This window comes from candidate division WOR-3 bacterium, assembly GCA_039802205.1.
In the GTDB taxonomy this organism is placed as follows: Bacteria; Hydrothermota; Tepidihabitantia; order SM23-42; family JAOAFX01; genus JAOAFX01.
Genome location: JBDRWD010000004.1, coordinates 1 through 57,671 on the forward strand (window position 1 = coordinate 1; position 57,671 = coordinate 57,671).

Annotated in this window: 32 protein-coding genes and 2 tRNA genes (1 of these 34 running past the window's edge); 29 read left to right on the forward strand and 5 right to left on the reverse strand. The window is 42.6% G+C overall.

Annotated features, from left to right (window positions below):
• The first annotated feature begins 394 nt into the window (after window positions 1-394).
• Both ABIL39_01415 and ABIL39_01420 read left to right on the forward strand, forming a co-directional pair.
• The gene (locus ABIL39_01415; GenBank protein ID MEO0164780.1) at window positions 395-2,287 is read left to right on the forward strand and encodes a T9SS type A sorting domain-containing protein; all 1,893 of its coding nucleotides are present in this window, start codon (window positions 395-397) and stop codon (window positions 2,285-2,287) included.
• 694 nt (window positions 2,288-2,981) lie between these two features.
• Entirely contained in the window at window positions 2,982-3,458 is a 477-nt protein-coding gene (locus ABIL39_01420; protein MEO0164781.1) for a methylglyoxal synthase, read from the forward strand.
• Window positions 3,459-3,498: 40 nt separating this feature from the next.
• On the opposite strand, the gene ABIL39_01425 is transcribed toward ABIL39_01420, so the two are convergent.
• Window positions 3,499-4,308, reverse strand: a complete 810-nt coding sequence (locus ABIL39_01425; GenBank protein ID MEO0164782.1) for a patatin-like phospholipase family protein — start codon at window positions 4,306-4,308, stop codon at window positions 3,499-3,501.
• 71 nt (window positions 4,309-4,379) lie between these two features.
• Here ABIL39_01425 and ABIL39_01430 point away from each other — a divergent pair, with 71 nt between their 5' ends.
• The 22 genes from ABIL39_01430 (at window position 4,380) to ABIL39_01535 (ending at window position 38,884) form a co-directional block, all read left to right on the forward strand.
• A complete protein-coding gene (locus ABIL39_01430) occupies window positions 4,380-5,057 on the forward strand; it encodes a YggS family pyridoxal phosphate-dependent enzyme (GenBank protein ID MEO0164783.1) in 678 nt (225 codons plus the stop codon).
• Window positions 5,058-5,059: 2 nt separating this feature from the next.
• Window positions 5,060-6,544 carry a nucleoside kinase gene (locus ABIL39_01435; GenBank protein MEO0164784.1) on the forward strand — a complete coding sequence of 495 codons (1,485 nt, stop codon included), beginning with the start codon at window positions 5,060-5,062 and terminating at the stop codon, window positions 6,542-6,544.
• Between the two features lie 62 nt (window positions 6,545-6,606).
• Window positions 6,607-6,681 (forward strand) — tRNA-Asp (locus tag ABIL39_01440).
• A gap of 499 nt (window positions 6,682-7,180) precedes the next feature.
• Window positions 7,181-8,161 carry a DUF6588 family protein gene (locus ABIL39_01445; protein MEO0164785.1) on the forward strand — a complete coding sequence of 327 codons (981 nt, stop codon included), beginning with the start codon at window positions 7,181-7,183 and terminating at the stop codon, window positions 8,159-8,161.
• A gap of 128 nt (window positions 8,162-8,289) precedes the next feature.
• Window positions 8,290-8,372 (forward strand) — tRNA-Leu (locus tag ABIL39_01450).
• 20 nt (window positions 8,373-8,392) lie between these two features.
• Window positions 8,393-9,604, forward strand: a complete 1,212-nt coding sequence (gene tig / locus ABIL39_01455; protein ID MEO0164786.1) for a trigger factor — start codon at window positions 8,393-8,395, stop codon at window positions 9,602-9,604.
• Complete coding sequence (gene clpP / locus ABIL39_01460; protein ID MEO0164787.1) at window positions 9,579-10,166, forward strand: ATP-dependent Clp endopeptidase proteolytic subunit ClpP; 588 nt, start codon at window positions 9,579-9,581, stop codon at window positions 10,164-10,166. The genes tig and clpP overlap by 26 nt, the downstream gene beginning before the upstream one ends.
• Window positions 10,163-11,380, forward strand: a complete 1,218-nt coding sequence (clpX, locus tag ABIL39_01465) for an ATP-dependent Clp protease ATP-binding subunit ClpX (protein MEO0164788.1) — start codon at window positions 10,163-10,165, stop codon at window positions 11,378-11,380. Before clpP ends, clpX begins: the two co-directional genes overlap by 4 nt.
• A gap of 18 nt (window positions 11,381-11,398) precedes the next feature.
• Complete coding sequence (locus ABIL39_01470; protein ID MEO0164789.1) at window positions 11,399-12,160, forward strand: hypothetical protein; 762 nt, start codon at window positions 11,399-11,401, stop codon at window positions 12,158-12,160.
• Window positions 12,157-13,995: a sensor domain-containing diguanylate cyclase gene (locus ABIL39_01475; GenBank protein ID MEO0164790.1), complete on the forward strand. Its 1,839-nt coding sequence runs from the start codon at window positions 12,157-12,159 to the stop codon at window positions 13,993-13,995. The genes ABIL39_01470 and ABIL39_01475 overlap by 4 nt, the downstream gene beginning before the upstream one ends.
• Window positions 13,976-15,154: a HAMP domain-containing sensor histidine kinase gene (locus tag ABIL39_01480; protein MEO0164791.1), complete on the forward strand. Its 1,179-nt coding sequence runs from the start codon at window positions 13,976-13,978 to the stop codon at window positions 15,152-15,154. The genes ABIL39_01475 and ABIL39_01480 overlap by 20 nt, the downstream gene beginning before the upstream one ends.
• Window positions 15,151-16,659 carry a bifunctional response regulator/alkaline phosphatase family protein gene (locus tag ABIL39_01485; GenBank protein MEO0164792.1) on the forward strand — a complete coding sequence of 503 codons (1,509 nt, stop codon included), beginning with the start codon at window positions 15,151-15,153 and terminating at the stop codon, window positions 16,657-16,659. The genes ABIL39_01480 and ABIL39_01485 overlap by 4 nt, the downstream gene beginning before the upstream one ends.
• 41 nt (window positions 16,660-16,700) lie before the next feature.
• Window positions 16,701-17,144, forward strand: a complete 444-nt coding sequence (locus tag ABIL39_01490; GenBank protein MEO0164793.1) for an Hsp20/alpha crystallin family protein — start codon at window positions 16,701-16,703, stop codon at window positions 17,142-17,144.
• 2 nt (window positions 17,145-17,146) lie between these two features.
• A complete protein-coding gene (gene lon, locus ABIL39_01495; protein ID MEO0164794.1) occupies window positions 17,147-19,486 on the forward strand; it encodes an endopeptidase La in 2,340 nt (779 codons plus the stop codon).
• A 1-nt stretch (window position 19,487) separates the two neighbouring features.
• Window positions 19,488-20,531, forward strand: coding sequence for a GWxTD domain-containing protein (locus ABIL39_01500; GenBank protein MEO0164795.1), 1,044 nt, complete (start codon window positions 19,488-19,490; stop codon window positions 20,529-20,531).
• Window positions 20,528-21,811, forward strand: coding sequence for a GWxTD domain-containing protein (locus tag ABIL39_01505; protein MEO0164796.1), 1,284 nt, complete (start codon window positions 20,528-20,530; stop codon window positions 21,809-21,811). Before ABIL39_01500 ends, ABIL39_01505 begins: the two co-directional genes overlap by 4 nt.
• 3 nt (window positions 21,812-21,814) lie before the next feature.
• The gene (locus ABIL39_01510; GenBank protein MEO0164797.1) at window positions 21,815-22,465 is read left to right on the forward strand and encodes an NYN domain-containing protein; all 651 of its coding nucleotides are present in this window, start codon (window positions 21,815-21,817) and stop codon (window positions 22,463-22,465) included.
• A gap of 27 nt (window positions 22,466-22,492) precedes the next feature.
• Window positions 22,493-23,332 carry a histidinol-phosphatase gene (locus tag ABIL39_01515; GenBank protein ID MEO0164798.1) on the forward strand — a complete coding sequence of 280 codons (840 nt, stop codon included), beginning with the start codon at window positions 22,493-22,495 and terminating at the stop codon, window positions 23,330-23,332.
• A gap of 149 nt (window positions 23,333-23,481) precedes the next feature.
• Entirely contained in the window at window positions 23,482-26,955 is a 3,474-nt protein-coding gene (locus ABIL39_01520) for a S8 family serine peptidase (protein ID MEO0164799.1), read from the forward strand.
• A gap of 54 nt (window positions 26,956-27,009) precedes the next feature.
• Window positions 27,010-31,548 (forward strand): C25 family cysteine peptidase, encoded by a 4,539-nt coding sequence (locus ABIL39_01525; GenBank protein ID MEO0164800.1) that lies wholly within the window; start codon window positions 27,010-27,012, stop codon window positions 31,546-31,548.
• 94 nt (window positions 31,549-31,642) lie between these two features.
• Window positions 31,643-36,220, forward strand: coding sequence for a S8 family serine peptidase (locus ABIL39_01530; GenBank protein MEO0164801.1), 4,578 nt, complete (start codon window positions 31,643-31,645; stop codon window positions 36,218-36,220).
• Window positions 36,221-36,280: 60 nt separating this feature from the next.
• Window positions 36,281-38,884 carry a M20/M25/M40 family metallo-hydrolase gene (locus ABIL39_01535; protein ID MEO0164802.1) on the forward strand — a complete coding sequence of 868 codons (2,604 nt, stop codon included), beginning with the start codon at window positions 36,281-36,283 and terminating at the stop codon, window positions 38,882-38,884.
• Between the two features lie 2 nt (window positions 38,885-38,886).
• Here ABIL39_01535 and ABIL39_01540 read toward each other — a convergent pair whose 3' ends face one another.
• The 4 genes from ABIL39_01540 to ABIL39_01555 all read right to left on the reverse strand — a co-directional run bounded on the left by ABIL39_01540 (window position 38,887) and on the right by ABIL39_01555 (window position 46,418).
• Window positions 38,887-40,806, reverse strand: coding sequence for a CocE/NonD family hydrolase (locus ABIL39_01540; GenBank protein MEO0164803.1), 1,920 nt, complete (start codon window positions 40,804-40,806; stop codon window positions 38,887-38,889).
• Between the two features lie 39 nt (window positions 40,807-40,845).
• A complete protein-coding gene (locus ABIL39_01545) occupies window positions 40,846-43,272 on the reverse strand; it encodes a FlgD immunoglobulin-like domain containing protein (protein ID MEO0164804.1) in 2,427 nt (808 codons plus the stop codon).
• Window positions 43,273-43,302: 30 nt separating this feature from the next.
• On the reverse strand, window positions 43,303-44,973 hold the full coding sequence (locus ABIL39_01550) for a S8 family serine peptidase (protein ID MEO0164805.1): 1,671 nt from the start codon (window positions 44,971-44,973) through the stop codon (window positions 43,303-43,305).
• Between the two features lie 98 nt (window positions 44,974-45,071).
• Complete coding sequence (locus ABIL39_01555) at window positions 45,072-46,418, reverse strand: YCF48-related protein (protein MEO0164806.1); 1,347 nt, start codon at window positions 46,416-46,418, stop codon at window positions 45,072-45,074.
• Between the two features lie 212 nt (window positions 46,419-46,630).
• Here ABIL39_01555 and ABIL39_01560 point away from each other — a divergent pair, with 212 nt between their 5' ends.
• The 5 genes from ABIL39_01560 to ABIL39_01580 form a co-directional block, all read left to right on the forward strand.
• On the forward strand, window positions 46,631-48,871 hold the full coding sequence (locus tag ABIL39_01560; protein ID MEO0164807.1) for a hypothetical protein: 2,241 nt from the start codon (window positions 46,631-46,633) through the stop codon (window positions 48,869-48,871).
• A gap of 348 nt (window positions 48,872-49,219) precedes the next feature.
• Entirely contained in the window at window positions 49,220-50,083 is an 864-nt protein-coding gene (locus ABIL39_01565; protein MEO0164808.1) for a polyprenyl synthetase family protein, read from the forward strand.
• Window positions 50,084-50,144: 61 nt separating this feature from the next.
• A complete protein-coding gene (gene dxs / locus ABIL39_01570; protein MEO0164809.1) occupies window positions 50,145-52,004 on the forward strand; it encodes a 1-deoxy-D-xylulose-5-phosphate synthase in 1,860 nt (619 codons plus the stop codon).
• Window positions 52,001-57,442, forward strand: coding sequence for a hypothetical protein (locus tag ABIL39_01575; GenBank protein MEO0164810.1), 5,442 nt, complete (start codon window positions 52,001-52,003; stop codon window positions 57,440-57,442). Before dxs ends, ABIL39_01575 begins: the two co-directional genes overlap by 4 nt.
• Window positions 57,421-57,671, forward strand: the 5' portion of a protein-coding gene (locus ABIL39_01580; protein MEO0164811.1) for a M28 family peptidase. The gene runs 541 nt beyond the window's last position; the window shows 251 of its 792 coding nt (coding positions 1-251); the start codon lies at window positions 57,421-57,423; the stop codon falls past the right edge of the window. The genes ABIL39_01575 and ABIL39_01580 overlap by 22 nt, the downstream gene beginning before the upstream one ends.

Sequence of the window (57,671 nt, forward strand, 5' to 3'; positions counted from 1 at the left end):
ATATATCCAGGGGTGCCTATGTTTTAAAAGTTTTGGGTAAGATATTTTATTTTGATTAAATAACCCCACTTCGGTAAGATTATTTTTGATTCAAATCGTATCCTTGACAACCGCCAATAGATGGATATAATCTTTTATGTGATTATTTAAAAATTTTGATTAGATGTTTGTTTTTGGTTCGGCAAGGAGGTGAAAATGAGATTTCTAAGTGTGTCCAAGAATCTGATTTAGACAAAAATTGGCATTTTCCACAATGGGTATTGTTGAATCATCCGCTGAGAATCAGCGGAGCACAGGTTTGAATTTCTATAGCTCTGTCCTTCTTGAAACAAATTTAGTGTTAAGCCTTCTATACAAATGGTTGAGAGTAGTAAATACCAACATGGGAGGAAAAATGATAGATAGAGTAAATTTAAGTGTAATTATACTATCAGGGCTGTTTAGCATTGCCACTGCCCAGTGGCTTGAGACGACCATCTACATTCCTGATTCACTCTGTGGCGTCATAGAACCTTGTGCCTTTACATATAATTCTACAAACAACAAAATTTATGTTGGGGGTGGAGGCAGCCGTGTAATCGTAATTGATGGTGCAACAAACCAGAAGATTGCAGCAATCCCTGTGGGTGTTAAAATTTCTGACCTTTGTTATAATCCCACCAATAACAAGGTTTATTGTGCTAATTACTTTAGCAATGATGTTACGGTTATTGATGGTGCGACCGATAGTGTGATTACCACTATCAGTGTGGGAATCCAACCCTGTGCCCTTTGTTATAATTCCACCAATAACAAGGTTTATTGTGCTAATGAATATAGCGATAATGTTACGGTTATTGATGGTGCGACCAATAGTGTGATTACCACCATCAGTGTGGGAGATGGACCTTGGGCTCTTTGTTATAATCCGGCCAATAACAAGGTCTATTGCGCCAATGCGGCTAGCGATAATGTTACGGTTATTGATGGTGAGACCAATAGTGTGATTACCACCATCAGTGTGGGAGATGGACCTTGGGCTCTTTGTTATAATCCCACCAATAACAAGGTTTATTGTGCTAATGAATATAGCGATAATGTTACGGTTATTGACGGTGCGACCAATAGTGTGATTACCACCATCAGTGTGGGAGATAGACCTTGGGCTCTTTGTTATAATCCCGCCAATAACAAGATCTATTGTGCTAATAATTGGAGCAATGATGTTACGGTTATTGATGGTGCGACCGATAGTGTGATTACCACTATCAGTGTGGGAATCCAACCCTGTGCCCTTTGTTATAATCCCACCAATAACAAGGTTTATTGTGCTAATGGATATAGCGATAATGTTACGGTTATTGATGGTGCGACCAATGGAGTGATTACCACCATCAGTGTGGGAGATAGACCTTGGGCTCTTTGTTATAATCCCACCAATAACAAGGTCTATTGTGCTAATGAATATAGCGATAATGTTACGGTGATTGATGGTGCGACCAATGGAGTGATTACCACCATCAGTGTGGGAGATAGACCTTGGGCTCTTTGTTATAATCCCGCCAATAACAAGGTTTATTGTGCTAATTACTTTAGCAATGATGTTACGGTTATTGATGGTGCGACCGATAGTGTGATTACCACTATCAGTGTGGGAATCCAACCCTGTGCCCTTTGTTATAATTCCACCAATAACAAGGTTTATTGTGCTAATGAATATAGCGATAATGTTACGGTTATTGATGGTGCGACCAATGGAGTGATTACCACCATCAGTGTGGGAGATGGACCTTGTGCCCTTTGCTACAATTCGACCAATAACAGGGTCTATTGCGCCAATGCGGCTAGCGATAATGTTACGGTTATTGACGGTGTGACCAATAGTGTGATTACCACCATCAGTGTAGGAGATGTGCCTTCGACTCTGACCTGTAATCCGCCACAGAACCGTATTTATGTAGCAAATTATTTGGGCTCGAGTATCTCAATCCTCCGGGACATTGTGGGAATAGAGGAAGGTCTGTGGGGCAATAGCGAATGCTTGCACCTTAAAATCTTTCCTAATCCCTTACATTCCTTTACCAGCATTACCTATAGTCTTTCCAGACCTGCAAATGTCTGGTTCAGAATCTATGATGTGGCAGGTCGGTGTGTGAGGACACTTGTCAGTGAAAAACAGGAGCCTGGTTGGCACAATGTCAATTGGGATGGCAGGGATGATAGGATGGTAAGATTGGCGCCCGGAATTTATTTCTTGCGCATTGAGGTGGATGGTTATCGCCTGACCTCCAAGATGGTGGTTTTGTAATTACTCTTGCCATATCCAGCACAGAACTTCCATTTTCTTACGAGATGGTAGCAAAAACTCTTGAAATTTCGTTCATCAGCAGAGGTTACTTTTTACCACCGCCTTTGGGTGAATTCATCTGGGTGAGGTGCCCCTATGGCGGTAATGGAAGTCATCTGTGAGACCATTGTAATCTTTCGTGTGATTGCTGATATTCAGGTTAAGTTTGCCAAAATTAATCTGCAGAAGTATTTCCCAGTGGCAATATAATCTTGCACCCGGAAACAACTACAACAATTTTGACCGTTAGCACCCGAGCTTAGCAGGCAAATCCGAGAAACGAAAATAATGCACTCCCTACTTCCGAAATTGGGGGTAATAGTGAAGAGGCTGGGTCATAATTCAAACTTTGCGGGTAGCCATACCCTTCAGAATGCAAAATAACTTGAGACCTAGAATATCCGCAGGCTGAAGCTTGCACCAACCATTTTACGGATTATGCTACAGCTTAAGAGCCAAAAATACTTTGAACAAAATTGACACGATTGATATTGACCTTCGAATTAAATTAGCTATAATCAAATAACCCATGAATTATCCAGCACCGGGATTCTTCGGGAATAAAAAGCACTGGTGCGTGAGGTAATCAAAGTGAGATAGGTGGTGTGTTCCATAGCAAAATTTTAATCAGCAGGTGAATTTAAGAGAGGAGGTTATGATGAATTATAAAAGGATAAAGATGAAGGCGAAAAAGAATATTGCACTTATTGCTCATGATAATAAGAAACAGGATTTGCTGGAATGGGTGAAGTATAATAAGGATTCGCTTCGGGAACATAATCTCTATGCGACCGGAACAACCGGTTTGCTCATACAAAAAGAGACTGGACTTGAGGTTATCAGGTTTAAGAGCGGTCCTTTGGGTGGTGACCAGCAGGTAGGTGCCAAAATTGCTGATGGTGAAATTGATTTTTTGATTTTTTTATGGGATCCGATGGAACCCCTCCCGCATGATGTTGATGTTAAGGCGTTATTACGTTTATCGGTCGTATACAACATCCCGGTCGCCTGTAACCGGGCAACTGCCGATTTTTTGATTTCTTCGCCGTTGATGAAGACCGAATACGAACGTTTGCTTGTGGATTATGAGTTGCACCGGTTAGAGGCGTGGAGCGAGCGCCTTAAAGATTGATGAACTTACCACCGGACTATCTTAGACCAAAAGTGGAGTATCACTTGTTAGTGGAAAGGCGGAGCAAGGGTTCTCTGTATCTTTCTGCTTGGTTATAGCCCAAAATTATTGCCTCTTTGGCCTTTTCAAATTCACTTAAACCAATCCCCTTGGTATTGATATCTATCCAGACACCTTCTTTGAGTTGATTAAAATCATAAGCAATTAACCGGGAACTGATCAAATCAAAGGTTCGGAGGAAGATATCTTTTAGATTATAATCTTTTTCTGGTTTATTTTGGGGGGTTATGCTGATTTGCGGATATTCATAACGATTGAGAACATTTACTGCAATGATCTTTTCTGCCCCGAGTTTCAGTGCTACATCCACCGGCACCGGGTTGATAAATCCTCCGTCAATCAGAGTCCGACCCAGGTATTTATGAGGGGTGAAGACGATCGGAATGGCGATTGATGCCCTTATTGCTTCCAGTAAATCACCACGGTCAAGGATGATTTCTGTGTTTTCTTCAATATCTGTTGCCACGGCGGCATATCTTACCGGCAATTCTTCAATCCGAGTTGCACTGAGGTAGGGCGCCAGAAATTTGACGACATTTTTCCCATTGATCAGACCTTTTTTTGAGGGCTGGAATTTGAACAATGTTTTTTTTCTCTTTTTATCGATCTTTAGGGCAATTTCTTCCATCGCCTTGGCAGTGAAACCTTTGGCATAAAAACCGCCGATTAGTGAACCCATGCTCGCACCCACGATGATATCGGGCTTAATGTTCAATTCTTCAAGAAATTTTATCACCCCGATATGGGCGTAACCTTTGGCAGCACCACCACCGAGAACGAGTGCCAGCATGTTTTATTATATTCAAATTTTTTTGATTTTCAATTATATTGACATTCATCGAGGTTTCTGTATAATCAATTATGAACATAAAGGAGAACATTGAGCGTCTGCAGGAAAGGATTGTACATGCAGCGCTGCGGGCCCACCGTAATCCAGAGGAGATTACTATTGTGGCAGTGACCAAGACCGTGCCCCCGGAGCGGATTATGGAGGCGCTGGAGTGTGGTATAAAAATCATCGGTGAGAACCGCGTCCAGGAGGCAAAGGAGAAATTTCCACATATTGGAGCGCGCGCTGAATGGCATATGGTGGGGCATCTCCAGACCAACAAAGTTAAGGATGCCCTGAAGATATTCAGCCTCATCCATAGCCTTGATTCGGTGAAACTCGCGGCTGAGATTGAAAAAAGGGCGACAGAACCCGTTGATTGTCTCATTGAGGTTAATACTTCCGGCGAAACCACAAAATTTGGGGTCAAACCCGAGGAACTTTTCTCATTTTACGAGGCAATAAAGGATTATAAAAAAATAAGAGTTAAGGGTTTGATGACCATTGGTCCGGGTTGGGCAGTAACCGATCCAGAGGCCTCCCGGGCATCCTTCCGTTTACTCCGGGATCTGCGTGATGAACTCGCCCAGGCCTACGACCAGCAGTTTCCTATCCTCTCCATGGGGATGACTTCAGATTTTGAAGTAGCAATTGAGGAGGGAGCCAATATGATTCGCATCGGCACTGCAATATTCGGACCCCGTGTGTGAATATGGATAACCAAAAAAAATGTGTTGAAGAAATAAATTGTTTAAATCGCTGGCGGCGTTATCAGTCCACACTTTCATTTATTCTTTTTGTGGCTACTAAAAAATTATTCCCGGATTCTCACCTGCGGATAGAACATTCTATCAGTCAGGGATTTTACTGTCTTTTGAATCGTAAACTCATTGATAAAGATTTGATGGCGATTGATTTAAGGATGCGCGAGATCATTCGTGCCAATCTGTCGATTGAAAGATTTACCCTCAGCCGTTCCCGGGCCATAAAATTGTTTGAGCGGAATAATCAGCGCGATAAAGTAAAACTGCTCCGGAGCATCAATATTGAAAAAATCAATGTTTACCGGCTGGATAAATATTTTGATATGTATCCCAATCCCCCATTTGAGAAAACAGGGATGGTGGATAAATTTTATCTCACCAATTTCCCACCAGGTTTTATAATCGTTTTTCCCAACTGGCAGAACCTTGATTCACTACCTCCTTATATCCCCCAACCTAAATTAGCCCGGATATTCAACGAATACCTCAACTGGGTGCAGATTCTGGGTATCACTGATGTTGCGGATTTGAACCGGGCGATAAAAAATGGCCAGGGTGCAGATATCATCCGGGTCGCCGAGGCACTTCATGAAAAGAAGATTGTCTACATCGCAGACCGGATAACTTCGGATAAAAGAAAGGTAGTCTTGATTGCGGGTCCAAGCAGTGCGGGTAAGACGACATTCACCAAAAGATTAGCCGTCCAGTTAATGGTCAATGGATTCAGGCCCATCCTCATTTCTACCGACGATTATTTCTTACCCCACAGTCGGACGCCAAAAGATAAATTCGGTCGGCTGGATTTTGAATCCATCAGGGCCGTGGATATTGAACTTTTGAATAAACATCTATTATCAATTATCCGGGGAGAAGAGGTCACTCTACCCAGGTTCAATTTTATTAAAGGCAAGCGGGAAAAGGGAAGAACAGTTCGCCTACCCAAAAATGGGATTGTCATGGTAGAAGGTATCCATTGTCTGAATGAAGATCTCACACCACACATTCCCAAAAATCTCAAATTCAAAATTTATATCAGCGCCCTTACCCAGTTGAATATTGATGACCATAATCGCATCTCCACAACCGATACCCGGATGATGCGCCGGATTGTCCGAGATACCCATTATCGGGGTTATACGGTGCAAGGGGTTTTGACCCAGTGGGGGAGGGTGCGGGCTGGTGAGGAGCAAAATATCTATCCTTTTCAGGAAGAGGCGGATGAGATGTTTAACTCAGCCTTGATCTATGAATCCGCCGTTTTGAAGAAATATTGTGTGCCTTTACTGAAAAAGGTGGAAAAAAGCGATCCATTTTATCCGGAGGTAAAAAGATTGCTTGACTATTTTGCATTATTTTCCGATTTAAATGACCGGGATGTCCCTTCCAATTCCATCCTGCGTGAATTCATAGGTGGTAGTTCATTTGTCTATTAAGCGGATATCTCTTGACAATTAAAACCTTTTAGGTATAATATAGCGTCAAGATTTTTAAAAACGGGGTCGTAGTTCAGCCTGGTTAGAACGCCTGCCTGTCACGCAGGAGGTCGCGAGTTCAAATCTCGTCGGCCCCGTTTTTATTTATACACACTGCAGAGTTTATCCAAAAGATTGGTTTATTTTTCAATAAGACCTAATTTCCAGTAAGGCTCTAAACTTGTAAAGATGATAACTCAACCCGGAGGTTTTCCTTGGTTTAATGGTGAAATTTAATACTATGCTGGTTTGTGCTTACTCTCTGGATCCTTCTCCACTCTTTGTCAAATCATTTTTATGCGCGCTGGATTATTAGATGTAGCCGCACCCTTCAGGGTGCGAAATACCCTAGGATCTAAAAAATTTATGCGCAGGCTAAAGCCTGCGCTTACCATTTTCCCGGTTACCACCCAAGAATTTCAAATTTATGCAAGGCTAAAGCCTTGCCCTAAAAAAATCCCACCGCTAAATCATTGATTACCCTTACAAATTTTGTCCATGAGTTTAATCGTTCCTTCATAAGGGATAAAAACAAGGAGAAGCTCAGGCACCCTTTCACTTGACAAGGAGGAATCCGTAACTATAATTAAAGAAAGTATGAAGGTAACCAAGTTACATTTAATTTTTTTATTATTTTTAAACCCTCTCTTTTGCCAACAGGATTATGAGGTACTCGCCGAAAAGATAAAAAAGATAAGTGAAGACCTCCTTGAAGGTTATACCCAACCCTTGATCACCTCTTTCGGAACAGGTATTGCAACAGGTTTGTTTCATAGTGCGCGTAGCCATAAATTCTTAGGATTTGATATCGGTCTTAGGGCGATGGTGATTCAAATTCCTGAGTTTGCCCGATATTTTGATACCCAGGTGCTCACCTGTTCGTTGGTAAACAATCATCTCGTTTATGATTCTTTAGTGCTGGATAGTGTCAGCACAATTTTTGGTCCCCGGAATACTACCTATGTCCCGGTCACAGGCAATGCGGTTGGTATCCCTCCGTATATTCCCGGTGGCTTTAATCTTTCGTTGGTTCCACTGGCAGTACCCCAGGTAGATATCGGGCTGATTTCTGGTTCAGAGTTGCTTATCAGATATGTTCCATTCACCTTTAAAGGTTCGCGTGTTGAGTTTCTTGGTCTGGGCTTCAAACAGCATATAAATCGTCTTCCTTTTATGAAAGGTATCTCTCTTCCTTTAGATATCGCGCTCGGAGGTGTGCTCCAGGATTTTGGAATAAAGGATGCCGCCGGTTATAAGATTGTCGCGAGTAAAAATTGGGCACTTCAGATGATTCTCTCCAAAGATCTGATTGCATTTGAACCGATGCTAGGCTTGGGGTTGGAGAGGACAAAGGTTTATTTTGCCTATGAGTTTGAATTTGAAATTCCAGATACGACCTACTCTGGACAGCGCATAAAAGTGAAAAAAGATGTGGATGTTGAAATCGTCGCCCAAAATAGTTATCGGGCAATAGTTGGATTTACTTTTAAGTTGGGCATTTTTTATCTACATTACGACTACAATTTTCTCGCCTGTTATCACACACACAATTTCGGTTTAGGATTGACCTTCCGATAATTTTTTAACATTCCACGGTACCCTACCAAATGCCGGAGAGGTTTCATAAAAGAAGTATTATCCCGGAAATTGGGTAATATTGACACGGGCATCTTTTTGGGATATAATTGATTGACTGATGGATGTGAGCGAGGATGGCGGAACTGGCATACGCGCTGGATTTAGGATCCAGTCCCGCATAGGGTTGGGGGTTCAACTCCCCCTCCTCGCATGATTAACAAAGGAGGTTTGTTGGAATACCAGATTGTGAATGAGACCGATACTGAGAAAGAGGTTGAGTTCAAGATCGGTGCCCAGGAACTTGAACCTTATATTGACCAGTCGATTGAAAAGTTGCGCTCGCGTATCGCAATCAAAGGATATCGGAAGGGCCGAGCGCCTAAGACCCTGATTCGGGCTAGATACTACGATGCCCTAAAGGCGGAAGCAATAAATGATTTAATCTTGGATATGTACCAGAAGGTTCTCACCGAAAAGAAATGGCAACCGGTCTCCAACCCCGAATTGGTGAATTTCAATGATACCGGGGAGATAAGATTTAATCTTAAGTTCGAAATCCAGCCGGATTTTGAAGTTGAAAATTATAAGGGGCTGGAGCTATTCAAAGAAGACCCGTTGCCAATGGATTATCTATATGAACAGGCATTGAATCGCCTGCGGGAGGATTATGCCGATATCACCGAGACGCATAAGCCGGCGGCGGTTGATGATTTCATAACCCTGGATTTAGAGATTATTGAAGGCGAAAAAATTGTTGAACACCAGTCCGATATTGTGATAAAGCTCGGTGACCGGAGTTTCCCAGATGAATTAAATCGGGCATTGGTCGGGGTAAAGAAAGGTGAACGTAAAGAGGTTCCCATCAATAATCAGATTTATCGAATTCAAATCAAAAAGATTGAAGAAAAGATTTTACCAGATATAAATGATGATTTTGCCCGGATGCTTAATTACGCAAATCTTGCTGAAATGGAGAAAGGATTGAAGGAGATGTTGGAGAGAGAAGAAGAGATGCGCTTGCGCGAGGAGCTGGAAGAGAATTTAGCCCGGATTTTACTCGAGCGTTATCGTTTTCCGGTGCCCAAATCTTTGGTCGAAAGAGAGTTCCAGATGATAATCAAAAGTGGTAATCACCCGGATAATGAAAGCACCCGGGAACGATTTTTGCCCGTTGCGGAGAAAAGGGCAAGACTGAATTTAATTCTGGAAAAGATTGCCCAGAAAGAGAATATTCAGGTATCAGATGCACGCGTAAAAGAGTTTGCCCAAAAAAACGGGATGACCGAAAGCGAGATAAGAGGTGAGATGTTAGAGTATTTAAGAAAGATCGTGCTTCGGAATGAAACCCTCCAATTTCTTTTGAATAATTCAAAAATTGTGCAAAAAAGCAGGATTTTAACACCCGAGGAGGCAAAAAATGTTGACCGTTCCATTCGTCATTGAGCAAACCGGTCGGGGAGAACGGGCATATGATATCTATTCCCGACTCCTGAAAGAACGGATCGTGTTCATTGGCACACCCATTGATGATACAGTTGCCAATCTGGTCATTGCTCAGTTGTTATTTTTAGAGGCCGAAGATGCTTCAAAGGAGATTTACCTTTACATAAATTCCCCTGGAGGAATTGTATCATCGGGTCTGGCGATTTATGATACCATGCAGTATATCAAACCACCGGTCTCCACAATTTGCATTGGTATGGCGGCAAGTATGGCAGCATTATTACTTGCAGGTGGGACAAAGGGAAAGCGGTTTGCCTTACCCCATTCCCGGATCATGATTCATCAGCCCGAAGGTGCATTTCAAGGACAGGCCGCAGATATTGAGATTCATGCCCGGGAAGTTTTGAAGATTCGTGAACTTTTGAACAAACTGCTGGCAAAGCATACTGGAAAATCGGAAGAAAAAATTGCCAAAGATACCGACCGGAATTATTTCATGTCTGCTGAAGAGGCCAAGGAGTATGGGATTATTGATGAGGTGATTGAGACGAGGAAGGCATGAACACTAAGATCTACTGCTCCTTCTGCCAACGGCCGAAATCTGCAGTGAAAAGGCTTTTCCGGGGCACCCATGCCTATATCTGTGATGAATGTGTAAAACTCTGTAACGAATTGTTGGAGGATGAGAAGAAGTCGTTGTATCAACCCAATTTCGTTTTACCCAAACCCCAGGATATTAAGTCTTTTTTGGACCAGTATATAATCGGTCAGGAACGCGCCAAAAAGGTAATTTCGGTGGCGGTTTATAATCACTACAAACGCACCATGATTACCGATGACGATATCGAATTACAAAAGAGCAACATTCTGCTCATCGGTCCAACCGGAACTGGAAAGACCCTTCTCGCTGAAACCTTATCCCGGTTGCTCCATGTGCCTTTTTCCATTTCCGATGCTACACCCTTGACTGAGGCAGGATATGTGGGTGAGGATGTCGAAAATATTTTGCTGCGGCTCATCCAGGCAGCAAATTATGATATCAAAGCGGCCGAGATCGGAATTGTTTATCTCGATGAGGTGGATAAGATCGCCCGGAAAGGAGATTCCCCCTCCATCACAAGAGATGTCTCAGGCGAGGGGGTCCAGCAGGCATTATTAAAAATCCTTGAGGGAACGATTGCCCATTGCCCACCCCATGGGGGTAGGAAACATCCGGAACAAGAGTATATTCCGATCAATACTAAAAAGATTTTGTTTATCCTCGGCGGAACTTTTGCCGGGATCGAGGATATAATAATGCGCCGTTTGAAAAAGACCAAAATCGGCTTTTTGAGCGATTCAGAAATTAGTAATTTAAGTTATGATGAAATCCTCGCCCGAGTGGAACCTGAAGATTTGATCAAATACGGCATGATACCGGAATTTGTGGGTAGAGTGCCGGTCATCGCACCATTTCATAAATTGTCGAAGGCGGCACTGATTGAGATTCTCACCAAGCCTAAGAACGCGCTTTTAAAACAATATGCGAAATATTTTGAAATGGAAGGTGTGAAACTGGAATTTACGGATGAGGCGATTGAAGAGATTGTCAATCAAGCAATGAAATACGATACGGGTGCCCGGGCACTTCGTTCCATTGTGGAGAATTATATGCTTGATATAATGTTCAACCTTCCAAATTTATCTGGAATTGAAAAGTGTATCATTACCCGGGAGGTGATTGTCAACAATGCACCCCCAGAATATGTGAAGACAACCAAACGGCGTGCGCAGTAAGGCGCTTGATTTATTAACATGGATTTAATACGGCAGCTATATCTAAAATTTCAAAAGAAAAAATTTAATAAGCCGTTTCATCCGGTGGGTGTTGCCCGGAAGGAAAGTTTTCTGATTGTGCCTTCGGAGAGAATAAAGGAATTTCTGGGGTCGCTTTCATTTATTGCCGGGATGAGAAAGTTGGGTGAGGTGCTTTTGCTTTTGCCCGAAACTTTTGGTATTTACCTCGAGTCTTTCCGGGTTAACTTCTTCCAGATTATTTATTACCGGCGAGCCCCCCAGATATTGACCAGGGAATTTAAAGAGCTAAAAAATCAACTTAGCAAAATATCCTGTCGGTGGCTCATTGACCTTAACCCCGAGCCCAATCCTTCATTGCCGGTTTTGGTACCGGTAGAAAAAAGAGTAGCATTTTACAACCAAAAATCATTTCCCCTATACAATATCCTCATCAAAGGTGGTTTGAAGGGAATGGTAGATTTTTTCCAAATACCTAATATTGATCCTGTTTCCCTTTTCCGGTTTCCTAAAACTGAATTACGGGCAGTCGCCCGGGAATTGCCTGAAAAGAAACCTTTGTTATTTGCTAATCAAATCGAAAGCCTCAGTGAAGTATTAGACCATTTGTCTTGGCCCGGGAGCGTAGTAGTAAGCAAAAAAAATAAAGATGAGATTACTCGCGACCTAAAGAAACTTTATCTATGTGATGCCTATTTCGGTCCTGATGACGAAATATGCGAATTTGCCCGGATTTTTAAAAAAGAGATTTTTACCAAATGACTGATATTGCCCGGCGGTTAGACAATCTCATATACAAATTGAGCACCATTCCGATGTATCAACTGGATGTCATACAGCTTGCGGAGTTTTTGGCAACACATTTAGCAAGTAAAGGTTGTCTGCTGCTTGCAGGAAATCGGATATTATACCAGCATAACCTTACTCCTGAGGCAGTCTCAAAATTCCAAGAGAATTTGTTTGCTGAAGACCTGGAAGTGAATGGTGTAAGATACAGACTTTTTCTAAAATTTGAACCCCGGGAAAGATTGCCTATTTCCATTAGGCAAAAACTAAAAAATTTGTTGGCGCTTATCCAGCAGATTCTGGGGGTGAGTAATATTGCGCGGGAGAGAATCAGTGAATTCCAGATTATTAACGAATTAAATCTGAATGTGATTACGACTCTGGAGTTGCATAAAGTGATATGGTTTGTAGAGATTGCCGCAAAAAAACTCCTTGAGACGGAAAAGGTTTATTTGTATTATGCAATTGAAGACCAATTGGTAGGAAGAGAAAAGCGTATCTCAGTGAAAGTGCTTCCTCCCGAGATATACCGACAACTTTCTCGGAGTCGACAAGTGATGAAGTTAGATAAAACTAAAAATGGTTTTCTAAAGTCCTTTTTGCCTACGCTGGCTTCGGGGATGGTTTTGCTGGTGCCTTTCACGATTAAAAATCGGGGGCGTGGCTTCTTTTTACTCGATGAATTTGAGAAGATGCCAAACGAAATAAACACAATAATGCGCCTTAAATTTTTGGGTAATCAGGCGGCGATCGCACTAGAAAGGATTGAATTATTCCAGGCATTGAACAAGGCACTCCAGGAGAGCAGAGGTTTGCAGGAGATTGCTAAACTTCTCTTATCACCCTACGAGTTGAAACATTTCTTCACCGAAGTTCTGCGTCGCGCCCAACAGATTCTGGGGTTTAAGAAAATCATGTGTTCGATTTACAATCCCGAAACCGGGACTTTTGAAAGGTTCCATGGAGTTGGCATATCATTGAAAAAATTCCGGGAGGCGAAAAAGGTTCATCCTCCATACCAAGTGATAAAAGGTATTATGCAGGATCGCTTTCGGATTTCCAATTCATACTACATACCCAGCGAAGAGGTAATGGAAGAAATAAGGGAATACGAAGTATACAAATCCGCCCATCGGCAGCAAAGGGTTCATGACTTATGGGCACCGGGTGATATTTTGATTAGTCCGATTTATTCGCGGGCCGGCGAGATACTCGGTATCCTCTCGCTTGCCGAACCGGTAGATAATCGGATTCCCGATCGCAACAAAATCCGGTTACTGGAGGCATTCGGTGATTTTTTAGGCTTGGCGATAGAGAATAACCAACTTTTTGAAAAAATTTTGATTGTTTCTTATACCGATGAACTCACCGGGGTATATAACTACCGATTTTTGCGTGAGAAGTTGCAGGAATTGATTGCCCGATCCCCTAAATCAATTGCGTTAGCGATGATTGATCTTGATCGGTTTAAAGAATACAATGACCAACACGGACACCTCGCCGGCGATCAACTGCTCCGCAAGATTTCTCAGATATTGCGTGATGTTATAAAGGATGGATATATTACTCGCTACGGGGGCGATGAGTTCATCATCATCTTACCCGCGGCCGGTGCCCGGGCTATGCGTTTTCGGATTGAACAGGTCCGGAAGATCATACAGGAGGGGAAATCTTTCAAACAATCCATCCGGTTCTCCTGTGGAATCGCCGTGTATCCGGAGGATGGCCAAGACTTTGGGACGCTGATTGATACGGCGGATAAGCGTCTTTATCTGGAAAAGAAGAAAAAATATGAGATGGCTGTTTCGTAAGAAAGAAAAAGTTAGTCTTTTACCGGAAACGAGTGGTTTTACTTCGCGTACCCTTGTTATCTACTTTTTAATCGGGATCGGTGTTATTGGTGTTGTCACTTATGCTTATTCCACATTTCTAATGGGACGTATTAAGAGGGAGACCGAGACGACATCCCGGATTTTTGCCAGTTATGCCTCAGGACCAGGTGCCAGCGAAGAGGAATTGCTGGCTTTACTTTTTCGGGAGGTGATTGAAAAGATTGACTTTCCGGTCGTCTTAACCGATGCTCAGGGGCAACCGTATTCAGCAAAAAATGTACCTGAAAAAGATCTGGGTAAAATCGTTAAAAAACTCGACCGGGAACATCGACCGATTCCGATAGTCATCCGGACAGGTTCGGATTCGACAATCGTCGGCTATGTTCATTATGGTTTATCACCGTTCACCCGCTCATTGAAGATCTTGCCTTTTTTAATGACCGCTTTTCTTTTGGCATTTCTTTTTCTGGGGTTCTGGGGGTATTTGATTTATCGGAAGAGCGAAGAGGAAAAGATATGGTATTCCCTTGCCAAGGAAACTGCCCATCAACTTGCCACCCCTCTTTCTTCTCTTACCGGCTGGCTGGAGACTTTAAAAAGAAATGTTACACCCGAAATCTTTGAGGGTATTGTTGAGGATACCCAGAGGATGAAAGAAGTGCTGGAAAAATTTTCCCGTATCGGTATGCCCCCGCGGCTGATTGAAAAGGACCCGATACCGGTGATCCAGAAGGCGGTGAGTTATATCAAACGGCGTGCCCACACTCAAATTAAGTTCATTGAAAATTATCGGCCTCTGCCGCCTATTAAATTTGATGACATTCTTCTCGGCTGGGCAATAGAAAACATCTTGAAGAATGGTCTTGATGCCATTGGTCCCAAGCCTGGGACCATTTCAATAAAAACCGAGGCTGATGACCATAATGCGATCATTGAAATTGCTGATACCGGACCGGGAATCAAACAGGCAAAGGATATCTTTAAACCTGGATATACCACCAAAAAATATGGCTGGGGATTGGGACTGGTTTTGACAAAACGGATTGTTGAAGAGTACCACAAGGGCAAACTCACTTTAAAAAAGACCGGTCCGGGAGGCACGACTTTTCAGATTTATATCCCAGGGAGTGGAAAATGAAAATATTATGGATTGATGATGAGATTGAACTTTTAAAACCTTTTATCTATTTGCTCAATCAAGAGGGCTATGAGGTGAAGACCGCAACCAGCGGTGAGGATGGTATCCGATTAGCCAGTCGCGAGGTTTTTGATCTCATCTTTCTTGACGAAATAATGCCCGGGGTAGACGGTTTAGAGGTTCTGCGAAGAATAAAACTTGATAATCCCCAGCAACTGGTGGTGATGGTCACCAAAAGCGAAGAAGAGGCATTGATGAAACAGGCATACAGCGGCTGGGTTGATGATTACATAACCAAACCCTTCAGTTTTAATCAAATTCTTTCGGTGTTGAACCGGATCCTTAAAAGACGCCACTTGATTGAAGAAAAAATGGCGGAAGATTATGCGAGTCAATTTAATGTCCTTGCTGAGCCCGAAGATTATAATGGTTGGATTGAGTATTATCGCAATTTGGTATCCTGGGATTTGCGGTTTCTGGAATACGGGAGCAAGGAGTTGAAGGAGATTCATAATGAACGAAAGCGGAGCGCCAATGCGGGTTTTACCAAGTATATCGTCCACAACTATCCAGATTTTATTAAAGGTCGCGGCCCGATTCTCTCTAACAGCCTGTTTAAGACCGTGGTTTTCCCCACACTCCAGGAAGGGAGCTTGTTTTTTGTGATATTTGATTCCATGCGTCTTGATCAGTATTTAAAGCTCCAGCCTTACTTGCGTGATTTCTTTGAAATAAATACTCAATATTATTTTTCCATTCTCCCGTCTGCCACACCCTATTCCCGCAATAGTATATTCGCCGGGCTTTTACCCCTGGAGATTTTACAAGGGTATCCCCAATACTGGTTGTTTGAAGAGAAAGGGCAGAACCGGTTCGAAAAAGAGTTGTTTACAGAATTGCTGAAACGAAATAGTCTGAAAATAAATTTCAACTTTTATAAATTGTCGACCATTGAAGAAATCGAGAGGAATGTTTCTAAAATCGCTCAGGACCGGAGTGATATTACCATCGTGATAATTAACTTTTTTGATCTTTTGCTCCATTCTATTCCAGGTCGGGGTGATATGAAAGGATTGCTTGATGATGAACGGATCTTACTCAATCTTTTAAGTTACTGGTTTCCTGTTTCACCGCTTTTTGAACTATTCAAAGCCATTGCTACTAAAAAACGGCGGATCATTCTCACCAGCGACCACGGTTTTATTCATGTGCGCCGACCCACGGTGGTTTATGGAGGCCGGGAAATTTCTCCCAATCTACGTTATAAATACGGTCCCGCACTCCGGGTGGATGAAAAAACCGCTCTGGTTTTGAATAATCCCGGAGCATTTTATCTGCCCGCCGAAGATGCCTCGGTTCGGTTTATAATCGCCAAAGAAGATTACTATTTTATTTACCCTACCAAACCCACGGAATATGAGCGGGAATTCAAGTATACTTTTCAGCATGGAGGTATCTCACTGGAGGAGATGATTCTGCCGATAGGCTTTTTGCTACCCCGATGAGAGAAAACTTGACAGGGAAAAGTTTTGCATTATAATTTATCATGAAAAATACCCGAGCGCGCGGCATGGAAAAACTGGAGGTTGCTGAAATAAAAGTGGTATTGAGGTCATTGGATGAAAGCATCGAAGAATCTGAGAGTGTGGAGCTGATTAACTGGGAACCATCTTACGACTTATATATAGTGGATGAAACAATTTTCATCAGCATTGAACTACCGGGTGTGGAATTAAAAGATATCACCATCAATGTCGGTCAGAATTACATGATCGTGTCGGGCGTCAAACGTCCTTTGATTGTAAGACAACCTGGATATCGGAATGTAGTTTTTCACAACCTGGAAATTTCCTACGGTCGGTTTTTCCGGCGGATTGATTTTCCATTACCGGTGGAGGCAAAAGACGGGGATTATAAGTTAGAAAGAGGCGTTTTGACGATAAAATTTCCGGTGTTAAAAGAACATATCATACCTATTGAGGAGGCTTAACGATGGAGGAAAAAGAGATAACAATTCCTGAGGAACTGGGTATTATTCCGATAAAAGGGGGCGTAATATTCCCGGATCAGATGGTCCCTTTAATCATCCAGACTCCCAAACTTGCAAAATTGATCGATGAAATACTCACCACCAATAAGCTGGCGGGTGCGATCACCCAGCGTAATCCCGATGTGGAGGAACCCAAGCCTGAAGAGATTTATCAGGTAGGTTGCGTCATTCAGATTACCAAGATGTTGCGATTCCCGGATGGGACGATTAGGCTTTTGGTGCGGGGATTGAAGCGTTTTCGTGTTTTAGAATTTACCCAAGTCGAACCCTACTTGAAGGCGAAGATTCAACTTTATCCTGACGGCTACAAGAAGACCATGTCGATTGAGGCTCTGATGCGAAATGTCGTGACCATGTTTCAACAACTCGTTTCTTTGGCACCCTATCTACCAGATGAGCTGGGTGCAATCGTTTTGAATATCGATGATCCGGACCGCCTGATAAATTTTGTCACCGGTTATACCAATCTGGAGGTTAGTGAAAAACAGGCAATACTGGAGATCGCTGACCCCAAAGATCGATTTTTGAAACTGATCCCCCTTTTACAAAAAGAAATAAGCATTCTCGAGTTAGGTGCCAAGATCCGTTCCCAGGTGAAGAGTGAGTTTGATAAAGGTCAGAAAGAGTTTTATCTTCGGGAACAGTTAAAAGCGATTCAACGGGAATTGGGCGAGACCGATGAACATACCCGAGAGATTGAAGAATTGAGGAAGAAGATTCAAGAAGCCAAGATGCCTGAGAATGTAGAGAAGGTGGCGTTAAAAGAACTCGACCGCCTCGCTAAGATGCCACCCCAGGCTGCCGAGTATACGGTTTCCCGTACCTACTTGGACTGGTTGATCTCCTTACCATGGTCGGTGGCTACCGAGGATAATCATGATCTGGCAAGGGCAAAGAGGATTTTGGATGAAGATCACTACAATTTAGAAAAAGTAAAAGAGCGTATTCTGGAATACCTGGCGGTGAAAAAATTAAAACCCGATTCTAAAGGAACGATTCTCTGTTTTATCGGTCCACCTGGAGTGGGCAAGACTTCCCTGGGCAGGTCCATTGCCCGGGCATTGGGCCGGAAGTTTGTGAGGATATCCCTGGGAGGTATCAGGGATGAGGCGGAGATCCGGGGACACCGGAGGACATATATTGGTGCATTGCCGGGCCGGATCATCCAGTCCATTAAGACCTGTGGTTCTAAAAATCCGGTGTTTATGCTCGACGAGATTGATAAGATTGGTACGGATTTTCGGGGGGATCCATCTAGTGCCCTTTTAGAGGTTCTGGATCCAGAACAAAATTATGCCTTTTCCGACCATTATTTGGAGGTTCCATTTGATTTATCAAATGTGATGTTCATAGCTACTGGCAATCTCATTGATCCGATCATACCGGCGCTTAAAGACCGGATGGAGATTATTGAACTGCCAGGCTATATCCTTGAAGAAAAAGTTGAGATTGCCAAAAAATACTTAATCCCGCGGCAGATTGCCGAATGCGGACTGAAACCAGAGAATATCCAATTTGAAGAATCAGCAATAAAGATGATAATAAACAATTACACCAAAGAAGCCGGGGTACGAAACTTAGAACGGGAGATTGGTTCAATATGCCGTAAGGTGGCACGGCGGTTTGCGGAAGGTAAGAAAAAACCGGTCCGTATCGATGAAAAAAACCTCGTAGAATTCCTGGGTCCACCAAAGATATTCTCCGAAGTTGCAGCCCGGAAAGGAGAAGTAGGATTGGCAACCGGGCTTGCCTGGACACCAACCGGCGGAGAGATTATCTTCATTGAATCGTTGAAAGTCCGGGGTAAAAAAGGATTGATTCTTACCGGGTTACTCGGGGATGTGATGAAAGAATCCTGTCAAGCCGCGGTTTCCTATCTGAAAACCAAATTTGAAAAATGGGGTATAAAAGAAAATTTAGATGAATACGATTTGCATATTCACATTCCTTCCGGTGCTATTCCCAAGGATGGTCCTTCAGCTGGATTGGCGGTGATTGTGGCACTAAGTTCTCTTTTTAGAAACCAGCCAGTGGATCCCAAGATTGCCTTCACCGGTGAGATCACCCTCACCGGCCGGGTGCTTCCGGTAGGCGGTATTAAAGAAAAGGTAATCGCAGCAAAGCGGGCAGGCATTGATACAATCTTCTTGCCCGAAGAAAATAAAAAAGATTTACTGGAAATACCCGCACATGTGAAAAAGGGATTGACCTTTAAATTTGTTAAAAAGATTGATCAGGCACTGAACGAAGTTTTTAAAGACCACCAAAAAATGAAATCCTGAGATGTTGCTGCTGTTATTGACGACCATAAAATGGCAAGCGGCTTATCTTCCTTTTGATGATTCTACTTACATCTTAAATCTTTGCTTAGAAATCCCACCCCAAATTTTACGATTTACCAATCTGGATTCGGTAGCGATGGCAACCTATGAAATCCAACTTTTGGTATTCGATCGAAAGGGTAATCAGCTCACCGGGGAGTACTGGTATCGGGAAAAAGAAAGGACGACCGAAAATTTATATGATTCGTTAAAAATCCGGATTCCCGCACGTTCAAAAAAGTTTCAGCTAAAGATTCTGGATTTGCAAGGATCCGAGTTATTGAATGTAAAAGAAAATATTAACCTTTTAAGTTATATCGCGAATATCCGTTCCCGGCTGCTCGGGGATACACTTTGGGTAACTTTCACCATTCTCAATCAGCAAGGCAATGCTGAGTGGATGCTGGTTGAGTTTCATGGAATGAAGAAGACTGAATTGCTGGAAAAGGGAATTTATGATGATACAGTGGGATTTTATGTTGCACCACTATCCAATGGGAATTATGAATTACACCTCCAGGTGAAAAAAGGGGAAGGTAATCTTGAAAATACGGTGATCCCGGTGGTGATCGATCGGCCGTTCTATCTGGATGATAAGACCTGGTATCTGAAAGTCGCTCAACTGGAGTATATCGCTACACCTGGAGAAATGGATCAGCTGAGAAAAGCCCGCATAGAGGAGCGTGATTCGCTGTGGCGGACTTTCTGGAAGCAGTACGACCCAACGCCGAATACCGAATATAATGAAAAAGAAGCCGAATATTTTGAACGCATTGCCTATGCCGAGGAACATTTTTCTTTTGGGGATAAGGGGTGGCGGAGCGACCGGGGTCGGATATATGTTAAATACGGTCCACCCGATGAGATTCAATCCCGTCCTTATGAACTTTCCACCAAGCCTTATGAAATCTGGTTCTACTATCGATTGAATTTGAAGTTTATTTTCTATGACCGTCATGGATTCGGTGAGTATATTCTTATCAACCCCCATGGAGAAAGAATATGAATTTGCTGGTGAGTCTATTCAGCACCATTAATTTTTTTGTCCAGCCGGTATTGTATCACACCCCATTGACGACGATGGATTCCTCAGGTGCTGAAACCCGGATCGAAAATATATTTTATCTGGAGTTCAACTGTGCCATTCCTTATAATGAACTTTTTTATCGTGAAATTGGGGGCAAAATAATTGCTGATTGTGGAGTAAAATTGAAGATAGTTAACCGGAGACTGGCTGATTCGCTTTTGGACTCTTTAAGTTATCAATTCACCATTCCCTCTTTTTCCCAAGCGGCTAAGGAGCAGATGGTATTCTATCTCCAGTTTGGCCGGTATCTTACCCAGGGCGAATATGACTGGTCAGTCACCGTTAGTTGCCAGGATAAATACGGTAAGGTCCAAGGAAGGCGAGCGATTTCGGAATTGGATTATCTGATGAGCGATATCCTGTTAGCCCAATCGATTACTCAGGATACTACCGGCGGTTTTTTGACCAAGGGTAATCTGCGCGTGGTACCTAATCCATCAGGAATTTTTGAGTCAAAAGCGAAAAATCTTTTTATTTACTACGAACTATACAATATTAAAATTGCTGGAGACAGTTTGCGGGTGACTTATCTTATCACCGACTCCCACAAAAAAACCGTAAGGAAAATAACCAGGTATGTCGCAAAAAAGTTTTCCCGACAGGCGTTGAATTTGGGGATAAATATTGAAGCGTTGAAGCCCGATTCTTATCAACTTACTGTCATGGTGGACGATTCCGTAAACTCCCGGCATCTTGCCAAACAAGTAGATTTTCAAATCCAGGAGGCAAAAGTCCAACCGCTGGAGATAACTACCGAAGATTTGCCTTATTACGAGGCGATTGAGTATTTTGTCAGTCCGCAAGAATATAAGCACTTTCAGGGTTTGGATGGAGAGGGAAAGAAATTGTATCTGAAGAAATTCTGGCAGAAACATAACTATCAAGAGATAGCCCAAAGGTATGAATATGCGGACGCACATTTTCAGGAGGGATATTTGGCTGGCTCCAAAACCGACCGCGGGCGAATTTACATAAAATACGGACCACCGGATGAGGTGGATAATAAACAATTTGAAGAAGCCAAGCCTTATGAATACTGGCAGTATTACAACGGCTTGGAGTTTATCTTTGTTGATGTCCGGGGAACGCAGGAGTATATTCTGGTCTGGACGAATGCCCCAGATGAAAAATCCAAACCCGGACTATATCGGTATTTGCCAGTTTTTAAAAGGCGGGAAATAGGTGAAGATAAGGAGTGAACTATGGAAACGAATGCCTTTAGAGAGGAAATAACCGAAATCTTAAATAAAAAATCGTCTGTATTATTTCAGCTCCTGGATGATATCAAATCTTTGCTCAACAAAAATATTGAATGGAGTATAAAACTTCACGATGAGGTCCGTTTGCTCCGCACCCTGTTGGCGTCTTCTACACTTACCAAGAAAGAAAACATCGCCATATTCGTTGATTCGCAGAATCTCTACTATTCGGCTAAGATGAGTTACGGGGCAAAAGTCAATTATGAAAAATTATTGCGTCTTATCACCGGCGACCGCAATCTGGTTAAGGCGTACGCCTATATCGTCCAGCCCCCTGAAGGAGATGTAAAACCTTTTGCTACGAGCCTTGAACATATCGGATATATCGTAAAAATAAAAGATGTGCGAACCCGGGCGGATGGTTCGGCAAAGGCTAACTGGGATATGGGGATTGCACTTGATATTCTGGGAATGATCGATTACGTTGATACTATTGTACTTGCCTCAGGTGATGGTGATTTTGTTCCACTTGTAGAATTTGTGAAAAACCGTCATAAACGAGTGGAGATATTTTCATTCCCGGAAAATACCGCTTATGATTTAAAAGAAAAAGCCGATCGATTTGAACCCCTTGATGAGCGGGTGATATTGTAGTATCACTTAGTTAAAAGACGGGATTACATGATTGATTATCATATCCATAGCCAGCACTCAATTGATGCGGAAGGAACTCTACGCGAATATTGTGAATCTGCATTGAAACTGGGCTTGAAAGAGATTTGCTTTACCAATCACTGTGAACTGGATCCTTTAAGGGATGATAATCTGGTAAGGATTAATGGAACAGTGCGACCGTTAAGCCGAGAGGCGTTCAGTCAATTGCAAGAAGAAATTTTTGAACTCAGTGAAGAATACACAAAAAAGGGTCTCAATATCCGATTTGGAATGGAGGTTGGTTTCTTCAAAGGGATTGAAAAAAGGTTAAATGAGATACTTGATGGATTGGAACTCGATTACCTCCTTGCCGGAGTCCATTGCCTTGAGCATATCTGTATTGATAGTTCTAAGGAATGTCATAATTATTTTCAAACCCATTCCGTGGAAAAACTCCTTGAAGATTATTTTTCAACCATGGAATTGCTCGTCCGCACCCGCTTATTTGATGCGATTGCCCATTTTGATGTGTACAAAAAATATGGATGGAATTTCTATGGTGATAAGATTAAAAATTTTGATCAGGACCGGGTTTATGGACTTTTTAAACTCATGGCAGAGTATGAGATCGGGTTGGAGATAAATACCGCGGGTCTGCGCCGGCATAATGAGTTCTATCCTGCACCCGAATTTGTTAAACTGGCTAAAGATGCGGGGATAGAGGTCATTACCATTGGTTCTGATGCTCACCGGACCGCAGATCTGGGAAAAGGGATAGCTGAGGCACTCCAATATGCCAAGACATGGGGATTTGACCGGGTTTATAAGTTTAAAGGACGGTGTCGATTACCCCTTGACATTCTTTGAAAGTTAGTTAAAATATATAATAGTAAGAGAATTGAATCCATTAACGCGCATGAATAATTATGTACAAAAGTTGGAAAAAAGAAAGGGGGTGAGATTTAAAAAGAAATAACGGTTGCGTATTTCTTTTTAATCATGAGAAAGGAGGATAAATGGGATTGCTTTTGGTTGCATTAATTGTCGTTAATGAATCCTGTCTGGTTGCCTACCAGAGTGGAACATACACACCGCCTTATCTTCCTGAATATGACTACATTGCTATCGCGGGTTACTATTTTAACCCACGGGAAAGATTACCGGAAATTCCGGTCGAGCTCACTGGCGAATCCGATTACTACTTGATCCACATAAAAGGACCGGTCTATGAAGATATGAAGAAAACAATTGAAGCTCAGGGAGTGAAGCTCATTCAGTATATTCCGTTCAATGCCTTTATTGCACGGATGGATAGGAGTAAAAAGGATTTGGTTGAAGGGCTCTCTTTTGTGAACTGGATAGGGAATTATGAGCCTGCTTACAAAATCAGCACCTTATTCAAAGAATTGCCCGATGAAGATGAATGGCTTGTATTTCCATTCCCGGATGAGAACATTTATCTTTTAAAGCGCAAACTCGAAAACCTTGGTTGTAAAATCTTGGAGATTTCTGATGATGATTATTGTCGGGTGATTAAAATCCAGTCCGAGCGGAATCATCTTAATACGATTGCCCGGATGACAGAGGTGATGTATATTGAACCATATCTCCAACCCGTTGCCTATAATCAATCGGCTCAGTGGGTGACCCAGACCTGGAAGCAAGTAGATAGGAGAATCTGGCGCAAAAACCTGATGGGTCAAGGACAGGTGGTGAACACTGCGGATACAGGAATACTCACTTCCCATGATATGTTCCGGGACCCTGCCGTTTCAATCACAACCTGGGGGAATTATCCCACCCACCGCAAGATCATTGCCTATCTCCAACCCACGGGTTCCTCGGCGGCATTTGGTGATAATGCAGGCGGTAGCTGGCATGGGACTCACACTGCCGGAACCATTTGTGGCGACGATTCCTATGTCAATGGGACAAATCCGAATGATGGAATGCCATTGAAGGCAAAGATGTTCTTTATGGATATTGGAACATCTACTGGTTCTCTTTCGGTTCCATCAAACCTTGCCAATCTCTACCTTCCACCTTACAATGGTAATGCCGGTGGTGCTGCACGAATTTCTTCACATTCCTGGGGTTCCACGAGTGGTGCGGGTTCTTATACTTCATATTGCGTTACCACTGACTCCTTTATGTGGCGGAACAGGGACTTCTTAATCTGTTATGCTGCAGGGAATAGTGGACCGGGGTCAAATACAGTTTACCCACCCGGAACATCCAAAAATATTCTTACCGTCGGTGCGACCATGAATAGCACCGCGGCAATTTATATGGCAGATTTTTCAAGCCGTGGTCCCACTGCTGATAACCGGATAAAACCCACTGTCACAGCACCGGGATATTTCCTCTTTTCATCGGTAGGACCTAATAATAATTCCTATCTGGGAATGGCAGGAACAAGCATGGCAACACCATGTGCTGCAGGCAACGCCGCGATTGTCAGACAATACTTTGCTAAGGGATTTTATCCTTCTGGTGATTCAAACCCAGCAAATGCTTGGAGTTTCATTCCTGCTTCTCTGGTGAAGGCAATCATCATAAACGGTGCTCATCCTTCAATCGCAGGTTCAACCATTCCGGATAATAACACCGGCTGGGGTAGGGTCTGTCTTGATGATGCACTCTTCTTCAGCGGTGATGTGCGTAAACTCTGGGTAACCTATGATAGCGTTGCTACGGGTCAGTTTGATGAATTTACCATCACGGTGAACAATCAATCTGAACCTTTAAAAATCACGCTGGTCTGGACTGATTATCCGGCTACAGCAGGAGCGAGTGTGACGTTGGTAAATAATCTTGATCTACGAGTTACCAGTCCCACCGGTACAGTCTATCTGGGAAATGTCTATAGCGGTGGTCAATCTGCACCGGGTGGTTCTGCTGATAACCGGAATGTTGAAGAATGTGTGCGTCGGAATGTCCCTGAGATTGGTAACTGGGTGATCAGGGTAACAGGAACGAATGTACCCCAGGGAACAAACCAGCCTTATGCCTTAGTTGTTTCGGGTGGTCTTGGTCCAACTACGAGTCCTGTCCTTCATATTGCGGGTCAGCGAATTTACGATCCTCCTCCTGGTGGAAATTTCAATGGTCGGTGTGATGCAGGAGAGACGGTATATCTCATTGATACACTCCGAAATCTCTCCAATGTGGGGGTGACCAATTGTGTGGGTGTTTTAAGAAAAACAAGTTCTTATATCACTTTAATCGACTCTGTAGGAAACTTTGGAGACATTGCTGTTGGTGGCACAGCCCATAATGGTGGTTCTCCATTCCGGTTTTCCATATCTTCAACGACACCCGCAGGAACCTTTGTGGACTTTATTCTGCATCTCACCGGTGGCGGTGGCTATGTGCAGGATATTGAATTCAGCCTTGAGGTCGGGATCAACGAAGTCCATGTAATCTGGGGTCCCAAGACCGTCCAGGTAGCACCGGGTGATACCCACTTCCTTTATGGTTTAGGCTATAATCCACAAAACAACCGGCTTTATGTTTGCAACTTCTACCGCCGGACTACCGGGATTGTGATGTACACTTCGGACAGCAATGTTACCTATCTGGGTACAATTCCTGCTCCGGATTCCTGCCCAACCGATATTAAATATTGTGCTTATGATAACACCTTCTGGGTGGCGGCTGATCCGAATCCTACCGCGCCGAGTAGGATAATTTATAAAATCAACACCAGTGGCACGGTTTTGAGACAATTTGCCAATCCCGCAAATGATTATCCAACAGGGCTTGCCTGGATGCCAACATCAAGGTGGTTATATGCGGCAGACCGCAGAACATCGGCTGGTGCGACACCAATAATTTATCGTTGCGATACCCTGGGTGGAAATGTTTCATCAGTCAATCTGACAATCGGTGATAACTATGGACCCAGGGGACTGGCGATAGAGCCTTATGGCCCTGATACAACGCTGTTACTTGTGTATACACATTTCAGTAGTGATGCAACTCCAGTACTACTTAAGATTGTACTGTATGAGCTGCGTAGAAGTGATGGTGCAGTTTTAAACTCAGTTACCCTACCGGGCTGGAATGTCCGTGGTGTGGAGTATGACCCACGCGATGGTAATTACTGGTTGACGATTGCTCAAAACCCCAACCGGGCGATTGTTAAAATACTCGGCTTCCGTGGTATTCCAGGAGTGGGTATTGATGAAGAACTGCAACCAGGACCGCTTGAGAAGATAAGCCTTTCCCCTGGTATGCCGACGCCCTTCAAAAATACCGTGAAATTCAATTATTCGGTGCCGGTCAAGATGAGAGTGCGACTTGCGGTTTACGATATCACAGGAAGACATGTTAAGACATTTGTGAACGGTGAGGTGGAGCCGGGTACCCAGACAATAATTTGGAATGGAATGGACGAGAATAATAAACGGTGTGCGAGTGGTGTCTATCTCTGCTACATGGAGACAGAACATGGTTCCGTTGTCCGGAAGTTCGTGATGTCGAAATAACCTAAAGAGCGGGGCTCGGATTTAAATCCGAGCCCCGCACATAAAGGGGTAAATATGATTAAAATAAAAATCTTGGCACCATTGTTAATCCTACCGTCACTTATTTTTTCACTACACATAACTGTTCCGGTGGACCAACTCAATTATACAATTTCTGATTTTGAAGGATACAAAAAAATCTGTTTGGAAAATGGTGTAACAGTCGGAAATCCGGGGAGCCCGGAGATTCCTTCTTTTGTTTATACCCTATTTTTACCTACCAATCAAAAGATTAAAAATGTGAATATCGCTGCCGCCGAATGGGAAGAAATTGCTGGCGAGTATCTCTTATTTCCAGTACAGCCTCCAGCACTCCTCAATGGACCATTGAAATTTTTTGGTCCGGATTCCGAGATTTACCAGTATCCCGGATTTTATCCAGAAAATCTGGTTATTGCTTTTCATTCCGGGAATCTTCGGGGGTATCACCTCGGGCAAATTTTAATTGCCCCTTTTAGATATGAGCCAATAACAAAAAAACTCTATGTTCTCAGGAAATTGGTTTTAGATATTGAGACCGAACCTTATGCTGGAGGGATAAAGCCATATCGGCAGACAAGGTTTTCCCAGAAGATATTTGAGAATATACTCCAAACTATGTCCCAATTTAAATTTTTGGGAGGGACTATCCATCACCCAGAGGTATCGATTGAAGATAATACGGAAGATCTGTTACCTTCTGATTTACCATCTTTTTCAGGGACTCCATTAGACTTAATTATAGTCACGACTGAACCCTTTGTTCCAGTTTACGAAGAATTTCTGCGTTATAAAAAACTATTCGGGTTTAATGGTGTAATCAAGACAATGGAATGGATCAGGAATCATTATTTGGGAGTGGATGATGCAGAGAAATTGCGCAATTTTATCAGAGATGCGGTAGAAAAATGGGGGGTGAGTTTTGTTTTACTGGGCAATGATGTGCCAGATATTCCTACCCGCTGGGTATGGGTGGATTATGTGATGGGATCGTATCCGGCTCATTTCACCACCGACCTTTATTATTCCGACCTTGATGGCAACTGGAATTTTGATGGCGATGAACAGTTTGGAGAGGTCTCGGATTCCATTGATCTTTATCCTGATGTCTTTGTAGGAAGAATTCCTGCCCATGTTCCAGATGATGTGGAGCATTATCTCAACAAGACCCTTTCCTATCTTTTTGCTCTCCAGACGCCTCCCAATTCTAACGAATCCTGGCAGCGTCAGGCATTATTTGTCACAAGTATGTTCTGGTCTCAGAATGACTCTTATTATATCGCCCGTAATCAATTGAGTCCCCTCTTACCTGGCAATTTTGGAAGAAATTTTTTTAACGAAAGCTCAAAACAACAGATCCTTCGGGGCATAAAAGAAGGTTACAATCTTATTACTTGGCTTGCCCATGGTGATGTTAACCTTTTGCGAGCAAGGACAACTCCTCGAGAATATGTCTCCAATTTTGATTTTGACTCTTTGGCTAATAACATCTATCCATTTATGGTGGTCATCTCTTGCTTTACCGGACCATTCCAGGAAGATTGCCTGGGCGAGCACTGGGTGATGAATTCCCATGGTGGCGGTATTGGATACATTGGGCCAACTAGTTCCAGTGCAGCTTATAATCATATCGATTATATAAGGACTCTATTCCCCAATCTTTTTTCTGAACCCCTCAGTGTCTCCCTAGCTTTTAGCAAGATCCCGTGGATTCCCTATGCTCAGTTTGATAACTGGCATCGGGTATTTCAGTATTCGCTTAATTTACTTGGAGACCCAACTTTGAAATTATGGTCGGTGGTGCCACATCGGATAGATTCGGTTTTGGTAGACCCGGACACCTTAAATGTAGGATATGATACCTTGACTTTACATATCTTCCCCATGATTGAAAGATTTGAGGTAGTATACTACAAGGAAAATGAAGTATTTTTAAAAGATTCAGGTTTTGTCGGTATTGCGGTAACCCCTCTGCGCACCCGTTCAACAGGTTTTTTGAAATACACGATAATTGCCGATGGCTGTGTGCCTTATATTGATTCTTTATATGTGCTGCCATTATCCGGTTACCTTGTCTACCAGGGGCAGCGGGTTGTGGATACTCTTGGGAATGGTGATGGTATTCCCAATCCAGGAGAGATTATTGATCTTTTCATTGGTTTGCGTAATACAGGCACTCAGCCTTTGGATTCAGTTTTTTTGCGGATTGCTTCTTTGGATAGTTTTGTTACTATTCTGGTGGATACGGCGCGGTATGGCGTTATCATGCCGGGTGGGGTGGAGGAGAATCTCACGCCTTTACGGATTGCGATAGGTCCTTGGACGCCGGATGGATATGAGGTTTATTTGGCTTTGGATATTGGTGGTTTTTATTCTGATTCCTGTAGTTTTACGGTTGAAGCACCGGTGTTAAGGCTCTTTACCCAGGATTATATTTTGGATGGCGGAGTTTATAAGGTTTTGCCGGTTGTTGAGAATTGCGGAAGTGGTGATGCGGATTCGGTTTATGCATTGGTCAGGAGTTATTCGGATACAGTGGTAGTTTTGGACAGTCTGGTTTATTTTGGAGGAGTGAGTTCGGGTCATGTTGTTTCTGCACGAGATACTTTTCGTTTAATGTTGAATTATCCGGGTCGGGTTGTTTATAGTTTTGCGCTTTACAGTCGGGGTTGGCAGGCTGAAGAACGGCAGGTGGTTTTGGGTAGGCCTATGCGGGTGGATTCGCTTTGGGCGTTTGGTACTCCTAATTCTGTTGTTTTGAATTGGGTTATGGTTTCTGGTGCGGTTGGCTATAGGATATATCGGGCGTTGGAACCGAATGGTGATTTTGAGTATATTGGGAATCCCCTTACGCGGGTGAGTTATTATGAGGATTTGGGAGTGGAGTTGGGGCGGGATTATTATTATTATGTGGTGGCCGTGGATTCTTCGTTGAATCAGGGATATGCTTCGGATACGATAAAGGCGCGGGTTAATCCTGCGGTGGCTTTGGGTTGGCCACGGATGGTTTTTGGTTACTTATTTTCTTCACCCAATTTTGGTGATTTGGATCCGGATTATCCGGGATTGGAGGTGGTGGTTTCTTCGCGGAATGGGGATGTTTACATGTGGCATTGTGATGGCACGCCGGTGGGTATAGATCCATATGGGCGAATATTTTCTTGTAATTCCGAGATTTGGTCTTCGCCGGCGGTGGGCGATGTGGACAGGGATGGCAATTTAGAGATCTGTCTTGGGATAAGGCGGTGGGGAGAGAATCTTTATATTTTGCGGAGATCCGGAATTAGTTGGATTCCTATGGATAATTGGCCCAAGAGTCTTGATGGTTCGATAATTGGTTCACCAGTATTAGCGGATATTGATAATGATGAAGATTTAGAGGTATTTGTTATAACAGAGGCTGGAAGGTTCTATGTATTTCATCATACAGGTGAAGGTGTTTATTCCCCAGATGGAATATTAAAAGTTTTATATGGGTGGCATGGAGGCTCGCCAGCGGTGGGTGATTTAAATAACGATGGGGATTTAGAGATAGTTGCATGTGGTGGTTCACAATCAGACTCTTTATTTATTTGGGATCGTCATGGTAATTATTTTGGTGTCTTTCCTAAGCAGGTGGCGGCAAAGATGTGTTATTCGCCGGTTTTGGGTGATGTGATTGGGGATGGTTCGCTGGAGATTTGTTTTTATACGGATTCTACAGACATGGTCCATCTGTTAGATATGAATGGGAATTTGGTATGGCAGAGATATATCCCGGCGTTGGGTGATGTTGAGGGGTACCCGGTGCTCGCGAATGTGGTTGGGGATGGGCGTCCAGAGGTGGTTGTGGGCAGCAATCGGGGTTCGATGTTTCTTTCGGTGTTAGATTCGTTGGGTAATATAGTTTCAGGTTTTCCGGTTTCGTTGGGTTGGGAGTTTAAGTTACCAGTGGTTGGAGATGTGGATGGTGATGGTATGATGGATTTGGTTTGTGGAGCTGGTGATTGGAATTTGTATGCGTTTCATAGTAATGGTGGGTTGGTTAGTGGTTATCCAATTCATTTTGGTATTCGGATTGAACAATCGCCGGCACTTTACGATATTGATCAGGATGGTAAGTTGGAGTTGATGATTGGCGCGAATGATTATCGATTTTGGGTTTTTGATTTAGATGGGCAGTTTTTCGAATGGCCTAAGTTTCGTTATGATCCTTATAATTCGGGTTGTTATAAGTCGCTTTACTGGGCGAATGTTGGAGAAGTTATTACAAAGAGCGGTGGTGATAGATTTTATTTTGGGGTCTATCCCAATCCTTTTAAGGATCGTTGTGTGATCCGTTTAAAGATTCCGAGCAGCAAGTTGGTTGGTCAAAACAGGGAGGCGGTTAAAGATTTTAGCCTTGTGGTTTATGATGTTTTGGGACGTCAGGTGAGGATGTTTAATCTGGATCCTGCAAGGCTGGATCAAATATCAGACATTATCTGGGATGGTTCGGATAATCTGGGCCGGAAATTACCATCGGGAATTTATTTTGTTCGTCTGAAAGTGGGTCAGTTGAATGTGATCAGGAAAGCAATTCTTTTGAATCATTGACAGGATGAAGAAAAAAAATATAATTGGGAGATGAAAGGGGGTGAGAAAAATAAAAAACATGAGAGAAAATAATTATCAAAAGAAAGGAGTGGCTATGAAAAAAATCGCGATTCTAATGGTAATAGCAACACTGGCACTGGGGGCAATAAAAACCCAGGTGCCCACGCCGGTTCAACCGGTTCAAAAAGAAGAACAAAAAAATGATTGGGAAAGTCCAGTAGACCGCACCGACATCATTCCAGTATTCTCAAGCGAGGTTAAATCTCAATTCATTCCTGTTACCTATGGAGATGCAACGAAGATTGCTTTCTCCAACGGTATTTCATTTGATACCAAACTTCTGGGCAAAAATGGTGAACCGGATTTACCTGTGGATCTAAAGACACAATATCGGGATGATGAAACTGGCTACTATATCGTTCAATTTTCAGGACCGATCTATGGACCTGAGAAAGACTGGCTTGAAGCACAGGGTGCGAAGATTCATTTCTACATTCCCAACTATGGATTTGTCATCTCTCTAAAGAATCAAGCACAGAAAAATGCCATTTTGGCTAATCCAGCAGTTAACTGGTTGGGTATTTATCAGCCGGCTTATAAGATTTCCCGGCTTTTTGATGCGGTTGATGGTGAACATGTGGTGACGATTCTGCTTTTCAATGATGCTGATATGACCGTGGCTCTGGAAAAAATCAAGGCAGTATCCTTAGCCCGGGATATTATCACTTCCGACAATGGTATCAACAAAATGGTCTGGTGCACGGTTAATAAGGCGGACTTGAATAAACTGGCGAATATCAAAGAGATTTACTGGATTGAACCCTATATCCAGCCTCATGCCTATAATGTCAATGTTCAGTGGGTAGTGATGACTGGCTATCGTTCAACAGCCCCACCTAACAATGATGATACAGCCCGCCGGATGTGGGGGATGGGGATTTACGGTGATGGTGAAATCATCAACCATTGTGATTCAGGAATCAATACCCAGCACTATCTGCATCGTGCCGGTAGTGCCCAGATTACGACCTGGGGTGTATATCCGACGCATAATAAAATCGTTGCCTATGATTCTGGTGCACCGGCTCAAATAGTATTTGGTGATGGTTCTGGTGCTTCTTATCATGGCACCCATACCGGTTGTACTGCAGCAGGGAATGATACGACTTTAGGGACGAGTTATTATGATGGTGTGGCCAAACGTGCCCGGATATACCACAATGATTGTGGTGATAATACGAGTTCTTCGATCTATACCTTTGGGGATTTGAATGATCTCTATATCCGGCCTTATAACAAATACTATGCGAGCCATGGAATAAGGGCGTATTTGAGCACCAACTCTTGGGGTGCAGATGTGGGGGGTGCATATACAGGCATGAGCCTCAATGTCGATCAGTTCATGTGGGCTCATAAGGATTTTCTGTTATTCTATTCTAATGGAAATTCTGGTCCGTCAGCGAATACAGTAGGTTCTCCAGCGACAGCTAAAAACTGTGTTTCGGTTGGAGCCACTGGTAATGGCACATCTTCCAATTCCCTTGCTTCTTATTCCAGCCGTGGTCCAACCGATGATAACCGTATCAAACCAACTATCTGCACGCCAGGTTCAAGTGTTATTTCTGCCACCACCGGAACCACAGGAACTGGAACGATGTCTGGAACGAGTATGGCTTCGCCTGGAGCATGTGGTGCAGGTGCACTGGTTAGACAATACTTAAGAGAGGGTTGGTATCCTACGGGTAAAAAGGTCGCCGGAAATGCCTGGTCTTATATCAGTGCGGCAATGATAAAGGCGATATTGATAAACTGCGCGGACCCAAATGTTTCAGGTGGAACTGTTCCGGATAACAATATCGGCTGGGGTCGGGTTGACCTTGATTCCACACTATATTTTGCCGGTGATACCCGTAAGACGCTCCTCGTCGATGATACCATCGGTATTTTGACCGGTGAGCGAAAGGATTACCATTTCAGTGTTCCTTCAGGTGCCGCGAATTTAAAGATCACCCTTGTCTGGACCGATTATCCAGGCAACCCAGCAGTCAATAAACAGATTGTAAATGACCTTGATCTGTATGTTCAGGTGGGAAACACCTATTATCGTGGTAACCAATACTCTGGGGGTCAATCAGTGGCAAATCCACCTGGTCGGGATTCCCTTAATGTTGAGGAATGTGTAAGGGTAAATTCACCGACCGCCGGCGACTGGCTGGTGAGGATTGAAGGCCGAAATGTACCCTATGGACCACAGCCCTTTGCTTTGGTGATTACCTATACTGCCGCGACCGTTGCTGGAGTTGTTACAACTGATAAGGCAGTTTATCGTGCCAATGATTTCATTATTGACACCGTGCGGGTAAGAGTTGAGGACCCAAACTATGGGGTGGTTGGAATTAGGGATACAGTCCGTGTTGTGCTAACTGGGAAATACATTGAGACTCAACCCGAAACTCTGAGATGCGTGGAGCTTGCGGAGAGTGCATATGTCTTCAAAGGTGAGATACCGTTGCTCTTCCGTGGTGCAGTCCATGGTGATGGAAGACTCTCTGTCTGCCAGGGTGATACGATTTATGTCTCCTATACCGATAATAATCCTTCTTATGTTTCTACCACTTGGGCAGCGGTTGATGCCTGGTATTTTAACATCTACAATGTCCATTGTGAGAACATCGATGCTACATCAGTAGATATCTGCTGGAATACGAATGAAGGTGCAAATTCCAAGGTTTATTATGGCACGAATCCAAACAATCTCAACCTTGTAGCGCAAGTTGATACTCCTTACTGCATGCCGCATCGAGTAAAACTAACAGGATTAACGCCCAACACCATCTACTATTATGATGTGGAATCAAAAGATTTCCGCGGCAACGCAGTGCGCGACAACAATGGTGGTCTCCATTATACCTTCAAGACAAAACCTCAGGCTGGAATAGATGTTCTGGTTGTGGTATTGAACAACAATCTCCAGGGCACTGAATTTGCTCATCCAGACTTCATGAAGAATGCGCTCATTGCTGGTGGCTGGACTTATAACTGGTGGTCAACCAAGGATCAGGGACAGTATAGACGGAACGACTTAAAGTGGTATAAAGCCGTATATTTCCAGGTCGGACAGGAAAACTATCCAGTCTGGACGGTTGCCCAGAAAGAGACGATAAAGACCTATCATGATGGTGGTGCCCGTTTTGCCATGACCGGTCATGATATTGGTTGGGATACGTGGCAATACAGCCGGGTGGATACGATCTTCGCCAAGGACTATCTCCATTTCCGTTATATTGGTGATATCACCGCTACCACCTGGACTTCCTTGCGAGGTATTGCGGGTGATCCGATCTCTGGAAATTATACAGCGGGTGTGACTTATCAACCATTCCGGCAGGGCGCAGCAGGTGATTCTATTAGGCTTTCCGGGACTGGTGCAGCAGGAACTGGAACTTATGTCTGGCATGGTAATGCGGCGAATGATTCTTGCGGTATCAAATGGGAATCGACGAATAATATGGGAACACCAGGTGATGGTGTCTGGGGTGGCCAGCGGACAAGGGTGGTAACCAACGCGTTTGAGATCACTCAGATTGATACTACAAATCCCAATAGTACCACCCGGACCGATATTCTCAATAACATGTTCATCTGGCTGATTGGCCATGACCATCCGGATGTGACAATCTCTTCGCCGGTGGCAGGTCAGACCTATACCTCAAGCCCAATCACCATCTCCTGGACTGCAACCGCCTATGGTGGCGCCCAGATTGATACTACCTGGATTGAATACTCACCTGATGGTGGTTCAACCTGGTATCTGATTGCTTCTGGGACCAATCTTACTTCGCCTTATTCGTGGAATGTGAGTACCCTTCAGAATAGCAACAGATATCGGGTGCGGGTGACGGTCAATGATAAGAATGTCTATCCATCGATGAGGGGCTTTGCCGAGACCGGCAATTTCCGGATTAACATTGCGGGCAATGATGACCTTGGTCCAAAGGTGATACCGAATTCAATCATCGTGGCGAATAACCCGAAATTTGTAACTTCGACTGACACCGTTTTGACCTTTACGGCTGTAGTGAGTGATTCTGAAACTGGTTTGAGCACAATCGGTGCAGCAAGTTACATTGCCAAGAGTCCGAATGCCTCAAGTGGCGAAGTACCGATGACGGTCGTGGACGGTGCATGGGATGAGATTGTTGAAGATGTTGCCGGTTCTATCCGATTAGTTTACACGCCGAATGTGGTTAATATCTGCACACTCTTTGTCCGGGGCCGCGACAATGCATCATATCGTGCACAGAACTGGGGTGCCTGGTATTATAGGACTTTCACTTTGATCAATGGCGATATCCGTCCAGTAGGCATTAGCGAAGGTAGTAATATTATCCCTGTGGCATACAATCTTTCAGCGCCTATGCCCAATCCTGCAAAGGGAGTGGTCAGAATACACTATGCAATTCCTCATCCTACCAAGGTGACGCTGAAGATCTACAACTGTCTCGGTCAGGTAGTGCGGACACTGGTGGACGCCGAACAGAAACCAGGAGTTTACACCATTTACTGGGATGGCAGGGACGAGAATGGGCGACGGCTTGCTGCGGGAATTTATTTCTACCAGATGGTTTCTGACGAGTTCACTGATACAAAGAAGACGATCTTGCTGAAATAAAGGCAAATGGGGCAGGGTTTCACCCTGCCCCATTTTGTTTTCCAAACCGGAGGTGTTGAAATGGTTAAGGTTATGAGTTTTTTGGCTATTTTTATTTTTTCCTTTGCTCAATCTAACCTGGTAAGAATTGAACTCGAGGCGGACCGGCTGGAGCCACTTTTTGCCCGGGATCTAAAAATCATAAAGGAGCTGGATAATTGTGCATTGGTCCTGGCAGATGATGATGAAATTGCAGAATTAAAAGATTTTAAATTAGAAATATTGGAGAAAAATCCGAAAGAAGGGAAATATTATCTGATTTACACCTTTGGTAACTCGTTTGAACCTGGGATGTTTGGCAGGGTTCTTACTGTGGACAATAATGTCTATTTGATAGAACTAAGAGAAGATAGACTCATGCCCTTGACACAGGAACGCGTGGAAATCGTCCGTCTATCTTTCAAACCTATCATAAAATCCGGGTCAATAAATTTACCGGAAGTGCGTTATCACCCGATTATTCAGGAGATTGTGAATCGGGTCAATCCCGATACGGTGTTGAGTTTTGTCCGGCGTTTGCAAAATTTTAGGACCCGATATTCAACCCATGATTCCTGTTTTGCTGCGGCAAACTGGATAAGAAACAAATTTATTGAATACGGCTGTGATTCGGTATATTTTCAATACCACACTTCTGGTTATGCACCGAATGTGATAGGAATAAAAAGAGGAGTTTTATATCCCAATATTTATGCAATCATTGATGGTCATTTTGATGCGACATCAAATCAAGCACCGAATATTGCTCCAGGAGCGGATGATAATGCCAGCGGCACTGCTGCAGCGCTTGAGGCGGCAAGGGTCTTAAGAGATTATCAATTTGAGTATTCTGCCCGGTTTATTGCCTTCAGCGGCGAAGAACAGGGTTTATACGGCAGTACCTATTATGCTAATAACGCTCGGCAGAATGGCGATAGTATCCTTGGGGTTTTAAACGGAGATATGATTGGCTATGTGGATATCTCGCCAGAAAATTGCAATGTTTTGACCAACAGCGCCAATGTTCCTTTTGCCGATTTCTTTGTTGCCTGTGCCGATACCTATACCAACTTGCTCACTGTGAAGCAAACACTTTCTTCTATTCCTTCTGACATCCAACCATTCTACGACAATGGTTATCACGGATTATGTAATATTGAAGATTACTGGCCCACCAATCCCCACTATCACCGCACGAGTGATACAATTGGTGCGGGGTATAATAATAATCCCTTTGCTACCGAAGTAATAAAGGCAGAAATTGCTGCACTCTGTGTTTTAATAAAACCTTATGAATCCAACCGTCCCAATGTGTTGCTAAATCGCACTGCGGTGGTGGAGGATAATAATAACAATGGCCGGCTCGACCCAGGTGAGAATGCCGGAATTGTTTGCTATGTTCGGAATGCTGGGGGGATGGCAGCAACCAATACCACGGCAAAATTGCGGTTAAACGATATTTACATTACACTGCTTGATTCTACCACCACCTATGGAACGATTCCAGCTGGTGATTCTGCACACAATAGTTTGGATCCATTCCGGGTTTCTGTCTCTCCTGCCTGTTCCATCGGGCATACCGTCAATTTTCAGCTTTATATTGTTTGTGCGGAAACTTCCTGGACGAGAAATTTCAGTTTAACCGTCGGCCGGCCGATGCCCACTGATACTGGATATTATTATGTCTACTGGTCGGGTTGTCCATATCAACAGGCACCGGTTTATAGTTGGTTTGCAATAGATACGACCCAGACCCAGAATCCCGGAATATCTTTGAATCTCAGTGACGATCAGGTTAGGCGTGTGGGATTGCCCTTTACCTTCAAATACTATGGTTTGAATTACAATCGTATTTCAATATCATCAAATGGATTCGTAACTTTGGATTCAGCAACATCCAGTTATCCATCGAATTATGGTTTGCCAAACGCAAGTGCACCACGAACTTGTGTTGCAGGTTTATGGGATGATTTGGACCCTGGGGTTAGTGGGGCTCCTGGTGATGTTTATTATTACAATGATGCGGCAAATCATCGTTTTGTAGTGGAATGGTTTAGGGTTCCCCATTATGGTGCAAATACGACTTTGGAGACATTTGAGATAATTTTGTATGACCCCGCTTATTATCCGACGCCAACAGGGGATGGTGAGATAATAGTTCAGTATATGAATTCAATGCAGCAGAGTGATAATACCATTGGTATACAGAATTACGCACGGGATGTTGGTATTCAGTATTACTATGACGGCACATATCATCAGTGGGCGGCTCCCATTACTTCTCAGTTTGCTTTAAAGTTTACAACCTGGCCGCCAACGGTTGGAATTGAGGAAAAAAGAGATTTGACCATTACAGATAGACCAAATTTGATCTTGGTTCCGAATCCCTTTAAATGCCGACTGAATATCATATATTCTCTGCCAAACGATTATGATGAAAAATCGAATCTCAGCCTCGCGATTTACGATGTTTTAGGAAGACTTGTAAAATCTTTTACTCCTGAGACTTTAACTCGGGATTCAGGTGCAAGTATTGTCTGGTTAGGAGATGATGACTTAGGTCGAAAGGTACCCGATGGTGTGTATTTTGTGCGAATGATTGCCGGTGAGTATCAGGAGACAAAGAAAGTCGTGGTTCTTAGGTAGCTTTATTTAATAATTACCACCTTTTTGACTTCTTGATGATCATTAATCCTTGAAGAGATAAAATAAACCCCATTGGGAAGCTCAGGCAAAGTTAGTGCATATTCGCCAGGCGGATAAGATTTTCTCAGGTTCCATATTCTCCGTCCCAGAGTATTATAAACTGAAATTTCCACCGCGCTAGTTTGGCAAAGTCTAAGATTGATTCTAAGCATCCGGGCTACGGTTTGGGTGGTGATATTGTTTGTCTTGATGGTTGCTTTAGCCAGTTCTTCGAGAGAAACCGTAGATGGCAACACCGGTAAAAGTAGATGAGAGGGAAGCGCGGGTGTCCGGTAGACTTTCTGGGTAGCCACCAGAAAATTGGGGTCATCCCTTCTAAAAGGAGCGCCGGTATTGGGATTTTTTTCAAATCTTGGATAATTAGAGGAAGAAATAATTACCCTTAAGCGATGTCCGGTATTAAATACCTGGGCAGTGCTCCATAAGTCAATATTGAATGTGTCAGGTACATTAGGAATTAACGAATCCTCTCTATCGAATCCATGTCTGTGCCGTGCCATTAGAATATTGTCGGTTACCAAAATTGACCTGCCATCAGGATAGACATCAGTAACTCTTATCGCCCAGTCAGTATCATAGCGGTCAGAAGCCGCATAGAGAACGAATTTTAATTTACCGATCACGGTCAAAGGCGAGGTTAGTGGCGGTGTTGAGAATATTAGAACATCCGACCGGTTCTCAATTGGTCTCTGGTCGATCGGACCGTAACCATGAGTGAGTCCGATGAACTCTCTACCACCATAGGTTGTACAGGGATTTGCCGGGTCATAGATAAAGGTATCAATCGCAAATGTAGTTGGGGGTAGGGTATCAAGCAGGTGGTTATCCCGGAGATAATACTTTTTATACACAACCTGGGGCAGGGGCCAGGTGTCAGCCTCAATCCAGCGGTTCCAGTTTGTCGTATCCTGGGTATCACAATCTCCCATTAGGTAGAATTTGACTTTAGGCGGCGGAATCGGACCACCTCCTTCTTTCATCCAGTAATCATACCAGTCCAATAACATCTGAATAAAACTCAGTTCATCCATTTCGGCATTCGGTGGATAGACCAAGTCTCCCTGTTCCCTTGTTCCCCAGGCATCACCATGCCCCCAGGGTCCGATAAACAATTTTTGGTTATGAAATCTTTTCTGCAATTCGCTGAACGCCTCAAGCACACCGTCTGTATACATATCATACCAGCCCTCAACATGGAACATTGGATAATTCGCGACATTGTATTTTTGAGAAAGATCGACGATTGACCAGCGGTTACAATAATTTGGATAATTACAAACCGTATCAATAAGCCAGGGTGTATCAACACCGTGTAGCCAGGTTTCAACAAGTGCCTTCCTGAATTCGCCACCGGTGAATGCACAATCACGATAAAGATTCGGTGCCGCAACCATCGGTGCACAGCAAACAAGATGGGGAGGCAGTGCGCCTGCTGCATAATATTGGGTCATTCCATGGGCAGAGGCGCCGATCATTCCAACCTTTCCATTACACCAGTTTCTATTTGCCACCCATTCCACCGCATCATAGCCGTCCTGTAGATCCCCCCAGCCATCAGTCCAGAAGACCATCGGTTCACCTTCGGAATCACCATAACCCCGTAGGTTTTGAACCACAAGGGCATAACCCATTATATCACAGATCAAAGTGATATAAGTATCATCCCAGCCCCTTCCATAAGGGGTTCTCTGTAATAATGCCGGTGCCTTCAGTATCGGGTTGTTCCAGAAAGGACGATAGATATCAGTCCCCAATCTCACGCCGTCTCTCATCGGTACACCAACGCTATCGGTCTGATAGCCAAACGCCGATACGCTGAAAAGCAAAAACAGACATAAAAAGATTATGTTTTTATTTTTCATAATGACCTCCTTATTCTTAACCTGGTTTATAATCATCGTCTATTCAATCTTTATTATTTTTTTCTTAATTTCTCCTATTTTACTTCCTTTTAATACAAAAAAGTAAATGCCAGATGGCAGAAGATTGCCATCCTGGTCTAATCCATCCCAGTTTAGGGTTGTATTTTTCTCTCTCAATGGACCAGAAAATAACCGCCGAACAGATTGCCCTAATGCATTTCTAATTTCACATTCAATGTCTGTCTTAAATTGAAGACTTATGTCAATTTGAATTCGGTCGCGAAATGGATTTGGTCCTAATGATATCTGGATATTCTTTTTATTTTCGGTATTTTTTTCTTCTACAAAATACCCAATCGTATCAACCTGTAATTCCACATAATTGGAATAAAGCGAATGATGACAAGCCGATTTACTTTGACGATAAGCAAGCACATGTGCAATCCACTGTGAATCAGCTGGCAATAACGGTACTTTTTCAAGATTCTTATGTGGCAAATCAGTATACCATTCAGGATAATATTCATTTATCTTTCTTTTATTCCATTCTTTCAGATAAGCAACATGGATTGAATCATCAGGATAATGTCTTTTTACATCCCCTTTTATGAAAGCCAGAACAATATCCCAGATTTCTTTAAAAGACAACGGGAAATCCCATTTAGACTTTGCTACAATCCGCGCAATGATAGCCCCAATCAAACCCGGTATTTTATCATAAGGATACCAGCACATACCATTGCCCACAAGCACACCTGCCATCCCTTTAAAAGGCAAGGGCTCTATTGAATAGGCATAAGCCCGACCAGGTAATGCTTCTTTATAGTAACCATAAACATAAATAATATAATCCCTTGTCCAGCCAGGTTTTAAGGAAGGCAATGAACTGGCATCAAAACCTAAATCAATCTCATCCCCATGATGCATAATTACAAAACAATCATCAACTCCTTTTAATAACGGCTGGACATCACCATATTTTGTTGCATTTCCAAAAACCGCAGGGAAATCATTATCAACAAGTTGATGATAATGATACTCACCAGGATATTTACCATCTTTAGAATAGTAGGCACCATAACCATAGTAATGCAAGTCTGCATATTTTAATGGCACCTCAAATATTGCATAATCAGTGTGGGTATTTTCTTCTATCCAGACCTTATCCACATAGACGACCTCATCAAATGTAATCCGCAAACGATGGTCATCAGTCAGAAAGATTGACCTCCCTTTTTTATCATAGAGTGGAAAGACCATCGTCTTACTCGTCCCTGCAGGATAACCACAATACCCGATTTTTTTCCAGCGTCCATCCTTGCCAATCACCTCAACCTTAGGGAATTTGATAGTCCTCCCTCTTTGTTTCAAGCGGTAACGCAAACTCACATAGTCATAGACATCATCGTCAGAAAACCGTGTGGAACCATTGAGGAATAAGACTGCCTTTGCTGGATTCATTAACTCACCAAGGTCAAACTCAATTATTAAAGGATCATTGAAAGAAAAAGGCACATAGTTTCGGTCAGTTTCTTTTATATAATTTAACACATCCTTTCCATCAACCGTGCGCGCGGCAATCGGCAATTTCTTCTCAATGGTTGCAAAAATTTTGAATGGAGGTGGTGGAAAGATTGCAGCTTCATTAGGATAAATAGCCACCCCTTCAGGATGGTCAACCGCCAGGAGTTTGACCTGGTCAATATATGAAACCTCAGGTTTCATCTCATTCAGTTTAATAGAAATAATTCCATTATCTTTCGTCTTGATCTGATGGGAAGGAATCTTAAGATATTCATCAGGGTCGATGGGCATATAAATATTAAACCCGGCTATTCTATCTACCCATAATCCCAGATTGGCACTGGCGATCACATCACCAACAAATTCATATTCCTTACCATTCCAGGAAAAGAGCAAAGGACATGAACCTTTATAAGCCTCAGCTGCCAAGAAGGTATAGGAACTATCATTTATAATCCAGTCAATGGTATCACTCGCAGTACAAACCCAGGATAACAATGTGTCAGTATCTCCACTGATCGCCGGGCTATAGAACCAGTGAGAACTATCTCCCCTTGTATCATAAATAAATAATTGAGCAACAGGATGGTATGTACCAGCCCTATGGCCATACCATCTGAAGGTCATCCGGGCAATTTTATTAATAGGTTCATTTATTCTAAAACGATACAATTGGGTCACAAATCTTGTGGTATCTGGATTATATGTAATCCACCACAATGTATCAAAAAAAGCGATTGCATTTTTTTCTTCTGGAGTTGCAGGTTGATAACCAGGGTTCCCAGGTTTTAGTTGAGGCGGTGCCCGGCTGTCTGAGGGATTCTTCCATGCCTCACTTCCAGGGCTCTGGATTGTATAGATAATCTGACTCCAGACTGGGGAGGTAAAAAATAACACAATCATTACCACCCCTACAAGGATAACAAGATATTTTTTGGCCATATTACACCCCTTTTTATTTTTGTCCATTTTTTATTTCAACTTGATAACCTTTCCTATCTTTATGCATCCCCCATACTCAAACTTAACAAAATAAACGCCCGCAGGTAATTTGCGATCCGAATCATCAGAACCGTCCCACACAACCGTTGACTGTTCACCGTTTACCGTTAACCGAGAAAGATCTTTAACCATTCTACCGCTTACATCGTATATCGCAAGGCTGAAGCCTTGCCCGACATTTCCGTTTGGATTTTGGGATTTGGTGCTTGGGATTTGAAATTTAATAACACAGTGATTCTGGAATGGATTCGGTAATACGTTGAGCGAGATTATCATATTTTTCGTCTTGCTTTGTTCATGGATACCGGTCGTTGCCTGTAATGCCTTCCAGACATTCAACCTTCCCCAACCATAATTATTATTCGGATATGGTGCACCAGGAGCAGGTCTATCTGCATTATTGAGCAGAATATTATAAATCTCAGTAACTGAAAGATTTGGATTCTTCTCAAAAAGTATTGCTACAGCACCGGTGGCATGGACACAGGATAATGAAGTTCCATGGATTGTTGTGTATTGCTGATTGAGCCAGGCAGTTCTTATACTATAACCAGGTGCGCACAAATCCGGTTTGGTCAAATTCCAGTCATTCCGATACCAGTATGTAGTATCATTCCAAGGGACACTATCAGGTGCTGGACCACGCGAAGAAAACGATACGATTGTATCATTGACATTCGTTGCCCCGATGCCCAGCACCGTTGGATAGTTGCCTGGAGTATTTGTAGTCATTGAACCAGGACCGGCATTTCCAATTGAAAAGACTGGCAAAATTTCAAGTGATTTCAGGGTATTACAGATATCCCACCAAGTGAGGTCAAATTGATTTGAACTCCCCCAGGCATTGTTAATTGCCCTAATATCAAAACCGGAATCCACTTTTAAAGTAGCGAACCACTGTAATGCAACAATTGGGCTAACATTACCTCCGATCATTGCAACACATAATTTTACATCTGGGGCTACACCGATATCATCGGTAAACGGACCCAATCCATCACCACCACATATAATACCAGCACAGGCTGTGCCATGACCATTGTCATCGTATGGATATGGGATACCATGCCAAAAATCCCGCCATTTTATCAACTTACCGCCCCGCAATGCGGGATGGGTTGTATCTAGTCCAGTATCAAGCATACCGACTATTATACTATCGCCAGTATATCCATAATACCAGCAGGAATCCGCCATTATTCGCTGAATGTTCCATTCAGGAGTGCGCGATGTTGTTCCTGATTCTTCTATGATGGGAATTGGTTTGACTTCAGGGATATGGGATATCAATCTTACCGACGGATGACGGGCAAGTTCTTTTATAACTCGCACACTCGCCCTTAAATATATCCCATTCACAATCCAGAATTGCAAAACAGAATCTATTTCCCCGGGAAATCTTTTCAAAAACTCCATAATTGGCTTCTGGCTATCTCTGGCGATTGACTTGAATACTTCTGCCTTTTGTTTTATGGTCAGGTCTCCAAGTGTATTGTCAGGATAAGGTTGATTGATAATAACTAAAACCTCAATTCTTGTATCGTTGCTAATCTTTATTAGTTGTTCTTGTAGTTGTGGTGAAATGTTTTCCTGTCTTGCTTCCAATCCAAATCCAACAAGTATTAATAGAACTAACCACATAGCAATCCTCCAGCAAAATCATATACCACAATAAATCCTTTGTCAAGACCCCATACTATCATTAACTTCCATTCAGCGCTGTCTGGTATTTCTCAATATTAAAATACTACAAATTTTTTCGTAAAGCTTTCTCTTCTATCAGGATAAAATTTAATAAAATAGCATCCTTTCACTAATTTGGGAAGTTCTATGACCGAAGAGCAAATATCACTTTTCTCAAAGACTTTTCTACCGAGGGCATCAAAGATTTCAATTTTATTATATCTCTCTCTGTTTCCAAGGTTAAATTGGATTCTTTTGCCTGACGGGAAGATAGTAGGTGAACTCTGATTATTCAATGCAATATCTCGCTTTTCCTCAACCGCTACATTCAACGGCGTATATCTGAATGCGGATAATCTTGTGCCACCTGCATAACCCCATCTTGAATTGAACATATCCATTCCCAATGGTGAACAACCCCAGGGACTGTTATCAAATATCACAGTATCCACAAGCCATTGATTTCCACTGTTGGTCGTTTTTAAGAAGATACTAAAATGGCTTCCCTCCCAGCCGGCACGATTACCACCGCCAACGGCAAATCCATTCTGATTATCAACAAATTCAATCGCATATAAGCCATATTTACCAATGGATACCGATGGTCCCATTACTTCAACCCAATTGTTTCCGCCATCGGTTGTTCTGAAGAAAATTCCGGGTGATGCAGAATCCCTTAATCCGCAGACCCAGCCATTGAGGTTATCAATAAAATGGACACCATAAAATTGATACATCGCATTTGAAACTTGTGCGGTCCAGCTGGTCCCACCATTTGTTGTATGGAGAATCAATCCATTTATTCCCTGATGATTTATTGTGTCATAATCACCACCCACAATCCAGCCCTCATTGGGATTGATAAAATAGATGCTTTTTAAAGAACCGGAGACTGGTGCACTCTGGGTAGTCCAGGAAGAACCACCGTTGGTTGTTTTTCTAATATCGCTGTTTGCACCGGCAATCCAGCCGGTATTCGCATCAAGGAAGAATACATCATCCCACATCTTACCGATGAATTCAAAAGTCAAACCATAGATATTCGTCCAGGAATTACCGCCATCAGTAGTTTTGTAAACAACTGCTGCGGGAAAGAGATTAGCTATTATTCCCATTGCTGTAAGATAGCCGATACTGGTATTGACAAAATCCATCCCGAAGACAAACATGCACTGGTTGATGGTCCAGGGACGTATCTCCTGCCAGGTATTACCGCCATCCGTCGTTTTATAAATAATCCCTCCCACCTGGTCTCTCACACCACAAAGAATACCTATCATGGAATCAGGCGCTGCGGCATCCAGAAATCCATTATCTGTTGGCTCATAATGGCGTGTTTCCCATCTTGATATGCCAAAGAGCCCCCATGTGAGAGTAACGTACATTATAAAAAATTTTTTCATAATTCCTCCTTGTTTTTCAGATTTTTAAAGCCATTGTTTTCTGTTTATAGTTAATTTTAATTAAAACTATGCACTCGTCAACTACTATTTTATCGCCCAGTGTGTCATTTTTTTAGCAATTCAAGGGCTGAAAAGAGTGAAATTACCAATACATTAAGCGTGAATTAATAATTATTGACCGATTTAAAAAAATTACTATAATATTCCCGCATATGGCTAACAGTGATATTGAATTTAAAAAATTGGTCGTCGAGGAGTATTTAAAAAACGGTTCTTTAAGAAGGACCGCAAAAAACTTCGGGATTCATTATTTAACGCTTTATCGATGGGTAAAAGTTTATAAAGTATTAAAAGACCGCTTTTTCGTATCCGCTTATAAAATTCCCTGGAATAAGACAAAAGAAACATTGGAAAAAGAGATTGTATTTTTGAAAGAAAAGAACCCCAATATTACTATAAAAAATACCCAGGAGGTTTTGAGAAAAAGAGGGATTAAGGTCTCTTGCCATGCAATCTGGTCAATATGGAACCGCTATGGCTATGCGGGAGCCACGAAAAAGACATCCGAGATCAATGACAACCATCCAGGTATCAGTGCCAATGAGATACAACAAAAATTGGCATTAGCATCAAAACTATTCAATGACGGAAAGATCAGAGAAGCAGCAGAGATTTTAAATAGTGTACCTCTTCTACCTAAAAACCAATTATTGACTAAAATCCCGGACCAATTTTTGAGTCTGCCGCGGCGCCTGGAAAAAAATCTTGCGCTATTTGGAAAGATTCCGATTGAAGAAAATTTAAAAAGGATGGATAGTTTATATAACGAGGCGAAGAAAAAAAGTTTATTCTATTTAGCAATTCGGGCTGGTTTGGCAGAACTTGCTTTGCTCTCCTGGAAGGGCGATCTGGTAAACCAGCAAAAGATTTTAAAAGAATTAAAGAGTTTTTTTAAAATTAAGAAGAGAAAGAGAATTGCTGCTATGGAATTTAATCTTTTCTTCACCATTCTCATCGCCGAAGCCAATCTTTATATCGATCTTTTTAAAATTGACAAGGCATATTATCTCGCCCGAAACTGTCATTTAAGACTTAGACGGCGGAAAAACCAGGATTCTAATCTCATATTACACCTTGCCCGGCTCTATGTCCGTCTGGGTGAAATAAAAAAAGCGGAATACTGGTATCAACAGGCATTGGTTGGGATGTCGGATGAGCAAAAACGAGAGTTAAATGCACAATTAGCCCTGAATATTCATTTTATGAAGGGTGAATACAAACAGGCACTGGAGTTATGTAAGGATCCTAACCTCCCGGAATGGATCCGCATGGCTCTTCCTTTAAGGTTTAAAAGTCTTTACTATTTAATCAAAGGAAATCCCAATCTTGCGATAGAAACTGCAACCAAGAGTTTGAATCTTTCAAAAGAGCAGGAATTGCCCCGTGATATATTTAATTCATATTTGACGATTGCTGCAGCGTTTAATGCTATGAACGAAAAAGATCGAGCAATGATGATTTTAAAGAATTTGAAAAGGTACATAGAAAAATTTAAGTTAACAGTCCAGAAAAAAATGTTACAAATAATTCTCAAAGAAAATTTAGGATTGTCCGATGGTTTTAATCTTCCGATTTTGAAAATTGGTTTACTTTTGCAAAAAAATAAATATAAGCAGGCATTACTTCTGGCAAGAAAGAAAGGGTTGATTACAATCTTTTATCGTTATATATTCTTTATCTCCCAACCAATAACAGATCTATTGGCTAAAGGCAAAAGTACTGGATTGCCAAAATCAATATTAAAACTGCCGATATTCAACCAGGAGACAATCACCTTTTATGTAAAATTTATTGGACATCTTACCATAACAAGAAATCAAAAATCTATTAAAGTTAAATTAAAACCCAAAGATGCGGCGTTGTTGATACATCTAAGTCTTAAATTGAATACCCCGGATAGTTGTATCTATCTGGACGATTTATGCAGAAATTTCTGGCAAAATCAAAAGACTGCACACCGAAATTTGTCTCATTCGTTGAATAGAATAAAAAAACAGTTAAATATCCCTGGTCATTATCTTGAAATGGGTTGCGAGGCAGGTGTTTTTGGTCTGATAAATCGAAATTTATTCTTTCTTACCGACTATCAAGATATGTTACGGGCGTTATCACAGGCAAAAGCCTTAGCACGAGCCGGTGCGTGGGAACTTGCAAGAACTGAATACCTAAAGGCATTCGCACTATTCCGCGGCGAACCATTAAAAAAGAACTTCGACCAATGGTCGGTGGACTTAAGGTATAGAATTTTAACCACGTTAGAGATTGAAGGCATTAATTTTGTCCGTGAATGCCTTGTACGGGGTGATAGAAATTCGGCTTTGAAAATATTAAAAAGAATTCTGAAGATGGTTCCGGATTCATTAGAGGCAAGAAAAATCCTCGCGAACCTGTGATTTCTCTGGGTCCACTCCACTTTTTGTCAAATCATTTTTATGCGCTGGATTATTAGATGTAGCCGCACCCTTCAGGGTGCGAGATACCTTGGGATTTAAAAAAATTATCCGCAGTCTAAAGCCTGCGCCTACCATTTACCGGTTACCACCCAAGAATTTCAAATTTATGCAAGGCAAAAGCCTTGCCCTACAAAAGTACCCAGCGCTAAATCATTGATTACCCTTACAAATTTTATCCATGAGTTTCATCGCTCCTTCATGAGATATAAAAAAATATGGATAGGGCTTAGATGATTTCTTCCTTGACAAATCGCTATTTTTATTTAAAATTATATAACTATTCCATTTATGGACATTAATCAATATCTTACCGAGAAGAAACAGTTGGTGGATGCGGCGCTGAAAAAATACTTCAGTGATCGTAACCAATTTTTTGAAGTTATGTATTACTCACTTGACCGGGGTAAGAGGATAAGACCCATCTTAACTATTGCCAGTTATGAGGCAAATGGAGGCACCAATGTTGAGGAGATAATGTCTATTGCCTGTGGTCTGGAATTGATTCATACCTACTCGCTTATCCATGATGACCTTCCCGCAATGGATAATGATGATTACCGCCGGGGTAAGGAATCTGCCCATAAAAAATTCGGTGAAGCAATGGCTGTGCTTTCTGGGGATGGATTATTTGCCTATGCTTTTGAATTGTTCACCGAGTCAGAAGACCATCTTAAAGAGCGCTATCGGGTGATAAAAGAAGTAAGCCTGGCGGTTGGGCCTAAGGGGGTAGTTTATGGCCAGGTGCTGGATATCCAATCCCATCCTGAAATCAATCCAAAGATGTTGCGTCAGATTCATCTTAATAAAACCGCTAAATTCATTGCGTTGGCGATAAAAGCTGGCGCAATTATGGCCCAAGCTCCTGAAGCACGCATAAGAATTCTGGAAAAAGGAGGAGTATATCTAGGGATATTATTTCAATATACCGACGATATTCTTGATGTAACCGGCAAAAAAGAAAAATTGGGCAAAACGCCCCAAAAGGATATTCTCCAAGAAAAACTCACTGCCCCAAGAGTTTATGGACTCTCTGGTGCTCGATTCCGTGCGCAAAGATATGCCTGCCTGGCAAAGAATACTTTTAACCAATTGGGCAAGAATTTTGAGATATTCAGTGCGCTCACGGATTTTGTCCTGAATCGGTCGTTTTAACATGCAAAACAGGCCATTTCCTTACTATAAATTGAACGTATAATTTTTATCAAATTCCACAATGGCCCTCCTTGAAAAGATAAACGGACCTGCAGATTTAAAGAAATATCCGGTTGAGCAACTCCAGGTGCTTGCCCGGGAGATAAGAGAGGAAATCATAAAAACCGTATCTCAAAATGGAGGGCATCTGGCACCTTCACTCGGGGTTGTGGAATTGACGCTGGCAATTTATCGGGTTTTTGATGCCGAAAGAGATAAAATAATCTGGGATGTGGGACACCAGACCTATGCCCAGAAGTTGATCACGGGAAGAAGAGATAAATTCCACACCTTGCGCACATATAATGGGATTAGCGGATTTCCCAAACGCGAAGAGTCAAAATATGATCATTTCAATACCGGTCATTCTTCTACTTCGCTGTCGGCCGCTGCTGGTTTTGCCATTGCCCGGGATTTAAAAGGGGAAGATTATCATATCATCAGTGTTATCGGTGATGGTTCTCTGGGTGCAGGCATGGCATTTGAGGCTTTAAATCACATCGGACAATTGAAAAAGGATGTTATCGTTGTTTTAAATGACAACGAGCGTTCGATCGGGGAGACGGTGGGAGCATTATCTCAGTATCTGACGAAGATTATAACAACCCGCACTTATAACCGGTTCCGTGACGACCTTTGGGTTTTCTTAGGTAGATTTCCACCTTACATCCGTGATCGGGCTCGAAATCTTGCCAAAAGAATTCAGGAGGGTATGAAAGGTTTATATTCTCCATCGGTGATCTTTGAGGAACTTGGTTTTCGTTATATAGGACCTTTAAATGGTCATCAGTTGGGCGAATTGATTGATACATTGTCACGGGTTAAAGAGATGCACGGACCCAGGTTGGTCCATGTGGTGACCAAGAAGGGGAAGGGATATAAGATTGCCGAAGAAGCACCCGAAAAATTTCATGGCATTGGTCCATTTGATATTGCCACGGGCGAAGAAAAACAGAAACTCAATTCGTATACTAAAGTCTTTGGCGATGCCTTGGTGAAATTTGCGGAAAAGAACAAAAAAATTGTGGCGATTACCGCGGGGATGTGTTTGGGCACTGGTTTAAAAGAATTTTCATTAAAATTTCCGGAGCGGTTTTTTGATGTAGGTATCTGTGAACAACATGCGGTAACGATGGCTGCGGCACTGGCGCTTGAGGGCTATATTCCCGTTTGTGCAATATATTCGACTTTTCTCCAGCGGGCCTATGACCAGGTTATACATGATGTTTGCCTTCAAAAGGCGCCTGTGATATTTGCGATTGATCGGGCCGGACTGGTCGGTGAAGATGGTCCTACTCATCACGGTCCGTTTGACCTTTCTTTTCTAAGTTGTATACCCCATATGGTAATAAGTGCACCGAAAGATGGGGCAGAACTGGTCGCCCTGTTGAAGACCGCGATTGAGTATCGTGAAGGTCCTTTTGCCATTCGCTATCCCCGCACTTCGTGTTCCTTACCGGAGAGTTCAGATATCCAGACTGTGGAAATTGGAAAATGGGAAATTCTCCATCCGGGACAGGAATATGCCATTATTGCCTGCGGGACGATGGTCAAAACAGGTCTGGAGACAATAAAATTATTAAAGAAAAATAGAATAAATCCTTATCTCATCAATGCTCGTTTCGTTAAACCCCTTGATTTTGAAATGCTTGATACACTGATTGCAAAATTAAAGTCAGTTTTTGTTCTTGAAGAAAATTCTTTCATAGGTGGTTTAGGAAGTGCTGTGGCGAATTATCTGGTAAATAACAAATTGCCGGTTAAAGTCCACACCATTGCCCTGCCAGATCGTTTTATACCTCACGGATCAAGGGAAGTTTTACTCAAGGTGGTTGGGCTTGACAGTGAGACTATAGCAGATAAAATTATGAAATCGTTATGATATTTTTTGTCATCTTTGTTTTCAACCAATTCACTATGCCCTACGAAACAAAAGCCTTTATTACTTCTGATGGCGAATACATAGTATATCTCCGCTATTATCAAGGGGAATTTATTGGGATTGACAGTATTATTCCCGTAAATGACTACTTTGCTATCGGTTTGAAAAAGAAAAATCAAAAAATGATGCTCAAAGAATTACAAAGTGATTTGATGAAGAAAGGGGGTTACGCAAATAAAGGATTGTTTGGAACCATCGAGATACCTTTGCCCAAGGGCGGTTTTAGCGACTTTATGGGTGAAACCGGAAAACTTGATGTGGGTGGTTACATTAAAATCACACTGGGGGGCACGGAAACCTTTTATTCTAATCTGCCAGCGGAACAACAGCGACCTTCACTTCTGCCGGAATTAAAAATGGAACAGGAAATGGCGGTAAATCTTGATGGCGAAGTTGGTGACCGTATGCGGGTTTTCATTGACCACAATTCTACAAGAGTTGACGAAACTCAAAATAAGATTCGTGTTACCTATAAAGGAAAAGAAGACGAAATACTTCAGGAACTCGAAGGAGGTGATACTCAACTATCAATTCCCGGCACAAGTTACACAGGTGATATTCCAGCACACCAGGGATTGTTTGGTTTAAAATCCACCGCCAAGTTGGGACCGGTGGATATCGTGGCAATTGCATCCCGGGAGCAAACCCAGTACAGTGAACAGGAGATCACCGGGGGCATTGAAAGTATGTATGATACAATCTGGTCTAAAGATTATGCTAAGCGACAATTCTTCTGGCTGGGGACAACTGACTCCATTATTGAACTGAGGGTTTATATCGATGATGGAAATAACGCGAACAATAATAATGGGATTACGCGCTATGCCCGGGTGTATCTTGACCTGAACGATGATAATGTCCCCGATGATACTCTGGAAAAAGAAGAAGGTTTTTTCACCTTGAAATACGAAGGTTTAGAACAGGATTATCAGTTTTTTGGGCGCCGGGTCAATATCATTGAGTTAAAAAATGGACTTTATAATAATCTGGAGGCATTGGGAGTTTACTACCGTAAGATCAACAGTCTGGGGCAGGAAGATACGGTGGGTTTCATTGGCGCGGACACATTGTGCTTGAAACTGATCTGTCCACGAACCTCACGGGTGACTTCACTAGCCTGGCGCAATTATGAGTTAAAAAACTATTATCCCGTTGCCAGTCCAGGGGAGAAGGTTGACACCCTAATGATTTATCACGATGTTGGGAGTGGTATTGATGAATACATCTATCAAGGGCGCACCCTGTTGTCGATACTCGGACTGGATAAGGACAACAACAACGAGGTAGATCCCTATGGAGGATTTGGCAGTGGAGGATACGATTTAAACCGCGGGCTGCTTATTTTTCCAGAACCAATGCCGTTTGTGAATAGCGGACTGCCTGAGCCTGATTCCGAGGTTTACACTAATCCGTTTTATTCTATCCATCGCGGTAAGTACTACATCTACACTAAAACCTTTCAGGTAAAGAAAACTTTCCCTATCCCATTCAACACCAAACATGTGCGAGTTTATGTCAATGATGTAGAACTTGATCCTGCGGAATACATCGTGGACTACGATATGGGAAAAGTTGAAATTATGAGGCCCATCTCGCGTACCGACCGCGTCCGGATACAGGCAGAATACAGCGCGCCTTTTTCCGCGACACAAAAAAGCCTAATCGGTATGCGGGCAAATTCGAAAATCTTCGGGGAAGGAAGCATTGGTTCTTCTTTTTTCTACCGGACCGAGTCCTATCAAATGGCACCATACGAGCATATCCGCTTTAACGAGGAGCCTTCCAATCGGATGGTCTGGGAGATGGATTTTGCCGTTCCAGGTAAAATCCCTTATTTAACGGAATTTATTGATAATCTGCCTTTGGTACAAACCGAAGCCGAATCAAAATTCAATATCAATTTTGAAGGGGCATATTCATTCTCTAATATCAACTCCCGGAATGCTGTATATCTTGATGATTTTGAGGCTACCTCCATTAATTATTCAGCGGTTTTATCAAAGAGTTATTGGTATCCCTGTTCTAAACCGGTGAATTGCGATACAAGCAATTTTGCCCGGAGACGTCTGATCTGGTTTACACCTACCGGTGGTAATGTTTTTAAAATGGAAGATATTTATAATAATCCTACCGATCCCCAAGCGATTGCCGAGGTTTTACAAATTCAGTTCACTCCGGATAACAGACAATCGTTTGCCGGCTTAACCCAATACCTAACAAGTGTGAATCTCGACGAATGTGAGAATATTGAATTGATCATAAATGGCAGTGGAGGGAAGGTCCACATCGATGTTGCTGAGGAAATCAGCGAAGATCAGTTACGGCGCAACAAAAAAGGTGAAATTGTTGGATTGGGCACCTTTGAAGATGAAGATAACAATCCACGCAATTTTTCTTGGGATGCGAATAATGAAGATCGGGGATTGGATAATGTTTTTGGTAATGATGCTGATAATGTCCCCGGAGATGATGGTAATGATGATTATATTGAAAATGACTATTATCACGGCGGCATAAATGGGACAGAAAAGAACAGGATCTGGGATACCGAAGATATTGATCGGAATGGCATTTTTAATCTCAGCACAAATATTTACTACAGTTTTTCAGTACACCTGGATTCGAGCCGATATCTGGTAGAAGGGGGATTGAAAAACAACTGGAAGATGTTTCGGATACCATTGAAAGATTCCCTGGCCCGCGATACCGTCTTTGGTCTTCCTAACTGGCAGAATATTAAATTTGTCCGTATCTGGTTTGATGATTTTACTGCGCCCCAGACCATTTATCTTCATAAACTTAATTTTACGGGCAGTCGCTGGAAGAATTATGGTGTAGTATCTGAAGATTCGCTCAATCCGGTGGATACCACGGAAAAATTTATCATTACCCCGGTGAATACCGAAACTCACACCTATTATAAACCGCCCTATCCCTTACCTATTGATCCTTTTACAGGGAAAACGATTAATGAAGGGGGATTAGAATTAACCCTTCATGAGGTGAAAAAAGGTCATACCTGTATTGCCTACCGGCGTATTGAAACTCCGGAGGATTACCGCGGATACGACACTTTGATTTTTTATTTTCGTACTCTTCATTCCAACCCGCAAATCGCCTTGCGTTTCGGTTCGGATTCAATGAATTATTATGAATACCGGACCGATTACGATGCTGGAGCAGTGGAATATAATAACTGGCGCAAATACCAGGTTGTTATAGCTCATTTCCCGGAACTGAAAAAGAAGACAGGCGGCATGGGCATACTCACCGAAGGGAATTATACAGTCTCCGGCAACCCCTCACTGCAAAGTAATAGATTTTTTGAAATAAGGATTACCAATAATTTTACCACTTCCCTTTCTGATACAATGTGGTTCAATGATATAAAACTTTCTTCGCCGAAGAATGAAGTGGGTCGAATAATGAGATCCAGTGGTTTTTTGAATATTGCCGACCTTTCCAACATTACTTTTTCCTATTCAGAATCTAATGGGCGATTCAGACGACTCTCCGAAGCAAGGGGAATTTCGGAGTCCGGCCCGGGCAAAAACTTTGCACTCAACACCGGTCTGACATTAAATAAGTTTCTGCCGCAAGATTGGAATTTCAGCATTCCGATTAACTTTGGTTTTAATAGAAGTATTCAGGAACCGCGATATTCTTCATTTATTGCCAAGGATGTAGAACTGGATGATTCAGCACGAATGATGGAACGCGCAACCAGCACCATCGCGGGCTATAACCTGAGTTTTTCCAAATCCGGTTCAAAGAATTGGTTATTGAAATATACCCTGGATAATCTGAGGTTATCCCACGATCGGACGGTTTCCACCTCAAATACTGCGCCGCAAATTGATACCACCGATTTTAGAAATTACCATGGTGAATACAGCCTCAGCCCTAAATTGTCACTCAAACTGCTAAGACAAAAAATCGAACTTCTGCCGCAGACAATGTCCTTTACTTCTTCTTATACCGATAATCGAGCAAAAAGGTATGTTCGGGATAGTCTTAATCAACCCTACGAAATCAGCCCTGGTTATCCTCAACGTCGGAGAACATTGAGCCCTGGTTTCTCAGTAAGTTATTCTCCACACCAGATTATTTCAACTTCTTATTCCTTTTCTCAAATTCGTGACTCAGTATCCCAGAAATGGCGGTTCGGTGATGAAGTCAGCCGAAATCAGACATTCAATAGTCGCATTGCCAAAGAACTGTTAATAGTCAATCCCTCACTCCAGTTCAGTTCCAGTTATAATGAGGACCATCGTTTTGAATGGCGCCATCCTTATGACCGTCGGGGCGTGAATAACAGCTCCAATATCAGTCTTTCTACCACCGCTGATATTAAAAAGGTTATCAAATTCTTTACCCATCTTCGGGATGAAACAAAAGATAGCCTCCAGCTGCCTGGTTCTCCTTTGTGGATTGTAAAACAGATAGAAACATTTGTCGATTTCATTCAGAATCCAAGTTTTGGTTTTTCGCGGAGCCGTGCCTCTGGTTATTCCACGCTCGTCCGACCAGATTTTAGGTACCAATGGGGATTAGTCGATACAATCCCGGTAGCACAACAGGATTCTAATAGTTATGGCACCCGGAACATTTCGGATAATTTTAATGTAAACTCTGGAATAAACTACGCAATTTTGAGTTTGACCGGGAGTTATACCAAACAGTTGACCCGCAGTTTCACCTATAGCGGTATGGAGAATAAAAATGTGAGTGAATCATATCCCAACGCCAGTTTACGGATCTCCCGGGTGGAGAGAATCCCTTTCTTAAAAGAGTATGCCTACACTTCCTCCGTGAACTTAGGTTTTAACCAAAATCTGATACGTCTTTATCAGAGAACGGCTGATACCCTGGAACGGTTGATCTCGGATAGTCGAGTTCTTTCATTTAATCCACTGCTGGGCTGGCAAACGAACTGGAAACGCGGAATTACCAGCAATGCCAGCATCAGTTATTCTGAAACGATGGGGCATCAATATTCAGACCTTTTTATTAATCCCTCCAAATCAATCAATTGGAGCGGTTCTCTTTCTTTAGCCTATACCTTTAGTGCCCCCAAAGGGTTGGCGATCCCGCTCCTCCAAGGTATCAGGTTTGCTTCAAATCTAACTACCAATCTCACCTATAGTTATAATCGAAACATCTCTTATGCCGCTTCGGTGGAAAATCCCAATTATTTGGATACCAGGACCCCAGTGGTTGATAATACCACCAGCAACATTGATATTTCTTTAAGTTATAATTTTTCGACGAGCGTCACCGGTGGTGCTAATCTCAATTATTCGCGGAATCAGGACCGAATTTATAATAACAGTTATCGGCGGATAGGTGTAAACATATGGGCAAATATCAATTTTTAAAATTGTCATTTATTTATGGGATAATAGCGGTGATACTTTGGGCAAAAGAACCTTATGATTATTTAATTGAATATTGTAAATTTGGGAGCCGGGCCATCGGTACGGAAGGGCATAGGAATGCCTTGAATTACATCGTCAAAAACCTCAAAAATCCGGAAATAGACTCTTTTATCGTGGATGGTGTGTGGCTATATAATCTCCAACAAAAATTTCCGGCGGGTGAACCTCT

Coding starts and splice junctions, on each gene's coding strand:
- ABIL39_01415 (MEO0164780.1), top strand. CDS start 395: ATGATAGATAGAGTAAATTTAAGTGTAATTATACTATCAGGGCTGTTT.
- ABIL39_01420 (MEO0164781.1), top strand. CDS start 2,982: ATGATGAATTATAAAAGGATAAAGATGAAGGCGAAAAAGAATATTGCA.
- ABIL39_01425 (MEO0164782.1), bottom strand. CDS start 4,308: ATGCTGGCACTCGTTCTCGGTGGTGGTGCTGCCAAAGGTTACGCCCAT.
- ABIL39_01430 (MEO0164783.1), top strand. CDS start 4,380: ATGAACATAAAGGAGAACATTGAGCGTCTGCAGGAAAGGATTGTACAT.
- ABIL39_01435 (MEO0164784.1), top strand. CDS start 5,060: ATGGATAACCAAAAAAAATGTGTTGAAGAAATAAATTGTTTAAATCGC.
- ABIL39_01445 (MEO0164785.1), top strand. CDS start 7,181: ATGAAGGTAACCAAGTTACATTTAATTTTTTTATTATTTTTAAACCCT.
- clpP (MEO0164787.1), top strand. CDS start 9,579: ATGTTGACCGTTCCATTCGTCATTGAGCAAACCGGTCGGGGAGAACGG.
- clpX (MEO0164788.1), top strand. CDS start 10,163: ATGAACACTAAGATCTACTGCTCCTTCTGCCAACGGCCGAAATCTGCA.
- ABIL39_01470 (MEO0164789.1), top strand. CDS start 11,399: ATGGATTTAATACGGCAGCTATATCTAAAATTTCAAAAGAAAAAATTT.
- ABIL39_01475 (MEO0164790.1), top strand. CDS start 12,157: ATGACTGATATTGCCCGGCGGTTAGACAATCTCATATACAAATTGAGC.
- ABIL39_01480 (MEO0164791.1), top strand. CDS start 13,976: ATGAGATGGCTGTTTCGTAAGAAAGAAAAAGTTAGTCTTTTACCGGAA.
- ABIL39_01485 (MEO0164792.1), top strand. CDS start 15,151: ATGAAAATATTATGGATTGATGATGAGATTGAACTTTTAAAACCTTTT.
- ABIL39_01490 (MEO0164793.1), top strand. CDS start 16,701: ATGAAAAATACCCGAGCGCGCGGCATGGAAAAACTGGAGGTTGCTGAA.
- lon (MEO0164794.1), top strand. CDS start 17,147: ATGGAGGAAAAAGAGATAACAATTCCTGAGGAACTGGGTATTATTCCG.
- ABIL39_01500 (MEO0164795.1), top strand. CDS start 19,488: ATGTTGCTGCTGTTATTGACGACCATAAAATGGCAAGCGGCTTATCTT.
- ABIL39_01505 (MEO0164796.1), top strand. CDS start 20,528: ATGAATTTGCTGGTGAGTCTATTCAGCACCATTAATTTTTTTGTCCAG.
- ABIL39_01510 (MEO0164797.1), top strand. CDS start 21,815: ATGGAAACGAATGCCTTTAGAGAGGAAATAACCGAAATCTTAAATAAA.
- ABIL39_01515 (MEO0164798.1), top strand. CDS start 22,493: ATGATTGATTATCATATCCATAGCCAGCACTCAATTGATGCGGAAGGA.
- ABIL39_01520 (MEO0164799.1), top strand. CDS start 23,482: ATGGGATTGCTTTTGGTTGCATTAATTGTCGTTAATGAATCCTGTCTG.
- ABIL39_01525 (MEO0164800.1), top strand. CDS start 27,010: ATGATTAAAATAAAAATCTTGGCACCATTGTTAATCCTACCGTCACTT.
- ABIL39_01530 (MEO0164801.1), top strand. CDS start 31,643: ATGAAAAAAATCGCGATTCTAATGGTAATAGCAACACTGGCACTGGGG.
- ABIL39_01535 (MEO0164802.1), top strand. CDS start 36,281: ATGGTTAAGGTTATGAGTTTTTTGGCTATTTTTATTTTTTCCTTTGCT.
- ABIL39_01540 (MEO0164803.1), bottom strand. CDS start 40,806: ATGAAAAATAAAAACATAATCTTTTTATGTCTGTTTTTGCTTTTCAGC.
- ABIL39_01545 (MEO0164804.1), bottom strand. CDS start 43,272: ATGGCCAAAAAATATCTTGTTATCCTTGTAGGGGTGGTAATGATTGTG.
- ABIL39_01550 (MEO0164805.1), bottom strand. CDS start 44,973: ATGTGGTTAGTTCTATTAATACTTGTTGGATTTGGATTGGAAGCAAGA.
- ABIL39_01555 (MEO0164806.1), bottom strand. CDS start 46,418: ATGAAAAAATTTTTTATAATGTACGTTACTCTCACATGGGGGCTCTTT.
- ABIL39_01560 (MEO0164807.1), top strand. CDS start 46,631: ATGGCTAACAGTGATATTGAATTTAAAAAATTGGTCGTCGAGGAGTAT.
- ABIL39_01565 (MEO0164808.1), top strand. CDS start 49,220: ATGGACATTAATCAATATCTTACCGAGAAGAAACAGTTGGTGGATGCG.
- dxs (MEO0164809.1), top strand. CDS start 50,145: ATGGCCCTCCTTGAAAAGATAAACGGACCTGCAGATTTAAAGAAATAT.
- ABIL39_01575 (MEO0164810.1), top strand. CDS start 52,001: ATGATATTTTTTGTCATCTTTGTTTTCAACCAATTCACTATGCCCTAC.